This window comes from Sphaerobacter thermophilus DSM 20745 (assembly GCF_000024985.1).
GTDB classification, from domain to species: domain Bacteria; phylum Chloroflexota; class Chloroflexia; order Thermomicrobiales; family Thermomicrobiaceae; genus Sphaerobacter; species Sphaerobacter thermophilus.
Genome location: NC_013523.1, coordinates 285225 through 342689, shown reverse-complemented (window position 1 = coordinate 342689; position 57465 = coordinate 285225). Strand labels below are relative to the sequence as shown.

The following is a 57465-nucleotide window of genomic DNA, read 5'->3' as shown; positions in this document are numbered from 1 at the left end:
GCCCCGTGGCCCATGGAATAGTCGATCAGTTCATGGCCGTCGACATCCCACTTCTTCGACCCCTGCGCCCGCTCGGCGTAGATCGGGAAGGGACGCAGGTAGCGCACATCGTGCGTGACGCCGCTGGGGAAGGCCCGCACCGCGCGCTCGTAGCGCTCCCGCGAGCCGGGGTGCCGCTCAATGTACTCCTGCTCGATCGTTTTCCTCATCTGGCTGGCCATCGCAGCCGTTCCTTCCTCAGCCTGACCTTATGTCCTTTCAGGTGCAGCCCACACCCGACCCCGGATTATCCCCATCATGACTGCCGGTGTAAACCGGCGGAGCGGGATCGCGACCAGAGCATCGGTTCTTGGCATTAACACACCGTGCTCGCGCCGGCGCGGCCAGGCAAGCCTTGACAGAATTACACCTGCGTGCAATCCTGGCAATTGCCAGGAGGAGGCTAGAGGATGGTTACGGCCGCGCTCGCTATTCCAGACGACCTGCTCGCGGCGCTCGAAGCCGGAGAGCTGACGACCGATCAACTGCGACGCCTCATCGAGCTTGAAGCGAACCGCCTGGGTATGACCTTCGACGAGGCGGTCGAGCGTGCCCGCCAGGACCGACTCCCGCGAACTCCTCAAGGCTTCGACTTGCAGTTCCACATTCTCATGTTGGATGCCTAGCGTCCGATGCCGATCCGGGGTCGGTCGCTCGCGCATGCTGTACGGATCTTCGTCGATTACCTCAACACCGTCCTCCACTCTACTGTGACTCAGACGCCGTTAAGCTTCGAGGTTGTCCCGTCTCAAAACCGCGCCAACATCCGCTTCCGCGCGCACGGCAACTCCACGACTGCGGTACTGGCCACGCGCTTCGGCCGGATGGGCCTCTATATCGGTCAAGTTTGCGAGGCGCCACGCGACGCGGATGACACGTACATCCTGCGAACGATTAGCTACCGCTACGCCCTATATAGGGACGGGATCGACGAACCGATTCTCCGTTGGGAGTACGTCCGCTTTCCTGGCGCCAATGCCCAATACTGCCGTCACCACATCCAGGGACCGATCGCGGTTCCCCTGGCCGACGCCCCGGATCGACATCCCTCGCTCAACGACTGGCACCTGCCGACTGGCTGGGTCACGATCGAGGAGGTCCTGCGCTTCTGCATCGTAGATCTTGGCGTTCGGCCCCTGAGCCCTAACTGGGATTCGATCCTTCGTGAAAGCTACGAACGCTTCAAGACCGAGTTCTCGCCACTCGGTGAGGCATAACCACTGGATAGGGCTCCGGTTGCCCTCTGCACGGGCCGACTCGACCCCGCCACCACCGTGACCACTTGTCACCGACAGCGAATCGGCCAGGCTGCTACACTTCCCACATGGAAACCTCGGCCTCCACGCGGAAACAGCTTTATGTCGATGCCGCCGTGGATACGCCCGTCAGCGATCGGCGGCGGTTGCTGACCTATGCCCTGCCGGAGCACCTGGCCGGGCGCGTCGCACCGCGCCACCTGATCTGGGTCCCGCTGCGCAAGGAGCTGCGGCTGGCGATCGTGGTGCGGGTCCACGACGAGGCGCCCGCCTTCCCGGTGCGGCCTGTTTACGCCCCGGTCGAGCCTGCCTTCTGCCTTTCCGAGCGCCAGTGGGAGCTGATCCAGTGGATCGCGGAGACCACGCTCTGCTCCCTGTTTGAGGCCGCGAGCCCGTGCCTCCCGCCCGGGGTGGGTCAGCGCAGCGTCGAGCACTTGCGGCTGCGGTCGCCGGACGGTGCAGGCGATCACCAACTCACCCGGACCCAGCAGGCACTGGTGGATCTCCTCGCGGAGCGAGGGGAGACAAGCCTGGAGGCGGCACGTAAGGCGCTCGGCCGCTCGCTGACCTCGGTCGTCGCCAAGCTCGAAGCGGCAGGAGTCATCGAGCGGACCGCGCGCGTTGTCTCCGGCGCACCGCGGACGCCCACCGCCCGCTATGTCCGGTTGATCACTCCGGACGGAGTCGACCTGCATCGCGCCCCGGCCCAGCGGCGGGCCCTGGAAGTTATCCGCCGCCGCGTGGCGCTGGCCGGGGATGAGCCGATCCCCTGGCACGATCTGGTGCGCCGGCCGGGCGTCACCGCTGCCGCGCTCCAGGCACTGGCAGAGCGCGGTGTGATCGAGATCCTGGAACTCCCGTCGCCGAGTGCTCCGCCGGCGCAGCCGCGCCCAGGGGCGGGCAGCACCTACCTGACCCCCGAGCAGGCGGCCGCCTGGCGCACGCTGCTGGCAGCGCTGCGGGCGGGCGAGCCGGAGGAGTTCCTGCTACACGGCATCACCGGGAGCGGCAAGACCGAGATCTACCTGCGGGCCGCCGCGTGGTGCGTCGGACGCGGCAAGCAGGTCATCATGCTGGTGCCGGAGATCGCGTTGGCGGCGCAGACCGTGGCGCGTTTCAACGAGCGCTTCCCCGGCCAGGTCGCGGTACTCCACAGCACACTCCCGCCCGCCACCCGCTACCACACCTGGCGCGCCGTCGCCGAGGGCCGCATCCCAATTGTCGTCGGCCCCCGTTCAGCGCTGTTCGCCCCGCTGGAGCGGGTGGGCCTGGTGATCCTCGACGAGGAGCACGAGGGTGCCTACAAGCAGGACAATCCACCCCGCTACCACGCGCGGGAGGTGGCGCGGCGGCTGATCCGCCAGCACAACGCCGTCCTCCTGCTCGGCAGTGCCACCCCCGACGTCACGACCTATTACGCCGCCGAGACGGGCGCCATCCGGCTGCTCGAACTCCCCACCCGCGTCGGCCCGCGCGTACTCGGGAAGCGTGGCCGGCCGGAGCACCGGACCCTGGACCTCCCCGAGGTCCAGGTCGTCGATATGCGCCTGGAACTGTCCCAGGGGCACACCCACATCTTCAGCCGCCCGTTGCAGGCCGCGCTGCGCAGGGCTGTGGAGTCAGGGGAACAGGCGATCCTCTTCCTCAACCGCCGAGGGGCCGCCACGCTGATCCAGTGTCGCGCCTGCGGCCACGTCGAGCAGTGCCCCTTCTGCGATGTGCCGCTCGTCTACCACGCGGACCAGCGGCTGCTCCTCTGCCATCGCTGCAATCAGCGCCAGCCGCCGCCCAGCCGCTGCCCGGCCTGCGGCAGCAGCGCCGTCGGCTACTACGGCACCGGGACCCAACGGGTGGAGGCGGAGGTGCGGCGCCTGATCCCGGGCGCTCGTGTGCTCCGCTGGGATCAGGACGCGCTCCGCCGGGGCGTGGAGCATCGCCACCTGATGCAGCGAGTGCTGCGCCACGAGGTGGACGTCATTGTCGGCACCCAGATGGTCGCCAAGGGGCTCGACTTCCCGCTGGTATCCACCGTCGGCATCATCAACGCCGACACCCTGCTCCACCTGCCCGACATCCGCTCGGCCGAGCGCACCTTCCAGCTCCTGACACAGGTGGCCGGCCGCGCGGGGCGGCGAACGCCGGGCGCGCGGGTCATCGTTCAGTCGTACACACCCGACCATTACGCGATCGACGCCGCCAGCCGCCACGACTATGCGGCCTTCTACCGGGAGGAGATCGCCTTCCGGCGGAAGCACGGCTACCCGCCCTTCCGCCGCCTGATCCGCTTCGTCTACCGCCACCCGGACGAGGTGACCTGCCAGACCACGGCGGCCGAGGTCGCCGACCTGCTGGCCGCCACCGCCGACCGGCTCGGCGCGCGCGATGTCGACCTGCTCGGTCCCACCCCGGCCTTCACCGCCAAGGTTCGCGGCCGCTACCAGTGGCAGATCCTGCTGCGCGGCGCCGACAGCCACGCGGTCGCCAGCGCCGTCGACCTCGACCCCGGCTGGGCCATCGATGTCGACCCCCTGAGCGTGCTGTGATGCGCAGATCGCGGCGTGCGGTTCGGTCCCCGGCCTTGAGGGGCGCATTGCGGACTCCTGGCGTAGCGGGGAAGCACACGACGTTTGAGCAGCCATCCTGGCCCATGTGCTCGTGACAGGATAGGCATCCCTCCAAAGCGCCGGCGGGGGTCGGAACCCGGCTGTCGGTCTCCCTGGTCAGCAGGCGAAGAACAGGAGCGCGAGGAAGACCACGACTCCAATGACAGCCGCCCATGGGATCCAGGATTCCATCCGGCCCACTCCTTCAACGGCCTCGATCGAGCCGGTGGGCAACCGGCCCGCGGCTAGTCCCCACCGGCGCGCTTCCGGCGCGATCGCGCTGTGGCCCTCCCTGACGCGTCGTCGTGGCTGCGGCTCTGGCGGAACTCCGCCTCCGCGGTGTCAAGATCTCGCTCAGTACCCTCTTCGATGTCGATGAACGTCGCCCGCGCATCGGTCACCGCGCGGATCAACTCGTCCAGCTTTAGTTGTGTGGCGCGGGCGTCCCGGTTCTGCGTGGCCTGAATGAGGAAGACCATGAGGAAAGTCACGATGGTCGTGCCGGTATTGATGACGAGTTGCCAGGTGTCGCTGAAACCGAACCAGGTGCCGGAGGCGGCCCAGATGATGATGACAGCACAGGCCACCAGGAACGCCAGGTACGAGCCAACCATCCTGGCGATGCGGCTTGAGAGGCGGTCGAAGGCATCTCGCATGCCCGGTACTCCCTATCTCGATGCGAGCGTGGGACAAACCGATCTGCCAGGACGCAAAGGGCGTGCCGCCTCCGACCCGAAATGAGGCGCGATCGAACGGGGAACACGGCCCTCCCCCCGACCCCTCTCCCAACTCTGGGAGACTGGAGTACGCCCCACTACGCAGCACGCAATACGCAGTACGCAATACTGATGACGCATGACGTATGACGTTTAACGCATGAGAAACCCATTCCCCCTCTCCCACAAGGCGAGAGGAGGTTAGGGGGTGAGGGGTGTCCGGCCCACTACGCCACGCCGAACGCCTGCACCCACTTCTGGGCGAGGTCGAGGAGCGGGCTGGACAGGAGACCAAAGACGAGTGTGCCGATCGCCATCAGTGCCAGCCCGGTGCCGAGGAGCGGCGTCCGCTGCGTCTTCCAGTCACCGACCGGCTCGTTGAAGTACATGACCGCCACGACGCGCAGGTAGAAGAAGGCCGAGACGGCGCTCATGACCACAACCGCCACGGCCAGCCAGATCAGGCCCACCTGCACCGCGGCGAGAATCACGTAGTACTTAGCGTAGAAGCCGAGCAGCGGCGGCAGACCCATCAGCGACAGCATGAAGACCGTCATGGCGAGCGCCGCCAGCGGGCTGCGCGCCGCCAGGCCGCGGAAGTCATCGAGGGTCACCCCGAGGCCACGCGCCTGCAACCACGTCACGACGCCGAAGGCGCCGATGTTCATAAAGGCGTAGCTGAACAGGTAGAAGAGTACGCTGCTGACGCTGCGGTCGTCCGCGCTCATGCCGCTGTACGCCGCCAGCCCGACGAGGATGTAGCCGGTGTGGCCGATCGAGGAGTAGCCGAGCATACGCTTGACGTCGCGCTGGGCGATCGCCACCACATTGCCGTAGACCATGGTGGCCAGCGCCAGGATCGCGATCAGGGTGAGCCAGGAGTCGCTGAGCGGACCCAGCGCCTGCACCAGCACCCGCGCCATGGCGGCGAAGCCCGCCACCTTCGGCACGACCGACATGTAGCCGCTGACCGGCGTCGGCGCGCCCTGATAGGCGTCCGGCGTCCACATGTGGAAGGGGACCGCGGCGATCTTGAACCCGAGGCCGATCGCCAGCAGCAGCAGCGCCAGCAGCAGCGACGCCTCGATGCCGCCCTCGCCGGTGATGACCGGCCGCAGCCGGGCCGCGATCTCGTCCAGCGCCGTGGTGCCGGTGGCGCCGTAGGTCCAGGCCATGCCGTAGATCAGGATCGCCGTGGCGAAGGCGCCGAGCAGGAAGTACTTCAGGGCGCCCTCAAGCGAGGTGGTGCGCCGCCGGGCGAACCCGGTCAGCGCGTAGACGGCGAGCGACCCCATCTCGATGCCGAGGAAGATCATGAGCAGGTCACCGGCCGCGCCGACCAGCATCGTGCCCAGGATCGAGAAGAGGAGCAGCGCCAGGTACTCCGGCAGCGGCAGGCCGCCCGGCTCCTCTGCCCCCTCCACGTAGGACGATGAGATCATGACCGAGAGAATACCGGCGAGGCCGACGACGATGTTGATGAAGAGGCTGAAGTAGTCGGCCTTGAACATGCCGTTGAAGGTGGACTGCCCGGCGTCCCAGTCGATCGTGAGGTTCGACAGGAGCGAGAGCGCGAGGCCGGCCAGCGCCACCCAGGTCAACGCGCTATGCTGCCGGCGCGGCAGGATGAGGTCCCCGGCGAGCACGACCACGATCGTGCCCAGCAGGATCAGCTCGGGGACGATCAGACCCCACTCCGGCCGTACGAGTTCGACGACTGGCACCCTCGTGTCTCCTTCGCAAGGCGGGCGGCGGGGAAGCCCCGCCGCACCGCGCTACCGTGTGAACGCGCCGGTCGCTAGAAGCCGATCCCGCCGAACGGCTTCGCCACCAACTCGAGCGCCGTCCGCAGGAAGTTCATAAACCACTGCGGGTAGACGCCCATCCAGATCGTAAGCACCGCCAGCGGCGCCAGGGTCATGGCCTCGCGCCACGTCACGTCGCGGAACGTGCGCGGGTCGACCACGTCGCCGCCGTGCTCGGCACCGCCCATCACCGGCCGCGGCTCGTCCCCGGCCAGCTTCGCCTCCGGGTCGTTCGCGTCCGGCGGCTCACCCGGAGCGCGCTGCCAGGCGACCCGCTGGTACATCCACAGCATGTACCAGGCGGAGAAGATCACGACCAGGAAGGCGATGACGCCCGCCGCGCGCTCGGCGCGGAAGGCTCCCAGAATCGAGAGGAACTCGCCAACGAAGCCGGACAGCCCGGGCAGCCCGAGTGAGGCGAAGGTGAAGAGCCCGAGGAACGAGGCATAGACCGGCATGTTGGTCGCCAGGCCGCCGAAGCGGCTGATGAGTCGCGTATGGCCCCGGTCGTAGATCACGCCGACGCACAGGAAGAGCGCGCTGGTCACCAGCCCGTGGCTGAGCATCACGATCATCGCGCCGTAGAGGCCCTGCGCGTTGAAGGCGAAGATGCCCAGGGTCACAAACCCCATGTGGCTGACCGAGGAGTAGGCCACCAGCTTCTTCAGATCGGGCTGCACCAGGGCCACCAGTGCGCCGTAGATGATGCCGATCACCGAGAGCACGATGATCACCGGCGCCCAGTCCCGCGCCGCGTCGGGGAAGAGGGGCAGGTTGAAGCGGAGCAGACCATAGCCGCCCATCTTCAGCAGCACGCCCGCCAGCAGCACCGACCCGGCCGTCGGCGCCTCAACGTGGGCGTCGGGAAGCCAGGTGTGGAACGGCCACATCGGCACCTTGATCGCGAAGGCGATGAAGAAGGCGGCGAAGACCCACATCTGGAACGTGTAGCCGTAGTTGCCCTGCTGCAACTGCAGCACGTCCAGCGTGCGGATGCCCGTCTGCTCGAAGTAGGACTGGTAGAGCGCGATGATGCCGACCAGCATCAAGAGGCTGCCGGCCAGGGTGTAGAGGAAGAACTTGACGGCCGCGTAGACCCGGTTGGCGCTGCCCCACACGCCGATCAACAGCGCCATCGGGATCAGCATGACCTCCCAGAAGATGTAGAAGAGGAAGAGGTCGAGGCTGACGAAGACGCCGAGCATCCCCGTCTCCAGCATCAGCATGGTGATCATGTACTCACGCACGCGGTGCTGGATCGAGGACCAGGAGGCCACGATGCCGATAGTCGTCAGGAGCGTGCTCAGGACGATCAGCAGGACGCTGATGCCGTCCACCCCAAAGTGGTAGGAGACACCCAGCGCCGGCAACCATTCGAACCGCTCGACGAACTGCATGCCGCTCGCACTGGTGTCGAAGCCGGCCAGCATCACGAGCGACAGGGCGAGCGACACCAGCGACGCCCCCAGCGCGACCCAGCGGGCCGCCTGCGGCGACGCCTTCGGCCAAAAGAAGATGATCGCGGCGCCGACCAGCGGCACGTAGGTCAACGCACTCAGAATCGGGAAACCGTCCACCTGCGCTCCTCTACCGCCTACTGGAACAGGTTGCTACCGACGATCAGGTAGACCCCGACGATGATCACGGTCCCGAGCGCGATGGCGAGCGCGTAGTTCGCCACCAGACCGGTCTGGACCCGCCGCCAGCGCTGCGCGGTGAAGCTCACCAGCGCGGCCACGCCATTGACCGTGCCGTCGATGATCTGCACGTCCACCACCCGCCACAGCCAGACCGACAACCGGTAGAGCGGGTGCACGATCAGGGTCTCGTAGATCTCGTCGAAGTACCACCGGCGATACGCGAGTTGATAGAGCGGGCCGAACCGCTCCGCGATCGTCGCCGGGTTGAGCGAGCCGCGGATGTACGCCGCGTAGGCCAGGCCGAGCCCTGCCAGGGCGATCGCCGTCGAGATGGCGCCGAACGTCAGGGTGGTCGCCGTCGAGACGTGGTGCGCCTCGGCGCCGTGGCCGCTGAAGACCGGCTCAAGGAAGTGATGGAAGGCGCCGTTCTCGGGCGGGAAGCCCACGAACCCGGCCAGCATCGCGCCCACCGCCAGGATCAGCAGCGGGATCGTCATCACGGCCGGCGATTCATGCGGCTTGACATGGCGCCGGTCGAAGCGCTCCTCCCCGTGGAAGGTGAGGAACACGACCCGGAACATGTAGAGCGAGGTGAAGAGCGCCGCGATCAGCCCTACGATGGCGATGATCGGCCGGCCGCCGACCCAGGCGCCGACGATGATTTCATCCTTGCTCCAGAACCCGGCGAAGGGGAGGATGCCGGCATTGGCCGCCGATCCGATCAGGAAGGTCCAATAGGTGACCGGCATGTACTTCTTCAGGCCGCCCATGTGGCGCATGTCCTGCTCGTCGTGCATGGCGTGGATCACGCTCCCGGCGCCGAGGAAGAGCAGGCCCTTGAAGAAGGCGTGGGTCATCAGGTGGAAGATGGCCGCGGCCCAGGCCCCGACGCCCAGCGCGAAGGCCATGTAGCCGAGCTGGCTGACCGTCGAGTAGGCGATCACCTTCTTGATGTCGTACTGCGTCAGCCCGATCGTCGCGGCCACGAAGGCGGTCGCCGCGCCGATAATCGCCACCACCAGCATCGCATCCGGCGAGGCGGCGAAGATCGGCCAGGAGCGGGCGACCATGAAGATACCGGCCGTCACCATCGTCGCGGCGTGGATCAGCGCCGAGACCGGCGTCGGGCCCTCCATGGCGTCCGGCAACCAGACGAAGAGCGGAATCTGCGCCGACTTCCCGATGGCGCCGGTGAACAGCAGCAGCGCGATGATGGTCACCGTACCCTGGGGCAGGCTGGCCACGCGCTCGAACACCCCGGCGTACTCCAGGGTGCCCAGGTTGACGAAGATCAGCATGACACCCAGGCCGAAGCCGAAGTCGCCGATCCGGTTGACGACGAACGCCTTCTTCGCCGCTTGCGCCGCCGAGCGCCGCCGGTACCAAAAGCCGATCAGCAGGAAGGAACAGAGCCCCACCGCCTCCCAGAAGAAGAAGAGCAGGAGGTAGTTGTTGGCGAGGACCAGCATCAGCATTGAGAAGACGAAGAGCGGGAGGTAGGCGAAGAAGCGGTAGAAGCCGGGGTCGCCGTGCATGTACCCGACGGAGTAGATGTGCACAAGTAGGCCGACGCCGGTGACGACCAGCAGCATCACGGCGGTCAACTGGTCAACGGTCAGCGTGACCGGGATCTGGAAGTCGCCCGCCGGGATCCAGGTGAAGAGATGCTGGCTGACCGCCTCGCCATCGCCCGCTACCTGGGCAAAGACGGCGACGCTGACCGCGAATGCGGTCGCTACCCCGAGGATCGCGAGCCAGTGGGCCCGGTCCCGGATGTACCAGCGGCCGAAGAGAAAGTTGATGACCGCGGCGGCGAGCGGCGCCAGTGGAATGAGAAACAACCAGTTGGCCATCGCGACGGCTACTCCCCTACCTGCGCCCTACTCCACCGGCCGTGCTCGCCGGCAGCCTCCTCAGCGATGCGCAGTCGTGCCACACCAGACCCCCGCGCCTGTCTACTCCCGCAGCTCGCGGACCTTGTCGATGTCCACCGTGTCGAGGCGCCGGGACAGCGCCATGATGATGCCCAGGCCGACCACCGCCTCAGCCGCGGCGACCGCGATGATGAACAGGGCGAAGGTCTGACCCACCAGCGAGTTCTGCTCCCAGGCGAAGCCGATGAAGCTGACGTTCACGGCGTTGAACATCAGCTCGACGCACATGAAGATGACGAGCACGTTGCGGCGCGTCAGCACGCCCATCATCCCGATGATGAAGAGGGCCGCGCTGAGCACAAGAAAATGGCTGGAGGTCAACTCACTCATGACCGGCGCCGCTCCCCCCAAACCGGTTGATCGAGGAAATCATCACCAGACTTGGCCATAACCAGCTCGCGCTCGCCCGTCTCCGGCTTGATCCGGTCGCCCGCCACCGCAGGCAGAGCCGGCAGCTCCACGCCGTTCGCGCCGTCGGCGCCGCGCGGGTGGCCCAGCGAGATGGTCAGCGTGTCGCGGGCAACGCGCCGCACACGAGGCGTTTCGGGTCGGGCCAACACGAGCGCGCCGATGGTGGCCACCAGCAACAGCAGCGCGGTGGCCTGAATCGGCAAGACATAGCCGGAGTAGAGCACCTGGCCCAGCGCCTGGGTATTCCCGCCGACAGCCTGGACCGCCTGCTCCGACCAGGGGCCCGGCTGCCCGACGACGGTGCGGGTCAGGATTGCGGCCAGCACCTCACCCAGCAGGACCAGGCCGAGGATGAGCGCCAGCACGCGCTGGATCGGGCGCCCGCCGTGGAATTCGGGCAGGTCCTCGGGATGAACGAGCATGATCACGAACAGGACGAGCACCAGGATGGCGCCCGTGTAGACGATGATCTGCGCCGCCGCCAGGAACTCGGCTCGCAGGATGACGTAGATCGCGGCGACGTTGACGAAGCTGACGACGAGCGACAGCGCGCTGTGGACCGGCTTGCGCGCCAGCACGACGCCGGCCGCTGCCAGCACGGCCACCGCCCCCAGAATGTCGAATACCAGGACCTCAGCAGACATGACGCGGATCGTCTCCTCGTCGCTTCATCACGCACCACGGGCGATCCGAGCCCGCGCCGCCTAGAGTAGACCTAACCCCCAAAGTCGAATCAACCCGGTCAGCGCGACGTTGATCACGGCCAGCGGCAGCAGAACTTTCCACGCCAGGCCCATCAACTGGTCGTACCGGAAGCGCGGCAGGGTGGTGCGCAGCCAGATGTAGAACAGGAGGAACAGCGCGGCCTTGGCCGCCAGCCACCAGACGCCGTCCGCGATCGGTCCATCGATACCGCCGAGGAAGAGCGTCGCCGCCATGAACGACACGACGATCATGTTGATGTACTCGGCCAGGAAGAAGAAGGAGAAGCGGAAGCCCGAGTACTCGGTATGGAAGCCGCCGATCAACTCGGTCTCGGCCTCGGGCAGGTCAAACGGCGCGCGGTTGGTTTCGGCCACGGCCGCGATCAGGAAGAGCACGAAGCCGAGCGGCTGGCTCAGGATGTACCAGTTGGGAATCTGGATCGCGCCCCCGAACAGGGTCAGCGGCTGCTGCTGGGCGTTGAGGATTTCCACGAGGCTGAGCGAGCCCGACAGGATGAAGATCCCCACCAGCGACAGGCCGAGCACGAGTTCGTAGCTCACCACCTGGGCCGCAGAGCGCAGCGCCCCCAGCAGCGAGTAGCGGCTGCCGGAGGCGTAGCCGCCCAGGATGATGCCGTAGACCCCCATGCCGCCCAACGCCAGCACGTAGAGGACGGCGACGTTGATGTCCGCCACGTAGAGATTGACGTCGTAGCCGAAGACGGTGATCGTGCCGCCGAAGGGGATGACCGCGGCGGACAGGGGAGCCAGCACGAAGGAGATCAACGGGGCGATCAGGAAGACCAGCCGGTCCGCGTTCTTGGGGACGATGTCCTCTTTGGCCAGGAGCTTGACCCCGTCGGCGATGGGCTGGAGCAGGCCGAAGGGACCGGTGCGGTTCGGCCCGACCCGGTCCTGCATCGCGGCCATCACCTTGCGCTCGATGTACGTCATGTAGGCCATCAAGCCCAGCATGACGTTGAGCACGATGAACGCGAAGATGTAGCTGCTGATGAACGCAGACCAGTTCATGCGCGCCTCTGCCTCAAGCTCCCCGTTGCTCCCCTACACCCCCGCCCCGGGCGCTCCCCCTGCCCCCAGCGCATGGTGAAGGTCCCGGCCCGCGCGGCGCCTCGCGCCGGACCGCGTCGGGCTGGGCTATCTTAACGGTCGACCGACCCCAGCACGATGTCGATTGTGCCGATCAACGCCACCACGTCGGCCAGCATGGCCCCTTCGGCCAGGTACGGCAGCGACTGGAGATTAACGAAATCCGGTGTCCGGATCCGCAGCCGGTACGGGACCGGCGACCCATCACTCACGATGTAATAGCCGAGCTCTCCCTTGGAGTGCTCGATCGACATGTAGACCTCGCCCTTCGGCGGCGAGAAGCCCTTGATCACCCAGATGAAGTGCCGCTGCATGTCCTCGGCGGTCGTCAGCACCGTCTCATGCGGCGGGATGACGTAGTTGGACTCCGCCAGCTTCAGCGGGCCGTCAGTCGGCACTTGATCCAGGCACTGCTCAATGATCTTCAGCGACTGCCGCATCTCCTCCATGCGCACCAGGTAGCGATCGTAGACGTCGCCCTGGGTGCCGAGCGGCACTTCGAAGTCGATCCGATCGTAGAGGAGATACGGCTGCGCCTTGCGCACGTCGTAGTTCACGCCCGAGCCGCGCAGGCAGGCCCCGGTCAACCCATAGTTGATCGCCACATCCGGCTCGATGACGCCGACCCCTCGTGTACGCGCCAGCCAGATCGGGTTGGCCGAGAGGAGGTCCTCATATTCGCGCTGTCGCTGCGGGAAGACCTTCAGGAAGTCGCGGATCATCTCCGGCAGGCCGGCCGGGATGGGGCGGGAGAACCCGCCGATCTCCATCATGTTGGTCGTCAGCCGGGCGCCGCAGAACTTCTCGAAGATGTCGAGGATCAGCTCACGCTCGCGGAAGCAGTAGAGCGACATCGACAGCGCCCCGATGTCGAGCGCGTGGGTGCCCAGCCAGACCAGATGCGAGGCAATGCGCGCCAGCTCGCCCATGATCATGCGCCAGTACTGCGCTCGCTCCGGCGCCTCGATCCCCAGGAGCTTCTCGACCGCCAGCACGTAGCCCAGGTTGTTGGAGGGCGCCGCGACGTAGTCGGTGCGGTCGGTCCAGGGGGTGAACTGCGCGTAGCGCTTCGACTCCCCGATCTTCTCGACGCCACGGTGCAGGTAGCCGATCACCGGGTCGCAGGCGGTGATCGTCTCACCCTCGAGCGTCAGGCGGACGCGGAGCACGCCGTGGGTGCTCGGGTGCTGCGGTCCCATATTCAGGACCATCTCCCGCCGCGTGTCGCTGATCTGGCGCTCTTCGCTGATGATGACCGGCGTCGGCTCGGTGATCTCTAGCGACATGGTGCTACGGCCTCCGAAGTCTCGAGCGGACACGCGGCGCGGGCGCCTCGAACCCGGGCTGCACATACTCGCGGTAGCCGCGCAGCGGGTAGTCCTTGCGCAGCGGGTGCCCCTCGTCCCAGTCCTCGGGGAGCAGGATGCGGCGCAGATCCGGATGTCCCTCGAAGACGATGCCGAACATGTCGTAGACCTCGCGCTCCAGCCAGCCCGCCGCGGCGAAGACCGGCACCAGCGAGGGGACGACCTCCCCGTCGTTGACCCCGCACTTGACCCGCAGCCGCCAGCGACGGCGGATCGAGTAGAGCTGCGCCAACACGTCGAAGCGCGGATCGGGCCGCAGCCGCAGCATGTCGACGGCCGTCTCGTCGGACAGCATCGTGTACTGCAGGTCGGGGTGATCGCGCAGGAACTGGATCACGTCCCGAAAGCGCGGGCGCTCGACGCGGATCGTCATCTCGTCGCGGAACGAGTAGGCGGAGATGTAGGCGTCGGGGAACTGTTCGCGTACGGCGCGGACCGCTGGGTGTTCATCGGGGTTGGTCGGACCCCAGTACCCTGTGTCGCTCCAGGGTTCTGACCGGGGTACCGCGGCGATCTGCCGTTCTTCAGACACGTCGTCACCTCTCCCGCCGCGCGCCGCCGAGCCTAGCGCCGAACACCCAGCGCGGCCTGTGCCTCTTCGCGCGCGCGGATGCGGTCCGCCTCGGCCGCCTCGACGCCCTGCTTCTTCGCGATCGTGTCGTACTTGATCACGCGGTTCTGCAACTCGAGCACGCCGTAGTACAGCGCCTCAGGCAGGGGCGGGCAGCCCGGCACGTAGACATCGACCGGGATCACCTGATCCACCCCCTGGACCACCGCGTAGGTGTCGAACGGCCCCCCGACGTTCGCGCAACTCCCCATGCTGATGACCCACTTCGGATCGGCCATCTGGTCGTAGAGCTGCCGGACGACGGGCGCCATCTTCTTCGTCACCGTGCCGGCCACGATCATCAGGTCGGCCTGGCGCGGCGAGGCACGGTAGAGCATGCCGAAGCGCTCGGCCAGATCAAAGCGCGGCATCGCCGCGCTGATCATCTCAATGGCACAGCAGGCCAGTCCGAACTGAAGCCACCAGAGACTGGAGCGCCGCGCCCAGTTGAAGACGGTATCGACGGTGGTCGTCAGGATGTTTCGCTCGAACCGGTCCTCAATTACACCCATTCGAGCGCCCCCTTCTTCCATTCGTAGAGCAGGCCGGCGAGCAAGATGGTCAGGAAGACGACCGCCGTGACGTAGCCATACGCGCCCAGCGGCACGAACGAGACCGCCCAGGGATAGAGGAAGATCGCCTCGATGTCGAAGATGACGAAGAGCATGGCCACGATGTAGAAGCGGGGAGTGTAGCGAGTCTTGGGCGGATCCACGTCGGGGATACCGCTCTCGTAGGGCTGGAGTTTCGCCGGGGTGGGCCGGTACGGTCGGATCAACCGGCCGAGCAATAGGAGGACCGAGCCCATCAGGATTGCTGTGATGAGCATCAGCCCGATGACCGCGTACCCTTGCAGCATCCTCGCTCCCTCTCCGGGCGTCCGGGGCTCGTCCCCGCGCTTGTGTACTATATCACACGCCCCCCGCCGTAACACGGGTAACGGGCACGCCTCGGCTCAGTCGTCGCCCTCCTCGCCGGAGTCGGGCGGCTGCTCGGGATTAGGCTGCGGCTCAGGCTCGGGATCGGCAGCCGGCGGGGTCGGATTCGGCTCGGGCGTCGGCTCGGCGACCGGCGTCTCGATCGCCTCCGGCGTCGGGGTCGGCGTCGGCGACGGCGGTGCGATACCGACCGCGGCCGCGTAGGCGTAGAGGGTCTGGATCCCCCGGCTGGTAAAGCGACCGTTGCGCGCGACGTCCTGCAGTGCCGCCGTCAGCTCGCGGCGCTCCCAGTCGGTGAGCTGGTTGCAGCGCTGCGTCGGGCCCTCGCCCTGGACCAGCACCTCCGTCACCGTCCGAAAACCGGGGACGGGCAGCTTCCCGGTCGCCGCACAGATCGGTCCCTCGTAGATGCCAGGCGGCCGCGGGAACTCCTCCGGTATCGGCTGGCCGTCCGGCCCGAGGAGGGTTTCGGCGAACGCGGGGTCGGTGTGCGCCGCGACCATGAAGTCGTGCCAGATGGGCGCGGCCCCCTGGATACCATCCAACTGCCGGGTGGGGTGGCTGTCCGTGTTCCCCGTCCAGACGCCGACGACCAGATCCGTGGTGTATCCCATGGTCCAGCCGTCTTTCCAGTCGTTGGTCGTGCCGGTCTTGGCGGCCACCGGCCGGTTGCCCAGCTCGGGCAGGGTGAGCGGCGTCCACGTGCCGAAGATCATCGCCCGCGCGTTGTTGTCGGAGAGGATGTGGGTGATCTGATAGGCGTGCTCGGCTTTGACCACCTGCTCGGCCTGCGCCAGCGTCTGCGACCGGTCGAGCGAGAAGAGCGTGTTCCCGGAGATGTCGCGCACCTCGAGGATCGGGGTATAGGGCACGTAGCGCCCGTTGTTGGCCAGGGTGGCGAAGGCGTTGGTGTGCTCAAGCAGCGTCACCTCGCCGCCGCCGAGCGCGATCGACAACCCGTAGTGCCCTGGGCCGCGCCGGAACCCGGTCCGAATCCCCATCCGGTGGGCCAGATCGATCATGCTGTCGATCCCGGCGAAGTCGAGCGCCTTCACCGCCGGGATGTTGAGCGAGTTGCCAAGCGCCTCGCGGACGCTCACCGCTCCGTAGTACAGCCCAGTGTAGTTCTGCGGGCGGTAGAACGGCTCCGGTGCACCGGGCGTGGGCCAGCGGGTGTCGTAGTCAAGAATGATCGTGCCCGGGTGCCAGCCCTTCTCGAAAGCCGCCAGGTAGGCGATCGGCTTGATCGAGGAGCCGGGCTGGCGCTCGCGCACCGCCACGTTGACCTGCCCGTCGATGGCGTCGTTGTAGTAGTCGGCACTGCCGACCATGGCCACGATCTCCCCGCTCCAGGGGAGCATGGCGACCAAAGCCCCGTTGTTGACGTCCCAGGGCGCCAGACGCTCGATGTGCTCGGCCACGATCTGCTGGGCGCGCTCTTGCATGCCGAAGTCGAGCGTCGTCCGCACCGTCAGCCCGCCCTGGTAGAGCATGGCGGCCCCGAAGCGCTGCTCCAGGTAGTACTTGACGAAGTTGACGAAGTGCGGCGCCAGGTTGTAGCGGCCCTCACGCGTCTGGGGATGGAGCGGCTGAGCGTAGGCCTCCTCCGCCTCCTCCTCGGTGATCATTCCCTCCTTGACCATCTGGTCCAGAACATAGCGCTGGCGGGCCTTGGCCAGCTCGTAGTTCTGCACCGGGTCGTAGAGGCTCGGCGCCTGCGGCAGTCCAGCGAGCATCGCCGCCTCGGCCAGCGTCAGATCCCAGGGATGCTTGTTGAAGTAGGCCTGCGCCGCGGCGTCGATGCCGTAGGCGCGATTGCCGTAGTAGACGTTGTTGAGATACATCTCCAGGATCTGCTCTTTGGTGTAGCGCTGAGTGAACCGGTAGGCCGTGATCGCCTCCCGGATCTTGCGCATGTAGCTGCGCTCCATACCGATCGTCTCCGGGTAGAGGAGGCGAACGGTCTGCTGCGTGATGGTCGAGGCGCCGGAGGAACCGATCCCACTGAGGTTGATGAGAACCCCGCGCGCAATCGCGATCGGGTCTACCCCCTGGTTGCTCCAGAAGGTGGCGTCCTCGGCGGCCACGGTGGCGTCGAAGATCCAGGCCCGATGCGGCTTGTTGGGGTCGCTCTGCTGCCGGGTAATGTGGTCCAGGATCTCCTGATAGCCGACCGGCGTCCGCCAACCGGTCTGTGGGTCGGAGACTTCGTGGAGGAGCTTCCAGTTGCGGTCGTAGATCTTGGTCGTGGCGAACTGCCGGGCCTCGACCTGCTCGATATTGGGGAGCCCCTCCGTCACATAGCTCCAGAAGGCGATGCCGCCCCCCGCGGCCACACCGGCAGCGCCAAGGACCAGGACCAGCAGGACGAGAAACGTTGCGGCCGCGAAGCGCCCGATACCCCACGGCGATACCCGTCGCCGCCGGCGGCTGCGTAGCAACAGCGGCGGCATCCGGTGCGGGCGCGGTCCCCGCGGCCCGTACTGGCGCAACCGGCGGCGCCCGCGCGGGCGATTCATGCTGGAACGATAGAAGCTACCTCGACTCACAACCCAATCCCAGCCCCGCTGCACCGGCTACAACTCTTGGCTGCGAGCGTAACCACGCAGGGATAATACCACGGCGGGGCGAATAGCCCGCCGCTATCATCATGCTACACTGTGCGCGCATCATGCGTGGAACGTGAGGCCCGGCGCGGCACGGCGCCGCGCCGTGTGGGGGAGGGGCAGCATGGATCTCGGACTCACCGGCCGAGTGGCACTCGTCGCCGCGGCAAGCAAGGGATTGGGCAAGGCCGTCGCCCTCGAGTTCGCCCGGGAGGGCGCACGGGTCGCCATCTTCTCCCGCGACCAGCAGCGGATCGAGCAGGCCGCGCAGGAGATCCGCGAGGAGGCGGGCGCCGAGGTGCTGGCGCTGACCGCCGACGCGCGCCGCGCCGAGGACATCACCCGCGTCTTCGATGAGACGGTCCGGCACTTCGGCCAGCTCGATGCGGTCGTGACCAACGCAGGCGGCCCACCGGCCGGCACGTTCGAGACGCTGAGCGAGCAAGATTTCATCGACGCGATCGAGCTGAACCTGCTCAGCACCCTGCGGATGTGCCGGGCCGCGGTCCCGCACCTGAAAGACCGCGGCGGCAGCATCGTCACCATCACCTCGATCTCGGTCAAGCAGCCGCTCGACGGCCTGATCCTCTCGAACACCGCCCGCTCGGGGGTGGTCGGGCTGGTCAAGTCGATGGCCAACGAGCTGGGCCGCTACAACATCCGCGTCAACAACGTCGGCCCCGGCCCGACGCGCACCGACCGCATCCTCGACCTGGCACGCTCTCGGGCTGAGCGCGAGGGGATCGCCCTCGACGACGCGCTGCGTGACAACGCCCAGGGCATCCCGCTGGGGCGCCTGGGCGAGCCGGACGAATTCGCCCGGGTCGTGGTCTTCCTGTCGTCGCCCGCCGCGAGCTACGTGACCGGTCAGACGATCCTGGTCGACGGCGGGCTTTACCGCGGCACGCTCTAGGCCCGGCCCGGCGTCACACATCCCGCCGGTTCAGCACCAGGTACGCGGCGCCGAGGAGCGCGACCAACCACGCGGCGACCACCACCGCGGCAATACCACGCTCCAGGTACATCGGGGCATCCGTCGCGAGGTGGCCAAATGCGAGGCTGTCCGTCGCCGGACCAGGCAGGTAGGCCAGCACGCGCTCTTGCCAGCGCAGCGGCAGCAGCGGCCCGAAGAAGGCCGGCGCGAACATCAGCAAGAGCGTGACGGTGATGGCGACGGCCGTGCGGCGGAGCAGGTACCCGATCGCCACGCCGATGACCGGGTAGACCGCCGTCGTCAGCCCGGTCGCGAGCACCGCCAGCGCGGCATCCCGATCACCCAGCGACGCCGTCGGAACGTCGTAGGCCGCAAACACCGCCTGCCCCGTGAGGAACGTTGCGACGGTGATGATGACGCCCGCGACCATCGTCACCGCCGCGATGACGCCCGCCTTCGCGAGGAGCACGCGGCCACGTCGCGGCGTGGTCGTCAGCGTCAGCCGCACCATGCCGCTCGTGTACTCCGAGGTGACGAACCCCACGCTGAGCGCGACCAGCAAGACCGTCGCCAGCAGGAGCCCGACGAACGAGTTGATGACCGGGTCGAAGGCGGCGCGGTCGGCTTCGGCCCATTCGCTCCAGGACCAGCCGGCCGCCCAGGAGACGAGCGCGGTCACCGCCACCGAGAGCAGCAGGCTCAGGGCAAGCAAGACGTAGGTGGACCGGACCGTCATGAGCTTGGTCCACTCTGCCCTCAGCGTGGCGGTGAGTGGGATCGCGGGTCGCAGACGAGTCGACTTCTGCCGGATGTCGACGATCGTGCTAGCCATCGATGCGCTCCTCCCGTCCGGCGATTGCGACGGCGGTCGACCGGGACCGCTTCGCCTGATACTCCACACTGCTCCGGGTGATCGCCATGAATGCCTCCTCGAGGCTGGCACGACGCGGGGATAGCTCGTGCAGCGTGATCCCGTGCCGGGCGGCAAGGGCGCCGATGTCGGCGATCTCTATACCGGTTACGAGGAGGCTCCCGTCCTGCTCGGGCATGACGCTGGCCCCGGCCGCTTCAAGGATCGGCACGAAGTCCGCCGCGCGCGGCGATACCACCCGCACCGCGTCGCCACCGGTCTGCCGCACCAGATCGTCGATCGAGGCGTCGGCGATGATCCGGCCGCGGCCGATGACCAGGACACGGTCGGCGATCTCCTGCATCTCGCTCATCAGGTGGCTGGAGATCAGGATCGTCCGCCCCTCGGCAGCCAGTCGCTTCACCAGGTTGCGGAACCAGGCGATGCCCTCGGGGTCGAGGCCGTTGACCGGCTCGTCGAACATGAGGACCGGCGGGTCACCGAGCAGCGCCGTGGCAATGCCCAGCCGCTGCAACATGCCGAGCGAGAACGTCCCGATACGCTTCTCGGCGACGTCGCTCAGGCCGACGAGGTCGAGCACCTCATCGACGCGCCGGACCGGAATCCCGCTCGCCTGCGCGACCCAACGCAGGTGCTGTCGTGCCGAGCGCCCACGCTGGACCGCACCCGCGTCGAGTAGCGCCCCCACTTCCTGGATCGGCGCCGGGAGGTCGCGGTAGGCCCGGCCGTTGACGGTCACCGAACCGGCAGTGGGCGCGTCGAGGCCCAGGATGAGGCGCATCGTCGTGGATTTGCCCGCGCCGTTGGGTCCGAGGAACCCGGTCACCACCCCGGGCTTGACATCGAATGTGAGGGACTCCACGGCGATCTTGTCGCCGTATCGCTTGGTCAGTCCGCGTGCAGAGATCATGCGCGCCCCCTCTCGTGCGCAACGACGAGACAACATGTGGATGACTGTTCGGTGGTGCTGCGGCGTGGTCCAGCGCGTTGCGGAAGCCTTAGCGCTTACGGATCGGGACGTCCCGGATCAGCAACCACGTTCCTGCTACCGCGATCAGCACGCAGGCGAACGAGACGACCGTCGCGAGCGGCAGCGATGCGGCATCGGTGCCCGTCAGACCCTGGAAGAAGCGGGTGATGGGACCCAGCGATTCGCCGAGGGCAGAGCCGGTGATCCCCACCATCGCCAGCGCAGGGGGCAGCGCGAGCCACCCACCATGGCTGGACCGGTAGAACGCTGCCCCGGCGAAGGCCCCGGCCGCCGACCAGACCAGGAACGCCAGCCCGTACTCAGCGACGATCAGCGGCAGGTTCCCGTAAGAGGTGAAGAGGTGCCCGTCGGGCACCCCGCGCGTCCACCCCATCACCCGGTACCACCCCGCTTCGATCACAAAGCCGAGGGTTATCAGCACCGTGGCGAGAGCGGCATGCACCACCAGGGCGATGAGCCCCTCGATGGCGAAGCCACGCCGCGTCTGGCCATGGCTGACGTACAGCGGCAGGAAGCTGTACACCACGAACGCGGAGATGACCGCCATATACACCCGCGCCGGAGGGGTGATGAGCTCCCACGCCGAGGCTGGAATGAGGTCGAAGAACGTGGCAGACACCAGGCTCCCGGCGAAGGTCAACACGAGCACGCCGGCCCACACCGCAGTGAGGAAGCCCCCGTAATCGGTCACCAGCGGGGCGGGGAAGCGCCAGCTCCGCTGCGTCCGCTGCGTCATCGCTGCCTGGCTCATGACTGGTCTCCTCTCGGTTCGGTCAGGTGGACGAACAAGTCCTGGAGCGCCAGCGGCTCCAGATCGAGTCCGGCAGCCCGGGCCTCGGCGCGCTGCTCAGGATCGAGATGCCCGTAGACCAACGCCGACTTCGTCCGGCCGAGTTGCCGCGTGCCGATGACCGTGTACCCGTTGACGAACCGATCGACGACGTCGGCCGGGCCGGTGACCGCGGTGCCGCGGTTGAGCAGCGTCTCGACGTCGTCATGCACGACCAACCGACCGCGGTCGATGATGACGACGTTCTCGAAGAGCCGGCTCACCTCTTCGATCAGGTGGGTCGAGATGATGAACGTGCGCGGGTGCGCCATGTAATCGTTCAGGAGCTCGTCGTAGAAGGCGTAGCGCGACGGCGCGTCCATCCCGAGGTACGTCTCGTCGAAGATCGTCAGCGGCGCGCGTGCAGCCAAACCCAGCACGATACCGAGCGCGGAGCGCTTGCCCCGGGAGAGACTCCCGATCCTGGCCTTCGTCGGCACCTCAAAACGCTCCAGCAGCCGGGCGGCGTACTCGGCGTCCCAGTTCGGCCGCAGGTACGCGGCGTACCGCATCGCCGACTCGACCTTCTCGGTGTCCTCCACCGTGTCGCCGCTCTCACGGATGAAGGCGATCTGACTGGTGATGGCCTGATTCTCGAACACCGGATGTCCATTGATTCGGACATCCCCCGATGTCGGCTTACGGAAGGCGGCGAGGACCGACAGCAGGCTCGTCTTGCCGGAGCCGTTGCGCCCCAGCAACCCGTAGATCTTGCCGCCCTCCAGCGACAGGCTCAGCCCGTCGAGGGCAGTCACGTCCCCGTACCGCAGCGTCAGGCGGTCGATGTCGATGCGCTCGATCATCGCTCCTCCTCGTCTTCCCGTTGCTCCAGCCACTGGATGACCTCGCGCAGAGGGATGCCGATCGCCCGGGCCTCGGCCACCATCGGCTCGACCACGTCCGCGAAGAAGCGCTCGCGGCGCTGGGAGCGCAGTCGCTCCCGCGCGCCGGGGCTGACGAACATCCCGATGCCGCGCCGCTTGTAGAGGAGCCCTTCGTCCACCAGTTCCTGGAAGGCCTTGGCCGCCGTCGCCGGGTTGATCCGGTAGAAGGCGGCGTACTGGTTGGTCGACATGACCTGTTCCTCCTCCTGGAGGTCTCCGGTCAGGATCGCTTGCTTGATCTGCTCCGCGATCTGTCGGTAGATCGGGCTTCGGTCGTCAAACACCGTCCTGCCACCTGCCTCTGTGGTTCATTACTCTAGTGATGAACCCTATCACCCAAGAACCCCCTTGTCAAGAGGCGATCGTCGAGTGGCGCCATCGGACGCTCCCTCGCACCCGCGCCGCAGTGGCACATCCTTTGCTTCCGGAGGGGCACCGGGACGCACGGCGATTTTCGGGGGAGCCGCCGGACCACAGAGGGAGGCTGCGCCATGGATGCAAAGCGACTCAAAGGGATGCCTGTGGTAGCGATCGAGGGTGGCGAGCAGTTGGGAACCGTGCGCGACATCCTCTTCTCGATCGACGACCGCGCCATCCAGGCGTTCTCCGTCCACAGCGGCGGCCTCATCGGAGGCACCACGAACGTGGTGGAGCGACGCGACGTGCAGTCGATCGGGCCGGACGCGGTCATGGTACAGAGCCGTGCCGTGCTCCAGGGGGACGAGACGGAGCACCGCTACCGGCAGTACCCGTCACTGAGCGAGATCGGCTCACTGAAGGTCGTGAGCGAGGATGGCAGTCGCGTCGGCTCGGTGGCGACCGTGCTCGTCGACGAGCAGAGCGGGGTCATCACCGGCCTGGAGATTGTCCGCGCCGGGTTCACCGGGCCGTTCCGGCCGAACGTCTCCGTGCCGATCGACACCGTGATCAGTATCGGCCGCGACGCCGTGGTCATTCCGGCGCAGATTGCCCATCCCCCGGCCGAGGGCGGGCAGCCGGAGGCAACTCCGGGTCCGGAGGAGTCGCAGGGCTAGCCGGTCAGGCGAGCCGGGCTACCAGCAAGCCGAGCAGCAGCGCGGGTGCGAGATCCCGAAAGACGCGTCCCGCGAGGCGGGCGGTTGAGACTGGGTAGAGTGAGGGCTGCAGCGTGGCCCAAACGGCGCTGAGCAACACCCAGAGTCCGGCTGCGAACAGACCGGCGGGCCAGTTCATCGGCGCGTCTCCTCTCCCGTGGGGCATGGACAGCCCAGCGCGGCACCGCTATACTGCCGCGCGCTGCCGCGGCGGCGATTCAGCCCGGCTGTTCGCCGGCGCAGGCTGGATGGCATCGTCGCCCGCCCGTGCGCCGGCCGATGATGCGCCCGGTGGCGTGTACAATGGCGGTAGCGACAACGCCTCACGTCCGCAGCGGGCGGCCGCGCGAAAGGGTTCCATGAAGATCCTCCTCGTGTCGCCATTCGACTTTGGTTACCCCGGCGGGGTCAACGAGCACATCATGCACCTCGACCGGGAGTTCCGGGCGCTCGGCCACCAGACGCGCATCCTCGCCCCGCGCTCCGACGAAGAGGGCGAGGAAGACGACGGCCACATCTACCGGCTCGGTCTGGCGGTCCCGGTACCGTCGAACGGGTCGACCGCGCGCATCACGCTCTCGCCCCTCATCTCGGGCAAGGTCAAGGAGTTCCTGCACGACGAGGACTTCGACATCATCCACCTGCACGAACCGCTTGCGCCGACGCTCCCGCTCATGGTGCTCCTTCACTCCAAGACGGTCAACATCGGCACCTTCCACGCGGCGCGCTCGTCCAACCTGGCCTACCTCTACGGCAAGCCGCTGCTCTCCTTCTTCCACGGCAAGCTGCACGCGCGCATCGCCGTCTCGCCGTCGGCTGAGGAGTTCGTGAGCCAGTACTTCCCGGCGGTCTACGAGATCATCCCCAACGGCATCGACATCGAGCAGTTCGGACCGCACGTGCCAAAGATCCAGCACGCCCATATCTCCGGGCCGACCGTACTCTTCGTCGGGCGCTACAATGAGTCGCGGAAGGGCTTGAAGTATCTGCTCCGGGCCATCGCGCTGGTCCGCCAGGAGTTCCCGGGCGTCCACCTGCTGGTCGTCGGGCCTGGTCAGGCGTGGCGCTACGACCGCCTGCTGGAGCGCTACGAGCTCGACAACGTGACCTTTGTCGGCGCCGTGTCGAAGCAGGATCTCCCCTCGTACTACGCCTCGGCCGACGTCTTCTGCGCACCCTCGACCGGCCGGGAGAGCTTCGGCATCGTGCTGCTGGAAGCCATGGCGTCGGGGAGGCCGGTGGTGGCTACCAACATCGACGGCTACACGGCGGTGGTACGGCACGGGGTGGAGGGGCTCCTCGTCGAGCCGAAGAACCCGGAAGCACTCGCCCTGGCACTGGTGCACGTGCTGGCCGACCGCGAGTTGGCCGCGCGACTGGGCGAGGCGGGCCGCCGCCGGGCCGAGGAGCACTCGTGGCCGGTGATCGCGCGCCGGGTGCTGGATGTCTACGAGCGGGCGCTGAGCCGCTACGGCCGCCAGCGGCCTACGGAGGCGCGGTCGCTCTCTATGACGCGCGAGTAGCCGGGTAGGGGACGACGATGATCAGTTCGCTCGTCGGAGATTGGGTGCGGCTGCGACTCCAGCGAGTCGGGCTGCTGGTGGCCCGCACGCGCCTTTCCCCGAACGGCTTCACGCTACTGGGCCTGTTGCTGAACCTGGTCGTGGCCGCCGTGATTGCCAGCGGCAACCTGGTGGCCGGTGGCATCCTGGCGCTGGCGGCCGGAGCCTTCGACATGCTCGACGGTGCCGTGGCGCGGGTCACCAACCGGGTCACGCGCTTCGGTGGCTTCTTCGACTCCACCCTGGACCGCTATTCGGAGGCGCTCGTCTACGGCGGCGTGCTGCTCTATCTGCTGCGCTCCGGCACCGACACGGTTCCCATCCTGCTGGTCTACGCCACCATGGTCGGCTCGCTCATGGTCAGCTACACCCGCGCGCGCGCCGAGGCGGTCGGGATCAAGGCCGAGGTAGGGCTCTTCGCTCGCCCAGAGCGCGTCATCCTGCTCGCCGTCTTCCTCATCGTCAACCGGCCCGTCTGGGCGCTCTGGATCCTGGCCATCCTGACCAACGTGACGACGCTGCAACGCATCCTCCACGTCTGGCAGGCCACGCGCGGTGACGAGCCGCGCCCGAACCATCCGGCATCATGAACCGTCGTGCTTCTCGACGCCTGCGCTGGGTTATCCTCGCGCTGGCGCTCGTCCTGCTTCTCGTCATCCTCGCACTCGCGCTCCCCTCGCTCATCGGCGACGAGAGCGGCGGGAGGGAGCCGGGCGAGCTGACTCGCATTGCCTTCTTCGACGTGGGCCAGGGGCTCAGCGTGGGGATCATCACCGCCGACGGCCGAAGCCTGCTCTACGACATGGGAGACCGAGAGGACGCCGTCGACAGCGTGATCCTGTCTTTCTTCCGCGAGCACGGGATCGAGCGACTGGATTATGTCGTGTCCAGCCACCCCGATCAGGACCACATCGGTGAGCTGGCAACCGTGCTGAGACGCATCCCGGTCGGCACATATCTCGACCCGGCCATCGAGAACACCAACCGCGCCTACCTACGCGGGCTGCAGGTCGTCGAGGAGAAGGGCATCCCGGCACAGCGGGCCCGCCGCGGCGACGCGTTCGAGCTGGGCGAACGCACACGCGTCGAGGTTCTGTGGCCTGAACCACCGTTCATCACCGACTCCGACGGCGAGGTGCACGACAACAACAACAGCGTCGTCCTGCGGGTGATCGACGGCGACGTGCGCATCCTGCTGACGGGCGACATCGAGGAGGAGGCGGAAGAGGAGCTGCTCGCGCTCGACCCGTCGGCACTGCGCGCCGACCTCCTCCAGGTGGCCCACCACGGCAGCAACTCGTCGTCCACCATGCCGTTCCTCGATGCTGTCGGCGCCCGAACCGCCGTCATCTCAGCCGGCGCGGACAACTCCTACGGCCACCCGCACCGCGAGACGATGCAGCGCCTGCGCGAGGCAGGGATGACCGTCTACCGTACCGATGTCGACGGCACAGTCGTCTTTGTCTCGGACGGGACGCAGATTCAGCTCGAAGGTCAGGAGGGGACGCCGTGAGCCCCGACCGCCAGGACGACCTGATCGCGACCGTGGACGAGATCGAAGAGGGAGCATCCGGCGAACGGCTCGCGGTGCTCGTCTTCGACGACGGGCAGAAACTGGTGGTGCCGCTCGAACGTCTACCTGATGGGACCCGGGACGGCTCGGTCCTGCGGGCCCGCTTCCGGCTGGATCGACGCACCGAGCGGGAGCGGCGCAACGAGGTGCGGGACCTGCAGCGCCGCCTGTTCGGACCGGAGGAGTGAACGACACCGATGGGACTCGCACTGAAACCGCCCGGGCCAGGGGCGGCCCGCCGCTTGCGTGCTCTCGTGCCGCTCGTCGCCATCGCCGCGGCGCTGTTGACCGGTTGTCTCCCACGCGGCACGGACACGACGGAGACGCCCACGGTGATCGCATCGCCCACGTCGATCCCGATGCTGAAGATTGTGACACCGACCCCCGGCCCGCCGCCCGTCACGCCGACCCCGGCGGATCAGGGCGCGGAGGATGCGCCGGACGAACAAGCGACGAGCAACACCTACGTGGTCCAACCCGGCGACACACTCTACGGCATCGCGGTGCAACTCAACGTCGACCCGCAGGCCCTGGCGGAGGCCAACGGGATCACCGATCCGAGCTGGCTTCAGGCAGGCCAGGTGCTGATCGTGCCGGGGCGTGATGAGCCCTAGTGCTCCCTCAGGGAGCAACGATCCCCCTGAGGCATTTGACACCCACCCCATGGCGTGTTAGAGTTCGTGCACGTATTCGCAAAGTTCCAGACCGCGCAGGGTAAAGGAGGTGATGCCACGATATGAGTAGTAACGGTACTACGGGCATCACCGCGGAGGTTGCCGGCTAGCAGGCACCACCTCGGTGATTGCCCAACGAAACCCAAACAGCCGGCGCTTCCGCGCCGGCTGTTTCGTTGTTCCACACGTCCCAAGAGACGCGCGTCACGCCAGTGCTCCCAGACCGTGCTCCTGGTCCTCGCAGTGAGCCGATCAACCCGTCCGGCCAGCCATGGGAAAGGTCATTCTGAGCAGAGCCGGTCGCCGCGGAGCGGCGGGCGGCGGAGCGAAGGATCTCGCCATAGCGCGTTGCTCCGACGTGAGATCCTTCGACTCCGCCGTGGCCGGCGTCCAGCCGGGCACGGCTCCGCTCAGGATGACAACACTGCCAAGCATGACCCCGGATGGCTGCGCCACGGTGGGCCGCACACGTTCATCACACGACCCAAACAAGGACCGGGCCGGGGAGTGATCCCCGGCCCGGCTGCACTTACGCCGGCTCAGCCGCGGCCGCCTGCGCTGGCTGGCACTGGGCTACTGGCTGCTGGTCGTGCTGGTCGTGGTCGCCACCGGCAACCACTACATCGTCGACGCCGTCGCCGGATCGCTGCTCACCGTCGGCGCCTACGCCCTCGTGCCCCGGGTCGCCGCGCTCCTGCCACGCCCCAGCCTGCCCCGCTGGCGCCGCGTCGACGCCGACACCGGCTTCGCGGATTGACCGCCCGGGCCATCTCACCCAGTGACGGGTAACAACCACATGATACGAGCAAAGCTTGTTATACTAGCCACTGAGAATGCGGACAGATGTTCCATGACGCTCACAGGGGGTAGCGCATGTCCGTTTCCCCGCTCGAGGCGGTCCAGTCTGCCCTGCGGTCGTTCGCTGAAGAAGTGAAAGCGACCGCCGATCGTGCCGACCAGATCCCATTTCAGGCTGAAGATCAACTCAAGAGGAGCGTGCCGCGGCTCGTCGAGCGAGTTGGCCGGGCGCTCGGGCTCAACGTCTCAATCTTCTCCGAATCTCCGGTAGATGAGGTCGGGCGGCCGGATCTCGCCATCGCAGTCGATGGATTGCTGGTCGGGTACATCGAGCTCAAGGCGCCCGGAGTCGGGACGACCAGCCGGGAGCTCCGGGGGCGCGACAGGGCACAGTTGAACAAGTTCCTCGCCCTGCCAAACCTGGTCTATACCGACGCACGAGACTGGACGTTCTACCGAGATGGGAAGCGCCAGAGCGCCCACGACGTGAGGCTCGGCGAGATCGATGAGCGTGGTCCTGCCGAACTCACCGAGCGAGACGCGAACCAACTGCTGGGGCTACTGCGGGAGTTCCTCCGCTGGCAGCCGATCGTCCCAACCAGCGCCCGCGCCCTCGCGGAGCAGTTGGCCCCCTTGACTCGCATGATTCGCGGAGACGTCGCCGAGGCAATCCGGGAGCAGAAACCAGCACTCACCAGCATCTACAACGACTGGAGGCGCACGCTCTTCCCCGAAGCGACCCCGGACCAGTTTGCTGACGCATATGCGCAGACGCTGACCTACGGCCTCCTTCTTGCCAAGTTGAGCGGAGCCACGACGCTGGATACCCCGAGCGCGGCCCGCGCGATCCAAAAGCACTCCTCGCTGCTGGCCCGAACGCTCGAGATCCTGACCCAGCAGGGCACCCGTGAGGAACTTGGGCCGGGGATCGATCTGCTGGAGCGGACCATCGAGGCGGTCGACCCGGCGGCGATTCGCGGCAAGAGCGACACGGATCCCTGGCTCTATTTCTACGAGGACTTTCTGGCTGTCTACGATCCGAAGCTGCGCGACGAGCGCGGCGTCTACTACACTCCGGCTCAGGTCGTGAAGGCGCAGGTGACGCTGGTCGATGAGCTGCTGCGGACGAAGCTCAACCGCCCGCTGGGCTTCGCCGACCCGGACGTGACCGTGCTGGACCCAGCCACCGGCACCGGCACCTACCTGCTGCGCGTGCTACAACACGGGATCGAACGCGCGACCGCGATCTACGGGCCGGGCGCCGCTGGGGACATCGCCAGCCAGATGGCCCGGAACCTCTACGGGTTCGAGCTGCTGGTTGGGCCGTATGCGGTGGCACACCTGCGGCTGGCCCAGGCGATCCACGAGTTCGGAGGCCGTGAACCGGACGACGGTGTCCACATCTATCTGACTGACACGCTGGAGTCGCCGAACGAGATCACGACTCTGCCGCACAGCTTCTACGAGAAGCCGCTTGCCGAGGAGCATCGCCGGGCGCGGGAGGTGAAGCGAACGACCCCCATCCTCGTCTGCATCGGCAACCCACCCTACGAGCGGGAAGAGAGCGACTCGGATGACGGCAAGACCGGGGGGCGCTGGATCCGCTTCGGTGATCAGGTCACCAAGAAGGCACCGCTCAGGTCCTTCTTGGACCCGGCGCTCAAAGCCGGCAAGGCTCTCCACGTCAAGAACCTTTACAACCTCTATGTCTACTTCTGGCGCTGGGCTTTGTGGAAGGTCTTCGAAGCGCAGGACGGTCCCGGCATCGTCTCGTTCATCACCGCGTCATCGTACCTCCGCGGCCCCGGCTTCGTTGGGATGCGCGAGGAGATGCGGCGCACCTTCGACGAGCTCTGGATCCTCGACCTGGAGGGCGACAGCCGGGGTACCAGGAAGACCGAGAATGTCTTCGATATCCAGACCCCCGTCGCGATCGCAGTTGGAGTCCGGTACGGCAATCCGAATCGTGACCAGCCAGCCACGGTGCACTACGCGCGGGTTCGCGGCACGCGGGCTGAGAAGTTCGCCGTCCTCTCAGAACTGACGGGTTTCGCTGTCATTTCATGGCAACCGGGCCAAACTGGATGGGGGCAGCCGCTCATACCTACCTCTGCTGGTGACTACTTTGCGTGGCCCTCGATTCTTGAAGTGATGCCATGGCAACATTCGGGGGTACAACTGAAACGTTTGTGGCCGATTGGTGTCAGTCGCGATGTGCTCGAACGGCGTTGGTCGGCATTACTCGCAGCTCCTGATCGGGCCAAATATTTCCGCGAGACACGAGATCGGCAGGTTTCTCAGTCGTATGAGGATCAACTTGGTGATAATGGCACCCTACCCGCCATCAACTCATTATCCCCAGACGCGGAACCTCCCGAAATCGTTCGGTATGGGTACCGCTCGTTCGATCGTCAGTACGTCTTTCGGGATTCACGGTTGGGCGACTTCTGTCGCCCAACCGTGTGGCGCTCTTATTCTGATAGACAGATTTTTCTTATCAGTCAGCTCAGCAAACCTCTTGGTTTCGGGAGTGCTGTCATTGCCGCTTCCAACGTGCCAGACATTGATTTTTTTTGTAATCGCGGCGGCAAGGATGTCATGCCCCTTTATCGGGACGCTCCGGCGCGGGAGCCAAACATCACGCACGGGCTTCTCGAGCTGCTGGAACAAACCTACGGTTCCGCCGTCACGCCCGAGGACCTGATCGGATACATCGCCGGAGTCTTGGGGCATCCGGGCTACACCGCACGCTTCCACGACGAACTGGAAGAGCCGGGCCCTCGGGTGCCGCTGACCAAGAACGTCACCCTCTTCCGGCGAGCGGCCGAGCTGGGTAAGCAGGTCATCGCCTGGCAGACCTACGCAGAGCGCTTCCCTGAGTCGATAGGCACGCAACGCGGTCGGGTACCGCCTGGGCGCGCTCGGGTCAAGGTCGCGATCCCGAGCGACCCCGAGAAATACCCCGTCAGCCTCCAACAGGACGTCCGCTACGATGCCAGCGCGCAAGAGCTCCATGTCGGCGAAGGTGTAATCGAGCGGGTTGATCCCCGCATCTGGGACTATGAGGTCTCGGGACTGAACGTAGTGCGGTCGTGGCTCGGATACCGCATGCGGGAGCGGGCCGGGCGCAAGTCCTCGCCGCTGGACGACATTCGTCCCGAGCGCTGGACGTGGGAGATGACCAAGGAGCTGCTCGAGCTGCTTTGGGTGCTGGAAGGGGTGTTGGCGCTGGAACCGGAGCAGGAGGCTCTGCTCGATGAGATCGTTGCCGGGGAGCTGTTCCTCGCCGAGGAGCTGCCAACCCCGACTGAGGCGCAGCGCCGAGCACCGCAGGTCGCGGCCGTGCAGCAGACCCATCTCGGCGAGGCATTCCGGCGCGCATAACATTCCGCGCAACGTGCCCAACGCCCTCGGACGCGGGCGCTCGAAAGGCGCTCTCCTCGGCTCCGACTTAGAGGCCGGGGTGCCAGGAGCGGCACCCCGGCCCTTCAGGGGATCCTCGGCCTGGTAGCCCTGTGGCTTTCGTCCCCGGCTGCTGCTCGGCCTACGCTCAGTGCTCCCTCACCCCACCGGCTCGAACGTCGCGACGATCATGCTGTAGTAGGAGGGCGCCTCGTAGCTCAGGAGCTCGCCCCGCATCGGCGTGTGGGCCATGGCACCGGCGAGCATGAGCGTCTGCCACAGCCCGTCGATGGCGGCGTGCTGCACCTCGTCCTCGGGCAGCGTGATCAGCCGGCCCGGGTCGTTGTCCCGGAGCGCGGCCACGACCGCGGCATCGACCTTGGCCGCCGCCGGGTGGTAGCCGTAGGGGCCGCTCTCCTTGTGCGTGTGTGCCCAGTCACAGGATGCGACGAACGCCACCCGACGCCCGCTCTGCGCCGCGGCCTCGGCGACGGCCGTGCCGAACTCGACCATCGTCTCGCGCGGCAGCAGGCGCGACGGCGCGGCGATGACCACCGGCGGGCCGGCGTCCTCCTCCGGCTCCGGCGCCAGCACGTCGCCGTGCCCGACCAGGTTGCGCCCATGGCCCAGGAACCAGAGCGGGGTGATCGTGCCCCAGTCGAGCGGGATCACGCTCTGGTCGCGCCGGTTGCCCGCGAAGCTGGCCCGCGCGATGGGGATGCCGCGCGCGGCCGCCCGCTCGGCGATCAGGTCGGTCATCGGGCCGTCGACCGGGACGTTCATCTCGACCTGGCGGCCCTCCCAGCGGAGAGTCCCGGCGCCGCGGGCGACGGACGCCAGGCAGATCGTGTTGTCGACGCGGGTCCCGTGCGGCGTCGCGACGACCAGCACGTCGGGGCGGGCTGCGGCGCAGCGGCGTCCAACCTCCTCCATCGCCGCCCGGGTCGCGAGCGCGCCTTCGGCGTCGTCGCTCAGATCGGGGATGATCGGGAACCCATGCGGCACCACGCAGGCGAAGACCAACCCGGCCATGCGCTTGTCCTCCTTCTCGGCACGGTTCTCGTATGCGATCGTGCGGCCAGTATTCCGCGTGCCCGGAGGGCCGTCAACGGGTGGAGTCAGCCCGGGTACGGCCGCCGTCGTCCGACATGGTGACGTGGGCATCCAGGGTTCGCGAAGAGATCCTTCGCTCCTCCCAGGATGACACATCGCCGCTCGGGGCGGGGCTTATCGAACGGAGTACCGCCCGCCGTCATCGTCGAGGGGAACGCGGGAGGGCACCAGGCCCTCCCCTACCGGACAGGCCACGTGACGGGCGGCTCCGCGCGGCACACGGCTCTCCCCTCCCCCGCTACTCCTCGCCGCCGCTGGGAGGGAAGGGCACGGGACAGGGGCCGGCCGGGAGGCCGGCGCTCCCACAGGCGCCCCGGCTGGCGACGATGCGGCTAGGAGCCGACCGCGGCACCAGTCGGCGTCACCAGCCCGGAGCGGATGTCCGCCTCGATCAGGGCAGGGTCACGCTGGTCGGGTGGGCCATAGCCGCCGCCACCGGGGATGTGGAGCACCAGGCGCTCGTCCGGGCCGGACAGGGTGATCTGCCCCGCACCGATCTCCTCGGGCGTCAGGCGCCGGCCGTTGACCAGAACCTCAGTCAGCGGGCCGTCCTCGCCGCCGCTCAGGCCACGCGGCGGGAAGCGCAGTCGATCCGGGTCGATGAAGAAGGAGACCGGGGCTGGGTAGCCGGGGAGCACACCCATCTCAAGCCGGTGGCCGAAGGCACCCCGCCACTGCCCCCGGCCGGCCGAGTCCTCCCGCAGTTCTCGGGTGTGGATCAGCACCGGGGTGCGGGCTTCGAAAACCTCGACCGGGACGTTGCGGGCGCTGCTCGGGAAGCAGTTCCGTCCGATACCGTCCCGCCCGCGGCTGGCGCCGCGCCCCCCGGCGATGAAGAAGTGCGCGTTGTAGAAGCGGCCATTCGGCTCCTGGCCGTAGACATGGACCGAGTTCATCAGGCCGTTGCCGGCCTGCACCCGGTCGGGCAGCGCACGCTCCAGCGCCCCGAAGAGGAGCGAGTGGATGTGCCAGCCGGTGCGCACACGCGAGCCGACCGAGGCCGGCACCCGGCAGTTGAGGATCGAGCCCTCCGGCGCTGTGATGGTGAACGGCCGGAAGGTACCCTCGTTGGCCGGAACGGTCGGCGAGAGCAGGCACTTCAGGGGGTAGACCGTGTGCGCCTTGGTATAGGTCAGTGTGCAGTTGATCCCGCCGCGCGGGCGCTCGGGGTCGCTCCCGGCGTAGTCGACCGTGATCTCGTCGCCGCGCACCGTGACCCGGCAGCGCAGGTGCACCGGCTCGTCCAGCCCGTCGGCCCACACTTCATGCTCATAGTCGCCGTCGGGGAGCGCCCGGATCGCCTCCCGCATGGCCCGCTCCGAGTGCTCCTGGATCGCCCGAGCGACGTCCACCAGGTCGGGCAGGCCGTACTCCTCCAGGAAAGCGACGATGCGGCGGGCACCGAGGTCGTTCGCGGTGAGGGTCGCCTCGATGTCGGTGAGCACCATATCGGCCGTGCGGACGTTCTCGCGGATGAATGCCCAGGCCGTCTCGTTGAGTTCGCCTGCGTCATAGAGCTTCAACAGGGGGATGCGCAGGCCCTCCTCGTAAATGTCGCGCACGGTGCGCCGCGCCAGCGCGCCGCCGATGCTGGAGGTGTGGGCGACGGTTACGGCGAAGGCGACGACGCGCCCCCCGTGGAAGACCGGGGTGATGGTGGCGATGTCATCCAGGTGCCCGGCGCAGAGCCACGGGTCGTTGGTGACGAACACGTCCCCTGGCCGCATGGTCTCGACCGGGTAGCGCTCGATCACCGCACGTGTCACCGTCGGCATGACGATGTTGAACACCGGCATGCTCCGGTTGGAGTGCGCCACCGAGTGGCCCTCGGCGTCGAGGATCTCGCAGCCGAAGTCCTGGGCGGCGCCGATGATGGTGGAGACGGCAGTCCGCAGGACCGTGGTCCACATGTCGTCCGCAATGCCGATCAGCCGGCTCCACATGATCTCCAGGCTGACCGGGTCGAACGTCCGTGCCCGCGTCATCGCGCCCCCTCGCCTTCCGTGCGCTCCAGGATCACGTTCCGATAGCCGTCGATGGTGACGCGCCACTCGGGCGGCACCACGATGGTCGCCTCGCGCTCCTCGATGATGCCCGGCCCGTCGAAGGCCGCGCCCGGCTCCAGCCGGTAGCGGTCGTACACAGGGCAGGGGCGGTACCCGGCTTCCGGCCTCGGGAAGTAGACCGGGCGCCCGCCCTTCAGGGCCGTGCGCGGGTCACGCTCGTGGCACGCCTCGGCCGCCAGCGTGAAAGCGGGGCGCGGCAGCTCGGCGATCAGGTGCCAGTTGAGCACCTCGATGCCCAGCCCGCTCGGCGCCCGCCCGTAGGTGGCGGCATAGCCCTCCCGGAAGGCCGCTTCGATCGCGCGGGCGCCTGCCGGGCCGAGCGCGTCCTCCGGCAGGTCCACCCGCAGCTCGTGGTACTGCCCGGCGAAGCGCATGTCCGCCGCCAGGCGGTAGCGCGCGGCCTCGACGTTCCCCGTCGCGGCGAACGCGCGCCGTGCCTCCTCCCGCATCTCGTCGTAGAGCGCGTGCACCAGCGCCCAGTCGCAGTCGTCGAGCAGCGTCATGTGCGAGCGGACAAAGGGGAGGGCCATCGGGGCGGTCAACGCGCCGATCGCCGAGCCGACCCCGGCGCCCATCGGCACGATCACCTGCCGGATGCCCAGGATGCGGGCCACCTCCGCCGCGTGGGCCGGGCCCGCGCCGCCGAAGGCCACCACCGCAACGCTCCGCGGGTCGCGGTTGCGCTCGATCAGGTGCGTCCGCGCTGCCTGAGCCATGTTCTCATTGACGATGGCGTGGATGCCCCAGGCCGCGTCGATCGGGTCGAGCCCCAGCGGCTTCGCCAATCGTTCGACCACGGCGGTGCGCGCCCGCTCCGGCTCGAGCGCCATCCGGCCGCCCAGGAAGTAGTTGGGGTCGAGGTAGCCGAGCAGCACGTTGGCGTCGGTCACCGTCGGCTCTTCACCGCCGAGCGCGTAGCAGGCCGGACCCGGGTTCGACTCGGCGCTCTGGGGTCCCACCTGCATGAGCCCGAGGTTGTTGACGTGGGCGATGCTCCCGCCTCCGGCGCCGATTTCGATCAGGTCGACCGTCGGCGCCATGATCGGCAGCCCGCTGCCGGGCTTGAAGCGGTGCATGCGGTCCGCCTCCAGCATCCCGGCCACGGTCGGCGCGCCGTTTTCGATCAGGCACGCCTTGGCGGTGGTCCCGCCCATGTCGAGCGAGAGGACATGCTCGTGCCCGGCCAGCCGGCCGTAGAACCCGGCCGCGAAGGCGCCCGCAGCCGGACCCGACTCCAGCAACCGGATCGGGAACTCCATCGCCGCCTCGACCGTCGTGATCCCGCCGGAGGAGAGCATCATCGAGAGATCCCGCTCGTACCCCAGCGCCCGGAGCTGCTCCATCAGGTCGGTCAGGTAGCGTCGCAGCAACGGCTTGACGTAGGCATCCGCCGCCACAGTGGAGGTCCGCTCATATTCCCCGATCAGCGGGGCAACGCGCGACGAAAGCGAGACGGTGATCTCCGGGTGGGTCTCAGCGATGATCTCCGCCAGTCTCCGCTCGTGCACGGGGTTACGGTAGGCGTGGATCAGCGCCACCGCGATCGACTCCACCCCCGCGGCCGCCAACTCGTCCACCAGCGCGCGGGCCGCCTCCTCGTCCAGCGGGCGCAGCACCTCGCCGTCGCGGGTGATCCGTTCATCGACCTCACAGCGCAGCTCGCGCGGCACGAGCGGCTGCGGGTAGGGTGCGAAGAGGTCGTAGATGTCGTAGAGCTGCTCGATGCCGATCTCCAGCACGTCGCGGAAGCCGCGGGTGGTGATGAGCGCGGTCCTGGCGCCACGGCGCTCGACGATGGCGTTGGTCACGATGGTCGTGCTATGCACCGCGTGGTCGACATCGGCCGAGGTCGCCCCGACCATCTCCAGGATCTCCCGCCAGCCGGTCACGACCGCACGGGCCGGACGCTCCGCATCGGTCAGCACCTTATGAAACGCGGCAGGCGTGCCCGCCTCCTGATCGAACAGCACGAAGTCCGTGAACGTCCCCCCAACGTCCACGCTGATGGCGTATCGCTTCCTCACAGGATCTGAACCTCCTCCACCTCTCGGGCAGCCTCGCCGCCCCGCGCGGCATCATACCCCGCCGCAGCGCCTTGCGGGCGGGCGCGGGGTCGTGTACCCTCTTGCGCGGAGTGGTGCCGGGGATGCGTGAGAGGAGGCGTGCCATGTCCGCGGCCATCCACCGCTTTTCGGTCGGATCGATTACCTGCACCCTAATCAGCGACGGCGGCGCGGCCTTCCCGGCGGCGTCGGTCTTCGCCGGGGCGCCGGAGGAGGAGCGGGAGCGCGAGCTTGCAGAGCGCGGTATCCCCGCGGATGTCCCGTCGAACATGAACTGCCTGCTGATTGAGACCGGCGGGCAGCGCATCCTGGTGGACACCGGCATGGGCCCCTTCGCGCCGACGACCGGGAAGCTGCAGGAGAGCCTGCGTGCCGCGGGGTACGAGCCGCGCGACATCGACACCGTGATCATCACCCACGCCCACCCCGACCACATCGGCGGCAACGTCGACGCCGAGGGCCGGCCTGCCTTCCCGGCGGCACGGTATGTCATGTGGGAGGATGAGTGGCGCTTCTGGACCGATGAGACGGTCCTCAACCGCCTCGCGGCCGGGTCGATCTACGGCCTCGGTCAGCTCGAAGCGGTGATGGCCGACTTCGCGCGGCGACACCTCCAGCCGATCGCGGGCCAGCTCGACCTCATCAACCGGCCGGGAGAAATTGCCCCCGGCGTCGAGGCGATCCCGGCACCGGGGCATACTCTCCACCACATGGCCCTGGCGATCTCCTCCGGCAACGAGCGCGTGCTGCTGCCGATGGATGTCGCGCTCAACCCGCTCCACCTGGAGCGCCCGTCGTGGGGGGCCGCCCTCGACCAGGACCGGGCGCTGGCAGAGGCGACACGGCGACGCTTCTTCGCGGAGGCAGCCGCTGACGACGCGCTGCTGTTCGTCTACCACTTCCCCTTCCCCGGCCTCGGCCGTGTCACGCCGCACGGTGAGGGCTGGCGCTGGGAGCCGGCGACGGCGTAGACATCTGCTGCGGCGGAGCCGGGTTGCCTGGCCACCCACCACGCCCGCGCGACCTGTGCAACACTTGGCCGGGCACTGCGCACGGTGGCGCAGGGGCGCGGTGCGTGGAGGAGAGGAGCAGATCTGTGGCGGCCCGGCTCGGCCAGATCCTCGGTGCGGCGGGGTACATCGCCGCGTTCGTCTTCGGGTACTTCGTGCTCGGATTTCCGGACGGCTTCACCATCAGCCGGTTCGACCTGCAGGTCCAACTGTTCGCCCTCGGCTTCCTGCTGGCCCTGCTGGTCCGCTCCTTCTGGTCCGTCGTGCTGCTCCCCGCTACCGTGATCTTCGCCGTCGTCCTGGCGGGGATCACCGACGGCCTGATCCGGAACGTGCAGCAGCTCGTCGCCGCCGCGTTCAACGCCGAGGTCTACCTGTTCGGCGCCACCGCGCTCGGCACCCTGGTCGGCACGGCGCTCCCTCGGATCGCCCGGCGCCTCTGGCGCGCCCTGTCCGAGCCGGAACTCTCCGAACTCCGTCCCAAGGAGCCCCCGCCTGACGGCCATGAGCCGTCCGACACCCCCTGATCTGTCCCGTCGTGGCGACCGCCCTCTGGCGGTGCGGCCCTCCCCGCGCTATGGTGGACCCATCGCTGCCCCTTCATTCACGCTCCACCCGAAGGAGGGTCCGTCATGCTCCACACCCCGCTCTGTGACCTCCTGGGAATCGAGCATCCGATCGTCAGCGCGCCGATGGCAGGGACCGCCACGGCGGACCTGGTCGCGGCGGTCTCGGCAGCAGGGGGCTTCGGGCTCCTGGGCGGCACCAGCCTCGGCGGGCCGGAGTGGCTGCGCGAGCAGATCCGTGCCGTCCGAGAACTGACCGATCGCCCCTTCGGTGTCGGCTTCATCTCCTCCGCCCCCGGCACTGCCGACCTGATGGCGGTCGCCCTGGAGGAGCGGGTCGCGGCCGTCAGTCACTCGTTCGCCGACCCGACGCCGTGGATCGAACCCGCCCACCGAGCCGGGGTCAAGGTACTGGTCCAGGTGCAGACGGTCGCCCAGGCCGTGACGGCGGCACGCGCGGGCGCGGACGCCATCGCCGCCCAGGGCGTTGAGGCCGGTGGCCACGCGGGGACCACGAGTGCCACGCTCCCGCTCGTCCCGGCCGTGGTCGATGCGGTGGGCACGATCCCCGTGCTCGCGGCCGGGGGCATCGCCGACGGACGCGGGCTGGCCGCGGCGCTCATGCTGGGCGCCGCCGGCGTCTGGATGGGCACGCGCTTTGTCGCGAGCAACGAGTGGGCCGGCGGGGAGTGGGCCAAGGCTCGCGTCGTCGCGGCTTCAACCGACGATGCCGTCCAGACGCGCGTCTACGACCTCATCGCCAGCGCACCCTTCCCGGAGTGGACCGCCGACCGGGTCATCCGCAACCCCTTCGTCGACGCCTGGCAGCCGCGGGAGGACGAGATCCCGACCCACGCCGCGGCGCTGCGCAAGCAGATCGAGGCGGCGCAAAGCGATGGGGACGCCGAGGTGGCGGCCGTGCGGGCCGGGAACGTGGCCGGACTGATCCACACCGTCGAACCGGCCGGGGAGATCGTGCGGTGGGTCGCAGCTGAGGCCGAGCGGCTCCTGCAGGAACGCCCGGCCCAGATTCTGCGATAGTTATGATCAGGCAGATGGATAGGCTACCGTGGCATTCGCCTTGCTGCAGCAGGGTTGTCTATCCCAAGGGAGCGTCCCCGGGGAGCGATACCAGGGGAGCGCAAACGTATAGGAGCACCGCATGACCACCGGTACGGTCAAATGGTACGACCCGGAGAAGGGGTACGGGTTCATCGCGCGAGACGACGGGGATAGCGACCTCTTCGTTCACCGCAGCGCCATCTCGGGTAGTGAACTAAACGAGGGTGACCGCGTCGAGTTCGATGTCACAAGCAGCCCCAAAGGGCCGCGGGCCGAGCACGTTCGCGTGACCGAGCCGAATCTGAACCCGCCGCGGCGCAGGCGCTACGCGTAGCGCGGTCGTCTTAGGCTTCTCCGAAGCAACGCCCTGACCCCTGGCGGGCAGCAGACGACCGCGTATCTCTCGCGGCCGGTCTGGCAAGCCAGGGGTAAGGGCCTGCCCACCATACCCCGGCGTGGCCATTCCCGGTCGCGCCGGTTTTCTTTGTGCGGCGCGGTACCCCCTAACGGGCGCAGAGCCATCCCTGGCCGGTGCCGTTCAGGCTGGTTAGCGGATGCGATGCGGGTGCAGCCGGTCGTCGACCTTAGGGGACGGCCCTGGCGATGAGGATAATGATCGCCAACAGCGATACCACCGTGCCGATGGCGAAGAACAGGATCACGTAGGGCATCAGGCCCATCAAGTTCCGCAGCATCGTTGGTCTCCTCCCGGTTCGGCGCGCCGACCCCTCACGCGCTACCTCCATTGTCGCATGTTCCTCGCGCGAACGGCCAATTCCGGCCGCGGCGGGACGTTTCGCCGCCGTCGCGGTGTTATGCTCCCTGAGAGGGGCACTCACCCGGATGGGTGACAGCAAGTGGGGGTGATCCCGCGTCTCCGTGTCGTCCGGGTTTCTGTGTCATCGTGAGCGGAGTGAAGGATCTCGCGTCAGACCCGCCAGATCCTTTGCTCCGCTCAGGGTGACATGGGCTCAATCGTTTGCCCATATTGGGTATGACCAGCACGAAGTGAGGTGAGCGATGCGTATCGGGGTGATCCTGCCGCAGACCGAGATCGGCACCGACCCGGCCGTAATCCGGGAGTATGTGCAGACGGCCGAGGGGCTCGGCTATACGCATATCGCCTGCTACGAGCACGTCGTTGGTGTCGACACCAGCACGCGCCCCGGGTGGACCGGTCCGTACACGGTCGACAGCCTGTTCCACGAGCCGATGGTGCTCTACGGCTATCTCGCGGCGTTCACCAAACTCGAGCTGGTGACCACGGTGGTGGTGCTCCCACAGCGGCAGACGGTCCTGGTGGCCAAGCAGGCCGCCGAGGTCGATCTCCTCACCGGCGGGCGCTTCCGCCTCGGCGTCGGCGTGGGCTGGAACGAGGCCGAATACATCGCGCTGAACGAGAACTTCCACAACCGCGGCCGGCGGATCGAGGAGCAGATCGAGGTCATGCGCCTGCTCTGGACCCAGCGCGTGGTCACCTACGAGGGGCGCTGGCACAACCTGCCCGGCGTCGGCATCAACCCGCTACCGGTTCAGCGGCCGATTCCGATCTGGATGGGTGGTCGGTCGGAGCCAGCCTATCGGCGCATCGGCCGGCTGGCCGACGGCTGGCAGCCACAGTTCCCGCCCACCGACGAGGGGCTGGAGATCGTCGAGCGGGTGCGGCAGTACGCCCGGGAGGCCGGCCGGGACCCCGCCACGCTCGGACTGGAACCCCGCATCACCATCGGCCAATCCACGCCCGATGAGTGGCACTGGCAGGTGGAACGCTGGCGGAAGGCCGGTGCCACGCACCTGCTCATCAACACGCTCGGCATGGGCCTCTCCTCACCCCGCGACCATATCGCCGCCATCGAGCGCATCGCTCGGGAGTTGGGCGTAGGGCGCGCCTGACCGAGCCTGTGTGCCGTGGATTCAGGCCACCGCTCATGCTGCGAGCGGTGGCCTGAATCCGTGTCTCACTCTCAGGTGAGCTTCTGAGCCGCGTTCGGAATCGGGGTCGGCAGAGTCCACTCCTCACCGCGCTCGGTGCGGATGTACTCGGGCCAGCGGAGATCGATCGGTGGGATGATGTCCCGCGGCAGCAGCGGCGGTACCCACTTGGAACCGCCGACACCGCCGCCGGTGCGCTCGACGAACTCTGCCTTGGCGCGGGCCAGCTCGTCGGGCCGGGTCAGCAGATCGAGCAGCGTCGCCGCGATGGTCTTGCCCGCGACGAACATGCCCGGATCGACGACCTCCGACCGTCCACCCAACGCCAGATAGGTCCAGTTCGGGTACTGGTACTGCGGATGCGGCGGCCGCAGGCGCGGGCGCCCCGTTAGCAGCCGCACCGTGGGGGCGTGCCACATGTACTCCACGTAGTCGTCGGCACCGATGTGGTGTTGCCACGCCGGGAGGCCGTGTCGCACCCGCTCCTCATACTCCTGCGGTGGGAGCAACTGCTCGACCTCATCGGGGAACGGGTTGGCCATGGGCTCCAGTCCGAGATTGGCCTGGATGGCGCGGCCGAACTCCCGAGCGGCCTCGCTCAGCTTCGGTGGCCCCACGAGCTCCAGGTTCCGGTAGGTCAGGTCGGCCATGGCATGGTTCGGTAGGCCCACCCGGGTCTTGGAGACCCACTGCACCGACACCTCGCACCCGGTCGCGGCGGCGGCATGGCGGGCGTTGTTTTCCAGGATGCGGTAGATCTGCTCCTGCAGGCCGAGCGAGGGGGAGCGCCACGCGTACTGAATCTGGCTGAATCGCGGGGGAAGGTTGTCAGCCGTCGCATCGCCGGCAGCCAGGATGAACTCATTGATGGTCCAGCTACCGGTGTGCGGGAACATGGCCTCCTTGGTGTACTTGGTGGTGGTGTACATCAAGCAGAGCGCGTCGATCGCGCCCGGGCAGCGCGGCACAGCCCGCGGGCCGGCCTCCGCCGGCAGGAGCGACCGATCCGCCCACTCTTCCGGCGCCACACACTCGAAGGTGAACACGCAGCTCCAGTAGGCGCCGAAGTGGGTATCCCACTCGACCGTGTTCTGCGGCCACGGGTGGTAGGCGATGAAGGCGTCAAATCCATCGTAGTAGCCCTTGGCGGCGTGGATCGGCTTTGAGCCGCAGACCTTCTCGGCGGGCTCGCCGAAGAAGACGAGCGTGCCTTTGATCCCGTACTTCTCCATCGCCGCCTTGGCTGCCAGCACCCCGGTCAACCCGGCCACACCGAGCATCGAGTGCGGGTCGGTGTGACCCGCGGCCCACGGGTGCAACCCTTCGCGCGGCGCCCGGTACGGCACCGGCTGCTGCGAGTTGCCCGGAACCGCGTCGTACTCCGCATAGGCGCCGAGCACCGGACCACCGTCGCCGAACCGGGCGACGAAGGCGGTCGGCATGTCGCCGGAGCCTTCCTCCACCTCGAAGCCCTCACTGCGCAGGAACTCGCAATACGCCCGCGCGGACTTGTACTCCCGCCAGGCTGGTTCCGCGTAGTTCCAGATCTCGAGGTGGAACTCGGACAGCCTTCCCGCGTTGGCATCGACCCACTCTATCGCATGGGCCTTTTCGCGGTATCGTTCGGCCATGCATACCCCCTCGCTGCACTCGCCCGCCCATTGACAGGGACTTACGGCTTTGCTAGTGTTGTGTCGACTTTATACATCCTACAGCATACGGACGAAAGGGCCTAGAGCTGGGATGGTCTTCACTCCGCACAAGCGGACATCACTGCGTGAGCGCGTACTCCGCGATCTGCGCGCTGCGATCCTCCGAGGAGCGCTGCCGGCAGGAGAGCGCATCTATGAGGGGAAGATCGCGGAGCAGATGGACGTCTCCCGCGCCCCTGTCCGCGAGGCACTAATGGCTCTGCAGCAGGAGGGGTTGGTCACCCGCATCCCGAACAAGGGCGTCTTCGTTGCCCGGCTCACCAAGGCAGAGCTGTCGGAGTTCTACACCCTGCGTTCGGTCCTCGAAGAATTCGCTATGGAGCTGGCGATCAACGAGGCAACCGAGGCGGATATCGAGCGGCTGCGTGAACGGCTCCGAGTGATGGCCGAGGCTGCGGAGGAGCGAGACAAGGCCGCGGTCTTCGAGGCAGACGTCGGCTTCCACCGCGCCCTGGTGCAGGCCTCGCATCACACGCTGCTCCTGCACTTCTGGCGGCAGGTCCAGAATCTACTTCACGTCCAGTACGTCACGCTCTTTCAGGTGATGTACCCACTGAGTGAGGACATCGTAGCGCGGCACCAACTGCTGCTCGACGCGCTCCTGAGCGGGGATCCAACAGAGGCACGCTCAGCCGTCCGGGAGCACATCGTAACCGCGGGGGAACGACTGATTCAGGAGGGGAGAGACCACGAACTGTTCACGTGATCCGTCCAGCGCGGCAGTGAGGGTGGAGATGAGTGATTGCGAAGGAGAGGGTTTCATGAGCGCGGACCTTCGGCAGCAGCCCCCGAAGGAGTCTGACCGGACGTGGGTGATCCCCGTCACCCGCCGAGACCTCTTGAGTTACGGCGGCAAGCTCGGCCTGATGGCGACGATGCTGTCAGCCGCCGGTGTGACCTTCGCCTGCGGTGGGCGACGGAGGATCTGACTCTCCGCAGGGCACAGCGACCAGCGCCGCATCCGGGGATGGCGAAACCCCGGCAGCCGGCACCCCAGGCGCCGCGGCCGTCACCGCCGAGCCCGGCGGTGAGGCGACGCCAGGAGGCACGCTCACGATCGTGCGCGCGACGGATCCGCTCAACCTGCATCCGGGCATGAACAGTGGGCTGGCGGACATCGCGACCAACTTCCTGATCTACGACGCGCTGGTCATCCATGGCTTCGACGGCAAGATCTATCCCGCGCTCGCCGAGTCGTGGGAATCGTCTGACGACGGGACCGTCTGGACGTTCCATCTGCGGCAAGACGTGCGTTTCCACTCCGGGGAGCCCTTCACCAGCGCACATGTCGTCGATCATTTCCAGCGCTGGAAGGAAATGCCCACCAGCACCAAGATCGCCCTCCTGGATTCGGTCGAGGCCCCGGACGACTACACCGTGGTGTTCACGCTGAAGTCTCCCACGCTGGTGTTCTTGAACAACATCAGCCAGACCGAGTGGGCCTACGCCTCGATCCCGAACATGAAGAAGGTCGAGGAGTTGGGCGACGACTACGGTGTCGTCGGGGTGGACGGTACCGGCCCCTTCAAGCTTGAAGAGTGGGTCAAGGACGACCACATCACCCTGGTTCGGAATGAGGACTACACTTGGGGATCCCCGATCTACTCGAACACGGGTCCGGCCTACCCTGAGCGCATCATCTTCAAGGTGGTGCCCGAGGAAGCCTCCCGCTCGGCGTTGATCGAGACGGGCGAGGCCAACATGAACATCGAGGTCGCGGCCCGGGATGTCCAGCGCCTGTCGGATATTCCGGGGGTGACCGTGGCTTCCTTCCCGCGCCTCTCGTCCAACCACATCGGATTCAACATGCAGCGAGAGCTCTTCCAGGACATCAACGTCCGGAAGGCGATCATGCACGGGATCAACCGCGAGGAGATCACTCAGTTCGTGATGCACGGGCAGGCCGACCCGGCAGAAGGCTATCTCCACCCAGAGGTCGTCGGCGCGGCGCCGCGCGAGCAGACCCGGCCCCTCGTTGAATACAACCCTGAGAAGGCGGTCCAACTGCTCGAGGAGTCGGGCTGGACCCTCGGCCCCGACGGCATCCGGGTGAAGGACGGGAAGCCGCTCTCCTTCACGCTGTACCTGACCACGGAGCTGCACGAGCAGATCAACCAGGCGGTGCAGGCGCAACTCCGGGAGATCGGCGTCGATATGCAGGTCCGGCGGCTGGAGGCGGCGGGCTACGACGACGCCACCAAGGCCGGCGAGCACGACGCGCGGTTCATCCCGATGATCTACTCCAGCGCGGACCACCTGTACTTCTTCATCACCGATTCGATCCCATCCCCGAACACGACCTTCTGGAGCGATCCGAAGTTCGACGAGCTGTTCGAGAAGAGTCAGACGACGACCGACGAAGAGGAGCGCATCAAGACCTTCCAGGAAATGGAGCTCTATCTCCTGGAGCAGGCCGTCGTCATCCCGATCCAGCATCTCAAGTGGATCTTCGCCTGGGATGAGAAGACCAAGGGCACGACCTTCCACAACATCCACGGCATCTACAAGCTGATGGATACCTGGGTCGAGCAGTAGCAATAAACCGGCGGCCCGCGCGGCGGCTTCCGCCCGCGGGCCGCAACCGAGCGTGAGGGAGGGGGAATGGCGGATCGAATTCGGATCGACGGCGGAATCATCGTCGCCTATCAGGACGGCGAGCATCGCATACTCCGAGACGGCTGCATCGTCATCGAGGGGAATGAGATCGTCCACGTCGGCCGCCGGTTCGACGGCACCGTGGATCAGGTGGTCGACGCACGCGGCCAGCTCGTGACTCCCGGGTTCATCAACACCCACACCCACCTGTCCGAGTCACCCCTGGACAAGTCCTTCATCGAGGACCGCGGGCGCCGGCAGTTCGCCATGTCGGGGTTGGTCGAGATGCTCCCGGTCCGCGGGGCTGCCATCGACCCGGAGGGGCGCGAGGCCTCGGTTGACTACTCGATGGTCGAGCTGATCCGGACCGGCACGACGACGGTCATGGAGATCGGCGGGATCGGCGACTACGTCGCCGACGCGGCAGAGCGGGCGGGCCTCCGCGCCTACATCGCCAACGCCTATCGCTCCGGGCGCTGGTTGACGCGGGACGGCAAGCGTGTCGAGTACGAGTGGAACGAAGAGGCCGGGCTGGAGGGCTTCCGGCGCGCGGTCGACTTCATCGAGCGCATCGACGGTCGAGCGAACGGTCGCATCAAGGGCTTCCTTTCCCCGGCCCAGGTCGACACCTGCACCGAGGAACTGCTGCGTCTGAGCCGCGAGGCGTCCGACCGCATGGGCGTGCCGCTGGCGCTGCACGTGAGCCAGTCGGTGTTTGAGTTCGACGAGATGGTGCAGCGGCATGGGCTCACGCCGGTCGAGTGGCTGGAGCAGATCGGTTTCCTGAGCGAGCGCTGCATCCTCGGCCACGTCATCCTGATCGCAGGGAACAGTTGGGTTCAGTTCGCCGGGGACGACCTCTCGATCCTGGCCCGGCATGGCGCGTCGGTCGCGCACTGCGTGTGGGTCTTCGCCCGCCGGGGCATCGCGATGGAGTCGTTCCCCCGCTACCTCGAGGCCGGGGTCAACATGTGCCTGGGCACGGACACCGCGCCGCAGTCGATGATCGAGGCGCTGCGGTGGACGGCGGTGATCGGCAAGATCATGGCGCGGGACACCCAGAAGGCCACCGCCGCTGACGTGTTCAATGCGGCCACCTTGAACGCCGCCAAGATGCTCCAGCGAGACGACCTGGGGCGGATCGCCCCCGGGGCGAAGGCCGACCTGCTCTTCTGGAGCCTCGACACGCTGTTCATGGTCCCGGTGCGGGATCCGATCAAGAACCTGGTCTATAGCGCGACGCCCGAGGACCTGCGCCACGTGATGATCGACGGCCAGTGGGTGCAGCGCGACGGCAAGGTCCTCACGTGTGACGAGCGGAAGGCCTGCCAGGCGCTGCAGTTCGCAGGTGAGCGCATGTGGGCCGAGATGGGACCGGGCGACTGGGCCGGCCGCTCAGCCGACGAGCTGTCGCCGCAGACGTTCCGGCCCTTCGAGGGCTAGTAGGGAATCTGCCGTTGCCCAGGCGCGGTGAGCCCGGTCTGCCGGGTTCGCCGCGCCCACGTCGGAGCAGGTGCGGCGGACGGCGCTCCGCCGCACCACTCCGTCCGAACGAGGTTCGATGACTGCCTACATTATCCGCCGTCTGCTGACGCTCATCCCCACGCTGCTCGGCGTCTCACTGCTGGTGTTCTCGATCACCCGGCTGACACCAGGCGATCCGGTCCGGCAGATCGTTGGGCCCGATGCGCCCCAGCAGCGGGTTGATGAGGTACGCCGGCAGTTGGGCCTGGATCAGCCGATTCTCGTTCAGTACTGGAAGTTCCTCACCGGAGCCGTTCGGGGGGATCTCGGACGCTCACTGCTGACCCGGCAACCGGTCGTCAAGGAGCTTCAGGACCGGCTGCCGGTCACGCTGAAGATCGCCACGATCTCGGTCATCATCGCGGTGGTGATCGGCATCCCGCTGGGAGTTATCTCTGCGGCGCGGAAATACTCCGCCGTGGACACGCTCGCCACGTTGTTCGCGATCGGTGGCGTATCCATGCCACTCTTCTGGTTCGCCATCATGGCGATCCTGCTCTTCTCCATCAGGCTGCAGTGGCTGCCTGTCGGCGGGCTCCACGGCCCCATCTGGACGTTCGAGGGCATGAAAGCGTACGTGCTGCCCTGCATCACGCTGGCGCTCACATCGATCGCGCTGATCGCGCGCCTCACCCGATCGTCCATGCTCGAGGTGCTTGACCGGGAGTACGTCACGGTCGCTCGCGCCAAGGGGCTCGAGGAGCGCAGGGTGATCATCCGCCATGCGCTGCGAAACGCGCTCTTGCCCGTTGTGACGTTCGTGGGTCTGCAGTACGGCTTCCTCCTGGGCGGTGCGGTGGTGACGGAGACCATCTTTGCCCTGCCGGGTGTCGGCCGCCTCGCCATCCAGGCCATCAACCAGCGCGACTACCCCGTGATCCAGGGGGTTGTCCTGATGGTCGCCGTGATCTTCACGATGATCAACTTGATCGTCGACGTGCTGTACGCATGGCTGGATCCGAGGATTTCCTATGCGTGATCAAGCGCTCGCTCGCAGCGACATTGGCGCTCCGGGCGTTTCGCCCCTCGCAGGGGCCCGGCTCGCACGCTTTGTGCGCCGGTTCAGCCGGAATCGACTGGCGATGGTCGGCCTCGTCATCATCGCCATCTTCCTCATCATGGCCATATTCGCCCCGTGGCTCGCGCCGTACGACCCGATCGCGCAGGATCTTCCAGCACAGCTCCAACCGCCTTCGGCAGCCCACTGGCTCGGGACAGATGACTTCGGGCGAGACATCCTGTCTCGCATCATCGTGGGCAGCAGGGTGTCACTCCTCGTGGGAGTCCTTGCCACGAGCATCGGCGCCACCTGTGGCACGTGCATCGGCCTGGCAGCGGGCTTCTACCGACGGCTTGACAACCTGCTCATGCGGATCATGGATATCCTGCTCGCATTTCCCAGCGTCGTTCTGGCCATCGCCGTCATCGCCGTTCTGGGGCCGAGCCTGTTCAACGTCATGATCGCGGTCGGGATCAACTCGATCCCGACGTATGCGCGGCTGGTGCGGTCGACGACGCTCTCGATCAAAGAGAAGGAGTTCGTTGAGGCGACGCGCGCGCTGGGTAGTGGAGACTCCCGCATCCTGTTCCGGCACATTCTCCCGAACTGCTTGAACCCGATCGTCGTCTACTCGACGCTCCAGCTCGGTACAGCGATCCTGTCTGCCTCGATCCTCTCCTTCCTGGGGCTTGGGATTCAGCCGCCGGATCCTGAGTGGGGTCAGATGGTCAACGCGGGTCGCGGTTGGCTCCGCGATGCTCCCCACATCGCAACCTTCCCCGGGCTCGCCATCTTCTTCGTCGTCATGGGATTCAACCTGCTCGGGGATGGGCTACGCGATGTGCTGGATCCCCGCATGAGACGCGGCTAGGACAGCGCGTGCTGAGTTGACCGAAGCCAGCGGCCGAGCCGGATCCGGCTCGGCCGCATCGCTTCAGACGATCCGAATAGCCATTCGTCGACGCGGACGGCTACGGCCTCGCCTCCTGCATCACGGTGCGGATCTTCTCCGGGGTGAAGGGCATGTCGAGGTGGGTGATGCCGAGCGGCTCGAGCGCGTCGATGACGGCATTCGCCACCGCCGGGGTGGAGCCGATCGTCGCCGCCTCGCCGATCCCCTTGGCGCCCATGGGGTTCAGGTGCGTGGGTGTCTCGGTGTGGTCTGTCTCGAACACCGGGAGGTGCGTCGCCTTGGGGACGGCGTAGTCCATCAGTGTGCCCGTCAGGAGCTGGCCGTTGTCGTCGTAGCGCACCTCCTCCAGCAGCGCCTGAGCGATCCCTTGCGCTAGCCCGCCGTGGACCTGGCCCTCGACCAGCATCGGGTTCATGATAACGCCACAGTCGTCAACTGAGACGTAGCGCAAGAGCTTCACCTCGCCGGTGTCGGGCATGAGCTCAACCACGGCGACGTGCGTGCCGAAGGGGAAGGTCTCGTCCTCTGGCCGGAAGAAGTCGGTCGTCTCAAGGCCGGGGGCGATGTCGGCCGGCAGGGTGCCGCCGTAGGCTTCCGCCGCGATCTGCGCCAGCGTCACCGACTTGTCCGGCGCGCCCTTGACCCGCCACCGGCCGTCTGCCAGCTCGATGTCGTCGACCGACGCCTCCAGCATGGCGGCTGCGATCTGCTTGAGCTTCTCGCGGATCTTCTCGATGCTGAGCATAACCGCCCCGCCACCGACGGCCAGCCCGCGGCTACCCATGGTGCCGTTGCCCTGCGGAGCTGTTGCGGTGTCGCCGAACTGCACGGTGATCTGATCGAAGTCGGCGCCCAGGTGGTCGGCGACCATCTGCGCGAAGACGGTCTCCTGGCCCTGGCCCTGGGGGCAGATGCCGCTGTAGACCGTCACGGCGCCGCTCGGCTCGATCCGCAGGGTGGCGCTCTCCCAGGGGCCGAAGCCGCAGATCTCGACGTAGGACGAGAGGCCGATTCCGAGGTAGCGGCCCTGCTGGCGAGCCGCCGCCTGCTCCTGGCGGAGCTGCTGGTACCCCGAGAGTTCCAGCGCCTTGTCCAGCGCCTTCGCGTAGTCGCCGCTGTCGTAGATCTCGCCCACGATCGTGGTGTAGGGGAACTTCTCGGGCGGGATGAAGTTGACCCGCCGCACCTCGGCCGGGTCCAGCCCCGTCCGGTCGGCTATCAGGTCGATCGCCCGCTCTATGTAATACGCCGCCTCGGGCCGGCCGGCGCCCCGGTACGCGCCGACGTCCATGGTGTTGGTGCAGACACCGCGGATGTGGAGGTCGATCGCCGGGATATCGTAGCAGCCGACCACCACCAGCGAGGTCAGGACACCGAGGGAGGTGTCCTTCGGGTAAGCACCCTGATCCTGGATCAGGTTCAGGCGGTACGCGAGGATTTTGCCTCGCCCATCGGCCGCGACCTCGACATCGGCGATCTGTGCGCGGCCCTGGTGGGTCGCCATCAGGTTCTCGCTGCGCGTCTCGATCCACTTCACCGGCCGCTGGAGGTGGTAGGCGATGCCGGAGAGGATGAAGTCCTCCGCGTAGGCGCCGATCTTGACGCCGAAGCCGCCGCCCACCTGCGGCGCGATGACCCGCACCTGGTTCTGGCCGAGCCCCAGGTTCTTGGCGATATCGTTGCGGTTCCAGTGCGGCGCCTGGGTCGAGGACCAGACGGTGACGCCGCCGGTGGCGGGGTCCGGTGCCGCCACGACACCTCGCGGCTCCATCGGCACCCCGGCCAGCCGCTGATTGATCATGCGCTGCTTGACGACCACGTCCGCGTTCTGGAAGGCAGCGTCTACGTCGCCACGCGTGCGGTCATAGCTCATGGCGATGTTGTTAGGCAGCTCGTCCCAGAGCTGTGGCGCACCGTCCTGCATGGCCGCTTCAGGATCGACCACGGCCGGAAGGGTTTCGTAGTCAACCTGCACGGCATCGACGGCGTCCCGCGCTTGGTAGTCGCTCTCGGCCACGACCGCGACGACCGCCTGGCCGACGTGGCGCACCCGGTCGACCGCCATCGGGAACATGCGCGGGGAAGTGGCCCCCTCCTGCACTGTTCCCGCGTCCTCACCCTCGCCGCCGATCTCATCGGTCATCTTGAGGATGCCGCGAAGGTCCTGGCCGGTGACGACGGCGACGACGCCGGGCATCGCGAGCGCCTGCTCAACGTTGATGCTCCGGATGCGCGCATGGGGGTGGGGACTGCGCACGAACGCGAGGTAGAGCATCCCCGGGATGCGCACGTCGTCAACGTAGGTGGCACGCCCCGTGATGAGGCGTGGGTCTTCCTTCCGGCGCACGCGCGCGCCGACAAGCCTGCTGAGCACCATGCGCGGCCCCCTTTTCGGTGTCGTCCGTCTCTTCCTGGTTCGATTGGGATGCGTTGAGACCAGGTGGTCAGCAGGAGGCATGCCAGCGATGATGCGGGCCGGAAAAGCGCGACGGGGAGGGCATTCGCCCTCCCCGTCGAAGACCGTTCCCGAGTGGCAGGGTTACTTGCCGCTCTGACGGATCGCTGCCCAGACCTTCTCGGCGGTGAAGGGGATATCGAGGTGGGTGATGCCGAAGGGCTCGAGCGCGTCGATGACCGCGTTGGCCACCGCCGGGGTCGAGCCGATCGTCGCCGCCTCGCCGATCCCCTTGGCGCCGAGCGGGTTGATCGGCGTCGGGGTGACGGTCGCGTCGGTCTTGAAGACCGGGAAGTAGCTGGCCTTCGGGACGGCGTAGTCCATCAGGGTGCCGGTCAGGAGCTGGCCGTTCTCGTCGTAGCGGATTTCCTCCCAGAGCGCCTGGCCGATACCCTGCGCCAGCCCGCCGTGGACCTGACCCTCAACTAGCATCGGGCTGATGCGCACGCCGCAGTCGTCGACCGAGTAGTAGTCAAGCAGCTTGACCTCGCCGGTGTCGGGGAAGACTTCGACCACGGCGACGTGCGTGCCGAAGGGGAAGGTCTCGTCTGCGGGCTTGAAGAAGTTGGTGGCCTCCAGACCCGGCTCCATGTCCTCCGGGATCTTGCCGCCGTAGGCCGCCTCGGCGATCTCGGCCAGGGTCACGCCGCGGTCCGGCGCCCCCTTGACCCGGTACTTGCCGTCCACCAGCTCGATGTCGTCGACCGAGGCCTCCAGCAGGTGCGCCGCGATCTTGAACGCCTTCTCGCGGATCTGCTCGACGGAGAGCATCAGCGCGCCACCGCCGACGGCCAGTCCGCGGCTACCCATCGTGCCGTTGCCCTCCGGCGTGTTGCTGGTGTCGCCGTGGTGGACGACCACCTGATCGAAGTCCGCACCGAGGTTATCGGCGACGATCTGGGCGAAGGTCGTCTCCTGCCCCTGCCCGTGGGGCGAGATACCGGTGTAGACCGACACCGAGCCGGTCGGCTCGACACGGACGTGCGAGCTCTCGAAGGGGCCGAAGCCGCAGATCTCGACGTACGAGGCGAGGCCGATCCCGACGTACCGCCCCTGCTGGCGGGCTTCCGCCTGCATCTGCCGGAGCTGCTGGTAGCCCGACACCTCCAGTGCCTTGTCGAGCGCCTTGGCGTACTCGCCGGAGTCGTAGCGCTCGCCCGTCACAGTCGTCACCGGGAACTTGTCCGGTGGGATGAAGTTGACCCGCCGCACCTCGGCCGGGTCCAGCCCGGTGGCGTCGGCCACCAGGTCAATGGCCCGTTCGATGTAGTAGGCCGCCTCCGGTCGTCCGGCGCCGCGATAGGCGCTGACCGGCATGGTGTTGGTCAGGATCCCCATCGCGCGCGTTTCGATGGCCGGGATGTCGTAGCAGCCGACGGCCATCGAGGTGGTCGTGGGCGCCAGGTAGGCGCCGCGCGCGTCGGCCCCCTGGTCCTGCATGACCGTCATCCGGTAGGCGAGGATCTTCCCGTTCTTCTCGGCCGCGACCTCAATATCCGCGATCTGCGCCCGGCCGTGGTTGGTTACCTGGAAGTTCTCGCTGCGGGTCTCGATCCACTTGACGGGCCGGTTGATCAACCGGGTCAGGACGGCGAGGATGAAGTCCTCCGGGTACGCCCCGATCTTGACGCCGAAGCCGCCGCCGACCTCGGGCGCGATGATCCGTACCTGGCTCAGGCCCAGACCCAGCACCCCGGCGATCGCCTTCCGGTTCCAGTGCGGCGCCTGGGTCGAGGACCAGACGGTGACACCGCCGGTAGTCGGGTCAGGTGCCGCCGCCACAGCGCGCGGCTCCATCGGCACACCCGACAGCCGCTGGCTGACGATGCGCTGCTTGACCACCACGGGCGCCCGCTCGAATGCCCCGGCGACGTCGCCCTGGGTGTGGGTCACATCCACCGCGATGTTGCCAGGCTTGTCGTCGTAGAGCTGCGGCGCGCCCTCCGCCATGGCCGCCTCAATGCTCGCCACGACCGGCAGCGGCTCGTAGTCCACCACGACCGCATCCCGCGCGTCGCGCGCGGCGTAGGCCGACTCGGCGACGACGACAGCAACCGGCTCCCCGAGATAGCGAACCCGATCCGTGGCCAGGGAGGTGAATGCCCCCTCCACGGCGCCCTTCTGGAGATCGGCCGCCGTGTAGACGCCGAACACGCCCGGCATCGCCGCGGCCTGCGAGGTGTCGATCCCGGTGATCCGAGCATGGGCGTACACGCTGCGGACGATCGCCACGTGCAACATGCCCGGGAGGCGGAGGTCGTCGACGTAGGTAGCCCTCCCTGTAATGAGCCGCGGATCCTCTTTGCGCCGGACCCGCGCGCCGACATATTCGCTGATGACCAAGCTCGCCATACCCGCTCCTTCCCTACCCTAGGACAGCGCTCGCCCGCGTCTGCGCCCTCGGCTACCGATTCGGGTGCGGGGCTATTGTAACGGTGCTTCCCATTATCGTCGATAGGTGAGCGTCTCGGCACACCGAGCGTAGACTTACATTTCGTCACAGAGGTCAGCCACCACGGCACGGGTGAGCCGCACGATGTCGTGTGGCCGGATACGCAGCATAGTGCGATCGCTGCCGCCCCCGCCGAACACGACCGACTCGTCGAGCACGGCGCGGTCGACCACCACCGGCACCGGCGTGAGGTGCCCCACCGGCGGGGTGCCGCCCGGCTCGTACCCGGTGAGGTCACGCACCACCTGCGGTGGCGCCAGCTTCGGCTGGCGCAGACCGCTCGCGGCGGCCAGACGCGCACGGCTGACCCGCGCCGTCCCGCGCACGATCGCCAGCACGCAGTTCCCGTCCTTGCCCTGGAAGAGGAGCGACTTGACGATCTGATCCGGGGGAACGCCGAGCGCCTCCGCCGCCAGTGGCACGGTGGGTGTCGGCTGGTCCGGGAACAGGATTTCCGCGTCGATGTCTTGCTCGGCGAGGTAGCGCGCCAGACGGTCTGGACCCGCCTCCGGCTCCCCGCCGGGGTTGGACGGCTGCGCCGCCCCGTCAGCCCTCCACGTTGACGATCCGCGCATGGAGCACTGCCGCAGGTGTCTGGATCTCGACCTCCTCGCCCTCACGGTGCCCGAGGAGGGCGCGACCGAAGGGGGACTCGTTGGAGATACGGCCGGCTGCCGGCTTCGCCTCGACGGCGCCGACGATGGTGTAGGTCTCCTGCGCGCCGTCGATCTCAATCGTCACCGTCGAACCGAGCCGCACGACGCGCGCGTCACCGTTGGGTGCCTCGTCGATCACTTCGGCGCGACGCAGGATATCCTCGATCTCGCGGATCCGCCCCTCGATGAACGCCTGGTCGTGCTTGGCCGCGTCGTACCCGGCGTTCTCGCGGAGGTCGCCCTCCTCGCGCGCCGCCTGGAGCGCCTGCGCGATCTCCACACGCCGCCGGTTCACAAGGTCATCCAGCTCGTCCTGAAGCGCCTTGAGGCCTTCTTTGGTGATGGGGATTCGCTCCCGCTGCATAAGCCCGTTCGCTCGCTTCCCACGTTGTTCGCGTGCTTACATGCCTTGACGTCCACAAAATGAGAGGCAGCGAGACCAATCGCCGGTGTCGCAACCCCCGGCGGTTGGACCGCTTGCCCTGGTGCGTGGGCAAAACTTTACACCTCCAGCGTCTCGGCTGCAACCGATATGCCACGGACCGGTCGGAGCGGTGCCGGTATACAGCCGCCTCCACGCGACTGCCCGCTGATCCGGGTCTGGCGGGGTATCTCGCCCGCGTGCGACACTGGCGGAGGAGGAAGGAGGTGATCCGTGGCACAGTGGGAAACGGTCGCCATCATCGGCGCCGGGACGATGGGCGGGCAGATCGCCCTGACGCTGGCCGGGCGCGGCGTCCCGGTCCGCCTCTACGACCCCGCACCTGAGGCGCTCACCGCCGCGCGCGACCGCGTCGCGGCCGAGGCGGCGCGGCTGGTCGACGAGGGCGTGCTCGCCGGGCCGGCGGCCGCCATCAGCGCGCGGGTGGAGGCGGTCAGCACGCTGGCCGACGCCGTGCACGGCGCGTGGCTGGTCATCGAGGCGGCCCCGGAGCGTCTCGACCTGAAGCGCGCGCTCTTCGCCGAGCTGTCGGCGCTGGCGCCGCCGGACGTGATCCTGGCGACCAACAGCTCCTCCTTCCGGAGCCGCCTGCTGGCCGACGTGACGCGGCACCCGGCGCGCCTGCTCAACACCCACTTCTACCACCACCCCTGGCAGCGGAACGGGGTGGAGCTGATGACCTGCGGCCAGACCGACCCGGCTGTGATCGAGCGGGTGGCGGCCTTCCTCCGGGCGACCGGCTTCCTGCCGGTCGTGGTGCGGGGGGAGAGCACCGGCTTCATCTACAACCGGATCTGGCGGGCGATCAAGCGGGAGAGCCTGCGCGTGGTGGCCGAGGGGCTGGCCACGCCGGAGGAGGTGGACCGGCTCTTCTGCCTGGCGCTCGGCGCCCCGGTTGGCCCCTTCGGTCTGATGGACCGGGTGGGGCTGGACGTGGTCGCCGACATCGAGCGGAACTACGCGGCGGAGTCCGGGCGGCCCGAGGACGAGCCGCCGGCCTTCCTCGACGAGATGGTGCGCGCCGGGCGGCTCGGCATCAAGACCGGCCGCGGCTTCTACGACTACCCCGACCCACCCTTCACCCGCCCCAGCTGGCCCCGCCGCTAGCGACGGGGAATAAGCAGCGCGGGACAAGTGGGGGAAGAGAACGACGAGCGGGCCGCGGCCCGCTCGTCGGTGCTGTGAACGGAGTCAGAAACCGCGCTAGTCGGCCACAGCAGCCTGCGCTTCGCGCGCGTAGACCTCCGGGCGGCGGTTCGCCACCGACGGGAGCTGCTGGCGGATGCGCTTGAGCTGCTCGAAGTCGAGATCCGCGATCGCCATGCCGATCCCATCCGGTGCCGTCGCCAGGACGGTGCCCCACGGGTCGACGATCATGCTGCGCCCGTAGTTGGCGCCGTCGGGCTCGTACTTCCCGGTCTGGTTCGCCGCGACGAAGAAGCACTGGTTCTCGATCGCGCGGGCACGGATCAGGATCTCCCAGTGATCCTTCCCGGTGAAGAGGGTGAACGCGGCCGGGAGGAAGAGGATCTCAGCCCCGCGCAGCGTCAGCGCGCGGAACAGCTCAGGGAAGCGGAGGTCATAGCAGATCGCCAGACCGACGGTGTGGCCCTCAATCTCCGCGGTGACGATCTCATTGCCCGGCGAGACAGTGGCCGACTCCTGGGCGCTGACATTCCCGGTGATCTCCACGTCGAAGAGGTGAATCTTCCGGTACTTGGCGACCAACTCGCCCTGGCGGTTGAAGAGCAGGCTGGTGTTGTAGGTGTGACCCGGATCCTCGCTGACCTCCCGGATCGAGCCGGCGAGGAGCCAGATACCCAGCTCGCGGGCCTTTGCCGCGAACGCCTCGCTGGTCGGGCCGGGAATCGGCTCGGCGGCGGCCAGCCCGCCCTCCTTCGGCCCCATGTAATCGACGCATTCCGGCAGGACCGCCACATCGGCACCCGCCGCGGCGGCCCGCTCGACGAGTTCCAACGCGACGCGGATATTCTCCGCCTTGTCGTCCCGCGAGTTGGTCTGAAGGACTGCCACGCGCATGGGGGCTGCTCCTTTCTGGTGTCGCTGTCGTGCCCCCGATTATAGCCGGGCAGCGGCCGACGGTCGCCGGTGCCCCGCTACGCCGAGGCTTCGGCCGGGAGGCGCAGGGAGAGGACGCGGGAGACGCCGTCGTCGCCCATGGTGATGCCGTAGAGGGTATCGGCCCCCTCGATGGTGGCGCGGTTGTGGGTCACCACGACGAACTGGGTGCGGTCGGCGAGGGCTTTCAGCTCGTCCCGCACACGGACCACGTTGGCCTCGTCGAGCGCGGCATCGACCTCGTCGAGGACGCAGAAGGGGCTGGGGTTCACCTTCAGGATCGCAAAGAGGAGAGCCACGGCAGTCAGCGCGCGTTCCCCGCCGGAGAGGAGCGCCAGGCTCTGCAGGCGCTTGCCGGGGGGCTGGGCCAGAATGTCGACCCCGGTCGCGCCATCGTCATCCTGCACCTGCAGCAGTTTGGCCTTGCCGCCGCCGAAGAGGGTGGTGAAGGTCGCCTCGAAGGCCGCCGCCACCTCGCCGAAGGTGCGGTTGAAC

The 57465-nt window shown here is 67.5% G+C and carries 53 protein-coding genes (2 of these 53 running past the window's edge); 24 read left to right on the top strand and 29 right to left on the bottom strand.

Annotated features, from left to right (window positions below; genetic code table 11):
- Positions 1-221, bottom strand: the 5' portion of a protein-coding gene (locus STHE_RS01495) for an aspartate aminotransferase family protein (protein WP_012870793.1). It extends 1153 nt beyond the left edge of the window; the window shows 221 of its 1374 coding nt (coding positions 1-221); its start codon is at positions 219-221; its stop codon lies beyond the left edge, outside the window.
- 228 nt (positions 222-449) lie between these two features.
- Between STHE_RS01495 and STHE_RS01490 the strand changes: the two genes are divergently transcribed.
- The 3 genes from STHE_RS01490 (at position 450) to priA (ending at position 3838) form a co-directional block, all read left to right on the top strand.
- Entirely contained in the window at positions 450-665 is a 216-nt protein-coding gene (locus STHE_RS01490) for a hypothetical protein (protein WP_012870792.1), read from the top strand.
- 6 nt (positions 666-671) lie between these two features.
- Positions 672-1256 (top strand): hypothetical protein, encoded by a 585-nt coding sequence (locus STHE_RS01485; protein ID WP_012870791.1) that lies wholly within the window; start codon positions 672-674, stop codon positions 1254-1256.
- A 155-nt stretch (positions 1257-1411) separates the two neighbouring features.
- Positions 1412-3838 (top strand): replication restart helicase PriA, encoded by a 2427-nt coding sequence (priA, locus tag STHE_RS01480; RefSeq protein WP_245534865.1) that lies wholly within the window; start codon positions 1412-1414, stop codon positions 3836-3838.
- A 305-nt stretch (positions 3839-4143) separates the two neighbouring features.
- On the opposite strand, the gene STHE_RS01475 is transcribed toward priA, so the two are convergent.
- The 12 genes from STHE_RS01475 to STHE_RS01420 form a co-directional block, all read right to left on the bottom strand.
- Complete coding sequence (locus tag STHE_RS01475) at positions 4144-4554, bottom strand: low affinity iron permease family protein (protein WP_012870789.1); 411 nt, start codon at positions 4552-4554, stop codon at positions 4144-4146.
- Positions 4555-4841: 287 nt separating this feature from the next.
- Positions 4842-6338, bottom strand: a complete 1497-nt coding sequence (locus STHE_RS01470; protein WP_012870788.1) for an NADH-quinone oxidoreductase subunit N — start codon at positions 6336-6338, stop codon at positions 4842-4844.
- 74 nt (positions 6339-6412) lie between these two features.
- Positions 6413-7996, bottom strand: coding sequence for an NADH-quinone oxidoreductase subunit M (locus STHE_RS01465; RefSeq protein ID WP_012870787.1), 1584 nt, complete (start codon positions 7994-7996; stop codon positions 6413-6415).
- 17 nt (positions 7997-8013) lie between these two features.
- Entirely contained in the window at positions 8014-9912 is a 1899-nt protein-coding gene (nuoL, locus tag STHE_RS01460) for an NADH-quinone oxidoreductase subunit L (protein ID WP_012870786.1), read from the bottom strand.
- 102 nt (positions 9913-10014) lie between these two features.
- Entirely contained in the window at positions 10015-10323 is a 309-nt protein-coding gene (gene nuoK, locus STHE_RS01455) for an NADH-quinone oxidoreductase subunit NuoK (protein ID WP_012870785.1), read from the bottom strand.
- On the bottom strand, positions 10320-11048 hold the full coding sequence (locus STHE_RS01450; protein WP_012870784.1) for an NADH-quinone oxidoreductase subunit J family protein: 729 nt from the start codon (positions 11046-11048) through the stop codon (positions 10320-10322). Before STHE_RS01450 ends, nuoK begins: the two co-directional genes overlap by 4 nt.
- Before the next feature lie 60 nt (positions 11049-11108).
- On the bottom strand, positions 11109-12140 hold the full coding sequence (nuoH, locus tag STHE_RS01445) for an NADH-quinone oxidoreductase subunit NuoH (RefSeq protein WP_012870783.1): 1032 nt from the start codon (positions 12138-12140) through the stop codon (positions 11109-11111).
- Between the two features lie 131 nt (positions 12141-12271).
- Complete coding sequence (gene nuoD / locus STHE_RS01440; protein ID WP_041399228.1) at positions 12272-13429, bottom strand: NADH dehydrogenase (quinone) subunit D; 1158 nt, start codon at positions 13427-13429, stop codon at positions 12272-12274.
- 79 nt (positions 13430-13508) lie between these two features.
- Positions 13509-14117 carry an NADH-quinone oxidoreductase subunit C gene (locus tag STHE_RS01435; protein ID WP_012870781.1) on the bottom strand — a complete coding sequence of 203 codons (609 nt, stop codon included), beginning with the start codon at positions 14115-14117 and terminating at the stop codon, positions 13509-13511.
- Positions 14118-14149: 32 nt separating this feature from the next.
- Positions 14150-14707 carry a NuoB/complex I 20 kDa subunit family protein gene (locus STHE_RS01430; protein WP_012870780.1) on the bottom strand — a complete coding sequence of 186 codons (558 nt, stop codon included), beginning with the start codon at positions 14705-14707 and terminating at the stop codon, positions 14150-14152.
- Positions 14698-15054: an NADH-quinone oxidoreductase subunit A gene (locus STHE_RS01425; protein ID WP_012870779.1), complete on the bottom strand. Its 357-nt coding sequence runs from the start codon at positions 15052-15054 to the stop codon at positions 14698-14700. The genes STHE_RS01430 and STHE_RS01425 overlap by 10 nt, the downstream gene beginning before the upstream one ends.
- 96 nt (positions 15055-15150) lie before the next feature.
- Positions 15151-17682: a transglycosylase domain-containing protein gene (locus STHE_RS01420; protein ID WP_245534864.1), complete on the bottom strand. Its 2532-nt coding sequence runs from the start codon at positions 17680-17682 to the stop codon at positions 15151-15153.
- A 181-nt stretch (positions 17683-17863) separates the two neighbouring features.
- Between STHE_RS01420 and STHE_RS01415 the strand changes: the two genes are divergently transcribed.
- Positions 17864-18652 carry an SDR family oxidoreductase gene (locus STHE_RS01415; RefSeq protein WP_012870777.1) on the top strand — a complete coding sequence of 263 codons (789 nt, stop codon included), beginning with the start codon at positions 17864-17866 and terminating at the stop codon, positions 18650-18652.
- Positions 18653-18665: 13 nt separating this feature from the next.
- On the opposite strand, the gene STHE_RS01410 is transcribed toward STHE_RS01415, so the two are convergent.
- The 5 genes from STHE_RS01410 to STHE_RS01390 form a co-directional block, all read right to left on the bottom strand.
- Complete coding sequence (locus STHE_RS01410) at positions 18666-19505, bottom strand: ABC transporter permease subunit (protein ID WP_012870776.1); 840 nt, start codon at positions 19503-19505, stop codon at positions 18666-18668.
- The gene (locus STHE_RS01405; RefSeq protein ID WP_012870775.1) at positions 19498-20454 is read right to left on the bottom strand and encodes an ABC transporter ATP-binding protein; all 957 of its coding nucleotides are present in this window, start codon (positions 20452-20454) and stop codon (positions 19498-19500) included. Before STHE_RS01405 ends, STHE_RS01410 begins: the two co-directional genes overlap by 8 nt.
- Positions 20455-20542: 88 nt before the next feature.
- Positions 20543-21286, bottom strand: a complete 744-nt coding sequence (locus tag STHE_RS01400) for a hypothetical protein (protein WP_012870774.1) — start codon at positions 21284-21286, stop codon at positions 20543-20545.
- A complete protein-coding gene (locus tag STHE_RS01395) occupies positions 21283-22167 on the bottom strand; it encodes an ABC transporter ATP-binding protein (RefSeq protein WP_012870773.1) in 885 nt (294 codons plus the stop codon). The genes STHE_RS01400 and STHE_RS01395 overlap by 4 nt, the downstream gene beginning before the upstream one ends.
- The gene (locus tag STHE_RS01390; RefSeq protein WP_012870772.1) at positions 22164-22532 is read right to left on the bottom strand and encodes a GntR family transcriptional regulator; all 369 of its coding nucleotides are present in this window, start codon (positions 22530-22532) and stop codon (positions 22164-22166) included. The genes STHE_RS01395 and STHE_RS01390 overlap by 4 nt, the downstream gene beginning before the upstream one ends.
- Before the next feature lie 207 nt (positions 22533-22739).
- On the opposite strand from STHE_RS01390, the gene STHE_RS01385 reads away from it, so the two are divergent.
- Positions 22740-23282, top strand: coding sequence for a PRC-barrel domain-containing protein (locus STHE_RS01385; protein WP_012870771.1), 543 nt, complete (start codon positions 22740-22742; stop codon positions 23280-23282).
- A gap of 4 nt (positions 23283-23286) precedes the next feature.
- Here STHE_RS01385 and STHE_RS18945 read toward each other — a convergent pair whose 3' ends face one another.
- Positions 23287-23460: a hypothetical protein gene (locus STHE_RS18945; protein WP_012870770.1), complete on the bottom strand. Its 174-nt coding sequence runs from the start codon at positions 23458-23460 to the stop codon at positions 23287-23289.
- A 220-nt stretch (positions 23461-23680) separates the two neighbouring features.
- Here STHE_RS18945 and STHE_RS01380 point away from each other — a divergent pair, with 220 nt between their 5' ends.
- The 7 genes from STHE_RS01380 (at position 23681) to STHE_RS01355 (ending at position 31312) form a co-directional block, all read left to right on the top strand.
- Positions 23681-24844, top strand: coding sequence for a glycosyltransferase family 4 protein (locus STHE_RS01380; protein ID WP_012870769.1), 1164 nt, complete (start codon positions 23681-23683; stop codon positions 24842-24844).
- Positions 24845-24861: 17 nt separating this feature from the next.
- Positions 24862-25473, top strand: coding sequence for a CDP-alcohol phosphatidyltransferase family protein (locus STHE_RS01375; protein ID WP_012870768.1), 612 nt, complete (start codon positions 24862-24864; stop codon positions 25471-25473).
- Entirely contained in the window at positions 25470-26396 is a 927-nt protein-coding gene (locus tag STHE_RS01370) for a ComEC/Rec2 family competence protein (RefSeq protein ID WP_012870767.1), read from the top strand. The genes STHE_RS01375 and STHE_RS01370 overlap by 4 nt, the downstream gene beginning before the upstream one ends.
- The gene (locus STHE_RS01365; protein ID WP_012870766.1) at positions 26393-26644 is read left to right on the top strand and encodes a DUF3006 domain-containing protein; all 252 of its coding nucleotides are present in this window, start codon (positions 26393-26395) and stop codon (positions 26642-26644) included. Before STHE_RS01370 ends, STHE_RS01365 begins: the two co-directional genes overlap by 4 nt.
- A 9-nt stretch (positions 26645-26653) precedes the next feature.
- Positions 26654-27070 (top strand): LysM peptidoglycan-binding domain-containing protein, encoded by a 417-nt coding sequence (locus STHE_RS17665; RefSeq protein WP_012870765.1) that lies wholly within the window; start codon positions 26654-26656, stop codon positions 27068-27070.
- Between the two features lie 583 nt (positions 27071-27653).
- Positions 27654-27887, top strand: a complete 234-nt coding sequence (locus STHE_RS18370) for a phosphatase PAP2 family protein (protein WP_083775998.1) — start codon at positions 27654-27656, stop codon at positions 27885-27887.
- 116 nt (positions 27888-28003) lie between these two features.
- Positions 28004-31312 (top strand): type ISP restriction/modification enzyme, encoded by a 3309-nt coding sequence (locus STHE_RS01355; protein WP_012870763.1) that lies wholly within the window; start codon positions 28004-28006, stop codon positions 31310-31312.
- A 177-nt stretch (positions 31313-31489) separates the two neighbouring features.
- Here STHE_RS01355 and STHE_RS01350 read toward each other — a convergent pair whose 3' ends face one another.
- The 3 genes from STHE_RS01350 to STHE_RS01340 all read right to left on the bottom strand — a co-directional run bounded on the left by STHE_RS01350 (position 31490) and on the right by STHE_RS01340 (position 36533).
- Positions 31490-32362 carry an aromatic ring-opening dioxygenase subunit LigB gene (locus STHE_RS01350; RefSeq protein WP_012870762.1) on the bottom strand — a complete coding sequence of 291 codons (873 nt, stop codon included), beginning with the start codon at positions 32360-32362 and terminating at the stop codon, positions 31490-31492.
- A gap of 413 nt (positions 32363-32775) precedes the next feature.
- Positions 32776-34428 carry a hydantoinase B/oxoprolinase family protein gene (locus STHE_RS01345; protein WP_012870761.1) on the bottom strand — a complete coding sequence of 551 codons (1653 nt, stop codon included), beginning with the start codon at positions 34426-34428 and terminating at the stop codon, positions 32776-32778.
- Positions 34425-36533: a hydantoinase/oxoprolinase family protein gene (locus tag STHE_RS01340; RefSeq protein WP_012870760.1), complete on the bottom strand. Its 2109-nt coding sequence runs from the start codon at positions 36531-36533 to the stop codon at positions 34425-34427. Before STHE_RS01340 ends, STHE_RS01345 begins: the two co-directional genes overlap by 4 nt.
- A gap of 143 nt (positions 36534-36676) precedes the next feature.
- Here STHE_RS01340 and STHE_RS01335 point away from each other — a divergent pair, with 143 nt between their 5' ends.
- The 5 genes from STHE_RS01335 (at position 36677) to STHE_RS01315 (ending at position 41103) form a co-directional block, all read left to right on the top strand.
- Positions 36677-37543, top strand: coding sequence for an MBL fold metallo-hydrolase (locus tag STHE_RS01335; protein WP_012870759.1), 867 nt, complete (start codon positions 36677-36679; stop codon positions 37541-37543).
- Positions 37544-37668: 125 nt separating this feature from the next.
- Positions 37669-38109: a hypothetical protein gene (locus STHE_RS01330; RefSeq protein ID WP_012870758.1), complete on the top strand. Its 441-nt coding sequence runs from the start codon at positions 37669-37671 to the stop codon at positions 38107-38109.
- A 105-nt stretch (positions 38110-38214) separates the two neighbouring features.
- Positions 38215-39189: an NAD(P)H-dependent flavin oxidoreductase gene (locus STHE_RS01325; RefSeq protein WP_012870757.1), complete on the top strand. Its 975-nt coding sequence runs from the start codon at positions 38215-38217 to the stop codon at positions 39187-39189.
- 121 nt (positions 39190-39310) lie between these two features.
- The gene (locus STHE_RS01320) at positions 39311-39544 is read left to right on the top strand and encodes a cold-shock protein (protein WP_012870756.1); all 234 of its coding nucleotides are present in this window, start codon (positions 39311-39313) and stop codon (positions 39542-39544) included.
- 686 nt (positions 39545-40230) lie between these two features.
- Positions 40231-41103, top strand: a complete 873-nt coding sequence (locus STHE_RS01315; protein WP_012870754.1) for an LLM class F420-dependent oxidoreductase — start codon at positions 40231-40233, stop codon at positions 41101-41103.
- A 71-nt stretch (positions 41104-41174) separates the two neighbouring features.
- On the opposite strand, the gene STHE_RS01310 is transcribed toward STHE_RS01315, so the two are convergent.
- On the bottom strand, positions 41175-42773 hold the full coding sequence (locus STHE_RS01310; protein ID WP_012870753.1) for a M20/M25/M40 family metallo-hydrolase: 1599 nt from the start codon (positions 42771-42773) through the stop codon (positions 41175-41177).
- Positions 42774-42885: 112 nt separating this feature from the next.
- Between STHE_RS01310 and STHE_RS01305 the strand changes: the two genes are divergently transcribed.
- The 6 genes from STHE_RS01305 (at position 42886) to nikC (ending at position 48844) form a co-directional block, all read left to right on the top strand.
- Positions 42886-43560: a GntR family transcriptional regulator gene (locus tag STHE_RS01305; protein ID WP_012870752.1), complete on the top strand. Its 675-nt coding sequence runs from the start codon at positions 42886-42888 to the stop codon at positions 43558-43560.
- A 55-nt stretch (positions 43561-43615) separates the two neighbouring features.
- On the top strand, positions 43616-43783 hold the full coding sequence (locus STHE_RS18940; RefSeq protein ID WP_012870751.1) for a hypothetical protein: 168 nt from the start codon (positions 43616-43618) through the stop codon (positions 43781-43783).
- Positions 43784-43913: 130 nt separating this feature from the next.
- Positions 43914-45389: an ABC transporter substrate-binding protein gene (locus tag STHE_RS01300; RefSeq protein ID WP_041398696.1), complete on the top strand. Its 1476-nt coding sequence runs from the start codon at positions 43914-43916 to the stop codon at positions 45387-45389.
- 66 nt (positions 45390-45455) lie between these two features.
- Positions 45456-46892, top strand: coding sequence for a chlorohydrolase family protein (locus STHE_RS01295; RefSeq protein WP_012870749.1), 1437 nt, complete (start codon positions 45456-45458; stop codon positions 46890-46892).
- Between the two features lie 118 nt (positions 46893-47010).
- The gene (gene nikB, locus STHE_RS01290; RefSeq protein ID WP_012870748.1) at positions 47011-47952 is read left to right on the top strand and encodes a nickel ABC transporter permease; all 942 of its coding nucleotides are present in this window, start codon (positions 47011-47013) and stop codon (positions 47950-47952) included.
- The gene (nikC, locus tag STHE_RS01285) at positions 47945-48844 is read left to right on the top strand and encodes a nickel transporter permease (RefSeq protein ID WP_012870747.1); all 900 of its coding nucleotides are present in this window, start codon (positions 47945-47947) and stop codon (positions 48842-48844) included. The genes nikB and nikC overlap by 8 nt, the downstream gene beginning before the upstream one ends.
- Before the next feature lie 100 nt (positions 48845-48944).
- Here nikC and STHE_RS01280 read toward each other — a convergent pair whose 3' ends face one another.
- The 4 genes from STHE_RS01280 to greA form a co-directional block, all read right to left on the bottom strand.
- Complete coding sequence (locus STHE_RS01280) at positions 48945-51263, bottom strand: xanthine dehydrogenase family protein molybdopterin-binding subunit (RefSeq protein WP_012870746.1); 2319 nt, start codon at positions 51261-51263, stop codon at positions 48945-48947.
- A 162-nt stretch (positions 51264-51425) separates the two neighbouring features.
- Positions 51426-53693: a xanthine dehydrogenase family protein molybdopterin-binding subunit gene (locus tag STHE_RS01275; RefSeq protein ID WP_012870745.1), complete on the bottom strand. Its 2268-nt coding sequence runs from the start codon at positions 53691-53693 to the stop codon at positions 51426-51428.
- A 135-nt stretch (positions 53694-53828) separates the two neighbouring features.
- Positions 53829-54368, bottom strand: coding sequence for an aminoacyl-tRNA deacylase (locus STHE_RS01270; protein WP_012870744.1), 540 nt, complete (start codon positions 54366-54368; stop codon positions 53829-53831).
- Positions 54340-54813: a transcription elongation factor GreA gene (gene greA, locus STHE_RS01265; protein WP_012870743.1), complete on the bottom strand. Its 474-nt coding sequence runs from the start codon at positions 54811-54813 to the stop codon at positions 54340-54342. The genes STHE_RS01270 and greA overlap by 29 nt, the downstream gene beginning before the upstream one ends.
- A gap of 291 nt (positions 54814-55104) precedes the next feature.
- On the opposite strand from greA, the gene STHE_RS01260 reads away from it, so the two are divergent.
- Entirely contained in the window at positions 55105-55998 is an 894-nt protein-coding gene (locus STHE_RS01260; protein ID WP_012870742.1) for a 3-hydroxyacyl-CoA dehydrogenase family protein, read from the top strand.
- A gap of 96 nt (positions 55999-56094) precedes the next feature.
- Here STHE_RS01260 and STHE_RS01255 read toward each other — a convergent pair whose 3' ends face one another.
- Together STHE_RS01255 and smc are read right to left on the bottom strand one after the other, a co-directional pair.
- The gene (locus STHE_RS01255; protein WP_012870741.1) at positions 56095-56931 is read right to left on the bottom strand and encodes a carbon-nitrogen hydrolase family protein; all 837 of its coding nucleotides are present in this window, start codon (positions 56929-56931) and stop codon (positions 56095-56097) included.
- 77 nt (positions 56932-57008) lie between these two features.
- Positions 57009-57465: the 3' end of a chromosome segregation protein SMC gene (smc, locus tag STHE_RS01250; RefSeq protein WP_012870740.1), read on the bottom strand. The gene runs 3095 nt beyond the window's last position; only the last 457 of its 3552 coding nucleotides appear in the window; its start codon lies off the right edge, out of view — the gene reads right to left on this strand; the stop codon is at positions 57009-57011.

Coding starts and splice junctions, on each gene's coding strand:
- nuoD (WP_041399228.1), bottom strand. CDS start 13,429: ATGGTCCTGAATATGGGACCGCAGCACCCGAGCACCCACGGCGTGCTC.
- nikB (WP_012870748.1), top strand. CDS start 47,011: ATGACTGCCTACATTATCCGCCGTCTGCTGACGCTCATCCCCACGCTG.
- STHE_RS01345 (WP_012870761.1), bottom strand. CDS start 34,428: ATGACGCGGGCACGGACGTTCGACCCGGTCAGCCTGGAGATCATGTGG.
- STHE_RS01405 (WP_012870775.1), bottom strand. CDS start 20,454: ATGATCTCTGCACGCGGACTGACCAAGCGATACGGCGACAAGATCGCC.
- STHE_RS01335 (WP_012870759.1), top strand. CDS start 36,677: ATGTCCGCGGCCATCCACCGCTTTTCGGTCGGATCGATTACCTGCACC.
- greA (WP_012870743.1), bottom strand. CDS start 54,813: ATGCAGCGGGAGCGAATCCCCATCACCAAAGAAGGCCTCAAGGCGCTT.
- STHE_RS01400 (WP_012870774.1), bottom strand. CDS start 21,286: ATGAGCCAGGCAGCGATGACGCAGCGGACGCAGCGGAGCTGGCGCTTC.
- STHE_RS18940 (WP_012870751.1), top strand. CDS start 43,616: ATGAGCGCGGACCTTCGGCAGCAGCCCCCGAAGGAGTCTGACCGGACG.
- STHE_RS01295 (WP_012870749.1), top strand. CDS start 45,456: ATGGCGGATCGAATTCGGATCGACGGCGGAATCATCGTCGCCTATCAG.
- STHE_RS01305 (WP_012870752.1), top strand. CDS start 42,886: ATGGTCTTCACTCCGCACAAGCGGACATCACTGCGTGAGCGCGTACTC.
- STHE_RS18945 (WP_012870770.1), bottom strand. CDS start 23,460: ATGAACTGGCCCGCCGGTCTGTTCGCAGCCGGACTCTGGGTGTTGCTC.
- STHE_RS01380 (WP_012870769.1), top strand. CDS start 23,681: ATGAAGATCCTCCTCGTGTCGCCATTCGACTTTGGTTACCCCGGCGGG.
- STHE_RS01450 (WP_012870784.1), bottom strand. CDS start 11,048: ATGTCTGCTGAGGTCCTGGTATTCGACATTCTGGGGGCGGTGGCCGTG.
- STHE_RS01350 (WP_012870762.1), bottom strand. CDS start 32,362: ATGGCCGGGTTGGTCTTCGCCTGCGTGGTGCCGCATGGGTTCCCGATC.
- STHE_RS01425 (WP_012870779.1), bottom strand. CDS start 15,054: ATGCTGCAAGGGTACGCGGTCATCGGGCTGATGCTCATCACAGCAATC.
- STHE_RS01370 (WP_012870767.1), top strand. CDS start 25,470: ATGAACCGTCGTGCTTCTCGACGCCTGCGCTGGGTTATCCTCGCGCTG.
- STHE_RS01280 (WP_012870746.1), bottom strand. CDS start 51,263: ATGGTGCTCAGCAGGCTTGTCGGCGCGCGCGTGCGCCGGAAGGAAGAC.
- nuoK (WP_012870785.1), bottom strand. CDS start 10,323: ATGAGTGAGTTGACCTCCAGCCATTTTCTTGTGCTCAGCGCGGCCCTC.
- STHE_RS01475 (WP_012870789.1), bottom strand. CDS start 4,554: ATGCGAGATGCCTTCGACCGCCTCTCAAGCCGCATCGCCAGGATGGTT.
- STHE_RS01315 (WP_012870754.1), top strand. CDS start 40,231: ATGCGTATCGGGGTGATCCTGCCGCAGACCGAGATCGGCACCGACCCG.
- STHE_RS01310 (WP_012870753.1), bottom strand. CDS start 42,773: ATGGCCGAACGATACCGCGAAAAGGCCCATGCGATAGAGTGGGTCGAT.
- STHE_RS17665 (WP_012870765.1), top strand. CDS start 26,654: ATGGGACTCGCACTGAAACCGCCCGGGCCAGGGGCGGCCCGCCGCTTG.
- STHE_RS01490 (WP_012870792.1), top strand. CDS start 450: ATGGTTACGGCCGCGCTCGCTATTCCAGACGACCTGCTCGCGGCGCTC.
- STHE_RS01485 (WP_012870791.1), top strand. CDS start 672: ATGCCGATCCGGGGTCGGTCGCTCGCGCATGCTGTACGGATCTTCGTC.
- STHE_RS01410 (WP_012870776.1), bottom strand. CDS start 19,505: ATGGCTAGCACGATCGTCGACATCCGGCAGAAGTCGACTCGTCTGCGA.
- nuoL (WP_012870786.1), bottom strand. CDS start 9,912: ATGGCCAACTGGTTGTTTCTCATTCCACTGGCGCCGCTCGCCGCCGCG.
- STHE_RS01395 (WP_012870773.1), bottom strand. CDS start 22,167: ATGATCGAGCGCATCGACATCGACCGCCTGACGCTGCGGTACGGGGAC.
- STHE_RS01385 (WP_012870771.1), top strand. CDS start 22,740: ATGGATGCAAAGCGACTCAAAGGGATGCCTGTGGTAGCGATCGAGGGT.
- STHE_RS01375 (WP_012870768.1), top strand. CDS start 24,862: ATGATCAGTTCGCTCGTCGGAGATTGGGTGCGGCTGCGACTCCAGCGA.
- STHE_RS01325 (WP_012870757.1), top strand. CDS start 38,215: ATGCTCCACACCCCGCTCTGTGACCTCCTGGGAATCGAGCATCCGATC.
- STHE_RS01320 (WP_012870756.1), top strand. CDS start 39,311: ATGACCACCGGTACGGTCAAATGGTACGACCCGGAGAAGGGGTACGGG.
- STHE_RS01270 (WP_012870744.1), bottom strand. CDS start 54,368: ATGCGCGGATCGTCAACGTGGAGGGCTGACGGGGCGGCGCAGCCGTCC.
- STHE_RS01415 (WP_012870777.1), top strand. CDS start 17,864: ATGGATCTCGGACTCACCGGCCGAGTGGCACTCGTCGCCGCGGCAAGC.
- nikC (WP_012870747.1), top strand. CDS start 47,945: ATGCGTGATCAAGCGCTCGCTCGCAGCGACATTGGCGCTCCGGGCGTT.
- STHE_RS01255 (WP_012870741.1), bottom strand. CDS start 56,931: ATGCGCGTGGCAGTCCTTCAGACCAACTCGCGGGACGACAAGGCGGAG.
- nuoH (WP_012870783.1), bottom strand. CDS start 12,140: ATGAACTGGTCTGCGTTCATCAGCAGCTACATCTTCGCGTTCATCGTG.
- STHE_RS01430 (WP_012870780.1), bottom strand. CDS start 14,707: ATGGGTGTAATTGAGGACCGGTTCGAGCGAAACATCCTGACGACCACC.
- STHE_RS01275 (WP_012870745.1), bottom strand. CDS start 53,693: ATGGCGAGCTTGGTCATCAGCGAATATGTCGGCGCGCGGGTCCGGCGC.
- STHE_RS01355 (WP_012870763.1), top strand. CDS start 28,004: ATGTCCGTTTCCCCGCTCGAGGCGGTCCAGTCTGCCCTGCGGTCGTTC.